The organism is Pseudomonas sp. Larv2_ips, from assembly GCF_963879675.1.
Lineage (GTDB): Bacteria > Pseudomonadota > Gammaproteobacteria > Pseudomonadales > Pseudomonadaceae > Aquipseudomonas.
Genome location: NZ_CAWOAW010000014.1, coordinates 1,387,721 through 1,444,421, shown reverse-complemented (window position 1 = coordinate 1,444,421; position 56,701 = coordinate 1,387,721). Strand labels below are relative to the sequence as shown.

Below are 56,701 nucleotides of genomic sequence, written 5' to 3'. Positions count from 1 at the left end.
GCGGGTCTGGTCCTTCGAATACCCAGAGGCAGGGTTGCTGGATTCGGAGAATGCCAATACGCCCAGGGCCTGCGGGCCGTGGTCGTCGAAGGTGACGATTTGCAAATAGCTGGTGCCGCTGACGACTTCGCGTTTGCCATCGGCACGTGGCACGGTTTGCATCGCGTTGTAGATGCCCAGCTGCTGCGGGCCGCCGTGCATCGGGGTTTGGCCGGAGACCTGGATGTCGCCCCAGCGGGTCAACCCAAGCTGGCTCACCGCCGCCATCGAGGCCAGCATGGCTTCGCGCAGGGCGTTGGCCACGGGTTCGCGCTCGATGGCCAGCCCACGCGGAGTGGTCAGCGGGTGCGCCGGGTCGAAGGCGACGCGCCAGGCGTCGGGGAGTGCCTGCAGGTGTTCGAACAGATTGATGAAGTGCACCAGGCCGACGCCGCTGTCGAGGTTGGCGTGTTGGTCCCAGTGTTTAAGGCTGATGCACAGTGGCTGCAATGTTGCCGCATCCGCGCCGAGGCGGTTGGCGCAGAACGCGAGCAGGTCGGGCATGACTTGGCTGGCGAGGTAGACCTCGTTGTCCATGACCATGTTTTGCAGGTCCGTCACCTTGATCGGTTGTTTGGCCAACGATTGCAGGCGCTGCAGGGCGAATCGGGCGCGTGGTCCCAGGCCGATATGATCCTGGCTGATCACCGGCGAAAACCCGGTCAACGGCGCCTTGGGGTTGGCCATCCACGCTGAATCATTGGCGTGTTGCACGTAGTCGGTGCGCTCCAGCTGCGGCAGGTCGGCGGCGGCGAAGATGCCGGGTTGGGCGGCACGCGGGTCGATGTCCCAGGCACAGGCGCTGCGGGAGCCGTCGAGCACGATCAGTTGCAGGCCGGCGCGCGGGTCACTGCATTGCGCAAGTTTGGCCGCGCTGACGTTGGGCACCACTGACAGGTTCATGTACAGGCTCTGGCCTTGGTCATCGGCGGCCAGGGTGTTGACCCACGGGATGCCTTGCAGGGTGTGCACCGAGGTTTGCAGCGCCTTGAGGCTGGTAGCGCGGTTCATGGCGTCCCACTGCTGCAGGACGCGGTCGTTGCCCAGGTTGGCGTCGCGCAGGCTGAAGGCATAGTGGCTGTCCCAATCCAGCTTGCCGGGCCATTGCACCACCGGGCCGAACTGCGAGCTGTACACCGTCTGCGCCTGCGGCCTCAGGCTGCCATCGGCCTGCTTGACCTGCACGGTGACGGAGGTTTTCTCCAGGGGAATGGATTGACCGTCGAGCAGGTAGCGCGTCGAATCCTTGGGATCAAGGGTCAGGCGGTAGAGGGTGAAATGCTTGGACGTGTCGACCGTGTGGGTCCAGGCCACATGCTGGTTGAATCCGATGTTGATCAGCGGCAAGCCTGGCAGCGCGGCGCCCATCACGTCCAGTTGGCCAGGGATGGTCAGGTGCATCTCATAAAAACGCATGCCGCCCACCCACGGGAAATGCGGGTTGGCCAACAGCATGCCACGGCCATTGAACGAACGATCACGGCCTACCGCGACGGCGTTACTGCCGCGGTCGAGGCTGAAACGCTGCTGGTTGGCCGATGCCTGTTCAAAGGCTTTCAAACCGGGTTTCACACTGGCAGTGGCTTGAGGCGGTGTGGCGCCAGCCAGGGCGTCGGCAAATTGCCCGACACCGCCTTCCACCAGCAGCCTGCGCGTCAGCTTGATCACGTCTTGCGCCACAAGCGGTCGAACCCACGCCGCCTGGCATTGTGCCGGCGCGCCCTGCTCTTTCAGGTAGCGGTTGTAGCCGGCGACGTAGCCTTCAATCCGCTGCTGTATCTGTGGCGTCTGGGCGTTCCAAAAAGCGCTCACCGCTTGGGGTGTATTCAGCCAGGTGAAAAACACATCGCTGACAAGGTTGTTGCGCTCCTCCAGGGTCGCCTGTTCGGGGCCGAAATACTTGGCGCGCTCGCCGCTCACCGTGACCACTTCGTTGGCCAGCAGGCACAGGTTGTCCTGGGCATAGGCGTAGCCGATGCCATAGCCCAGGCCGCGTTCGTCGTTGGCGCGAATGTGCGGCACCCCAAACGTGGTGCGGCGAATGTCCGCCGACGCCTGCGTCACTTGCTCGCGCGCCGACGCGGCAAGACTCGCCCCCAGCAACAGCCCCGCCACGCATACCCTGGACAACCGGTTGGAAATAATCACGCAAGCTCCACAGTCAAATTGAACACCCTCACAAGGGGCAGCTACCCCACCGTAAGGACGCAATGAACCGGGAATAATTTAGCCGCCGGACGCGTTTATTTAAGGCGTGCGCGCTGTGACAAAGTCGATACCGACAAAATTTCTACATCCAGCACTTCATGATTTCTGTCGCTCGTTCGTCTTATTAGGTAAGAGCGCCATCATTTTCCTGATCAGGCTCTGATAAGGAGTTTTTTGCATGTACAACTCGCAACTGCCCACGGACGGACATTCACCGGCCGCCGACGCCAATTACGGCAGCGGCGGCGCACACGCGTTCGGCAAAGCGCCTGAACAGCAAGGCAACCAGCGTATACGCCATTTGCTCAAGTGCTTCGGTTTGCGCACCAGCCTGATTCGGCTGAAGGTCATCGACGCCCTCCTCACCGCTGCCGACAACCAGCGCACCCTCGGGGTGCGCGGCGTGCACAGCCATTTGCTGGAGCTGGGCATTCCGTTGTCGTTTCTCAGCGTGCGTGAGGTGCTCAAACGCCTGTGCAGCGAGGGCGTGATCACCCTCAATGCCGATAAAAGCTACAGCCTCCATGAAGAGGCTGCCAAAGTGCTCGATGGTCGCGCCTGACTGACGCGATCAGAAGTTGGGCTTGACCTTGCGGCGCATGATGCCGTTGATCACTACCACGGTCACCGCCACGGCAATGGCGATGTACTGGAACGTTTTTTCGCTGATGACCCCAGTGTTCTGCAGGTAGGACAGGCCGAACATCGTCCCCAGCACCACAAGGGAAATCAGAATCGAATATTTCAAACGTTGCTTTTGGGTCATGACGGGGTTCCTGAACCTGATAAATGTATCCACTTTGTATCGCCGAACATGCCAAGCACATACCCAGTGACGGGGATGGATGAGGGTCGGCAGGGTCGTATGTTACAGGCGATGAAAAAGTTTGGCTTGTCCCACGCCTGATTGACCTTGTGAGCACCCTAGAGGATTTTCAAATGTTACGTCGAATCACACTGCTGATTCCATTGCTGATCATGCTGAGCATGAGCGGCTGCTTCTTTTTCCCACACGGCGGCGGTGGCGGCTGGCACGATCATCGCTACGACGGCGGCCCAGGCTACGAGCACCGCTGATCGCGCCTGCGCCCCGCTTTCCAGGCCGGAAACCGGGGCGCTCAGCCAGCATGCACCCAGCGCTGATGCAACCAACGCGCAAACGCATCCAGGGCAAACCCCAACAGCCCGATCAGCAGCACCATGGCCATCAGTTCCGAATAGGCCAGACGGTCCCGAGTGTCGAGGATGTAGTAGCCCAGCCCCGCACTGACCCCAAGCATTTCGCACGGCACCAGTACGATCCACAGGATACCGATGGCCAGGCGCACGCCGGTCAGCACATGCCCCACCACGCCGGGGATGATCACCCGCCGCAAGGTTTCCCAGCGCGTAGCGCTCAAACTCTTACTCAACTGCAGCCAACGCGGGTCCAGCTGACGCACGCCGGCAGCGGTGTTGAGCATGATCGGCCACACAGCCGCGAAGGCCAGCAGGAAATAGATCGGCTGGTCGCCTACGCCCATCAACATCACCACGATCGGCATCCACGACAGCGGCGAAATCATCCGCAGAAACTGGAAAGCCGGCGTGGTGGCCGCCTCCAGGTTGCGCGAACTGCCCACCAGCAGGCCCAGTGGCACGCCTACCCACAACGCCAGAAACAACCCGACGAAAATGCGTTTCAGGCTGACCGCGATGTGCAGGTACAGCTCGCTGCGCCCGAGCAGTTCCCACAAGCTGCTGAAGGTCGCCGCCACTGAAAAGCGCGCCGACAAGCCGTCGGCGTCGCCGAATACCTTGACGCCCAGCCACCACAAAAACAGCAAGCCTGCCAAGCCACTCAGCCCCAGCAACCAGCCCGGGATTCTGCCTTTATTCAAGCGCCAATCTCCTCGTGCCGTTCGTACCCATCCGGCAAACCGAAGGTCTTCATGCCGCCCACCGACTCGATGGCGTTACGCACAAAACGGTCGTCGACCAAGTCTTTGGCAACGAACGCCGGATCGAGGTCGGCGAGGAATTTCTTGTCGCCTTCAATCAGCGTGTCCTTCAAGCGCCGCACCAGTTCCTCGGTGTAGCTGGGGAATGGGTAAGGCTGGAAGTCGATGCGGTGTTCATCCCAATTGGCATGCTGGATCGCCCCGTCGGCCAGGTAGGCAGCACGGTCGGCGGCAGCGGGCGCGAGGACTTTGCTCAAGACTGGCTCGGCGTGTGGCGTGTAGCGGTTCGGGCCGTCTTTGGACAGCAGCTTCACCGCCTCTTCACGGTTGTCGCGCGTCCAGACCTGGGCCTTGACGATCGCATTCACGACCTTTTGCGACCATTCGGGGCGGTTGGTCAGGTCATGCTCGTGCATGAACACCACGCAGCACGCATGGTTGCGCCACACATCGCCGGTAAAGCGCTGCAGCCGGCCGACCTTGAGGTTTTCTGCCAGGGCGTTGAACGGCTCGGCGACGATATAGCCGTCGATGCGTTTGCTGGCCAGGGCCGGCGGCATGTCGGAAGGCGGCAACACGATGAGGTTGACCTCGTTGGCGGCAATCGCACTGCCGGCAGCACGCGCCACGGGGGTCAGGCCGTTATCACGGAACAACTGCTGCACGACTACGTTGTGGATCGAATACCAGAACGGAATCGCCACCGACTTGCCGCCCAGTTGCTTGACGTCGGTGATGCCCGGCGACACCGTCAGGCCGGAACCGCCGACGTGGTTCCAGGCCACAACCTTGGCAGGCACCTTGCTGCCATAGCGCGCCCACACCGTCATCGGCGACAACAGGTGAATCACGTTGACCTGTCCCGAAATGAACGCCTCGATCACCTGGGCCCAACTGCGCAGCAGCACCGGGCGCTCGGCCTTGATGCCTTCGGCTTCGAACAGGCCGTTGTTGTGTGCGACCAGCAGCGGCGTGGCGTCGGTGATCGGCAAATAACCGATGCGCACCGGCGCGTCCGGTTCGCTGGCAGCGCGCGCCTGCAAACTGCTCAGCAGCGGCATGGCACCGGCGGCACTGAGCACCGCCGAAAGTTTGAGAAAGTCACGGCGCGAGTGAGTGAGGTCATCCAGACACATGGTTGGGCTCCAGCAGTTCAAGGGGGTTGGGTTGAGGGCGGCTCGCCTGCCGTAAGGTTTTCAGAATGTCGATACGCAGCGCGCCGATGGCCTCGACCTGTTCTTCACGCGGCTGTGGCAGGTCAATGTGCCACTCGCCCAACGTCCGCGCCGGGCGGTTGCCCAGTAGCAGGATGCGGTCGGACAGCAGCAGCGCCTCGTCGATGTCGTGGGTGATCAGCACCGCCGCCGAACCTTGCTCGCGGTTGACCTTGAGCAGCAGGTGTTGCATGTCGGCGCGGGTGACTTCATCCAACGCGCCGAACGGCTCATCCAGCAACAGCACCTGTGGCTGGCGTGCCAGGCAGCGGGCCAATGCGGTGCGCTGGGCCATGCCGCCGGACAATTGCGCCGGAAACTGTTGGCGGGCATGTTCCAGCCCGACCGCAGCAATGGCGTGATCAACGCGACGGCGCCGCTCCTCGGTGCTCAAGTGCGGCTGGCGGGCGAAATCCAGGCCAAATGCGACGTTCTTTTCCAGGCTCAGCCAGGGCAACAGGCTGGGGTCCTGGAATGCCACTGCAACGCGCGGATGCGGGCCATTCAACGGCTCGCCCAGCACGCGCACGCTACCGCCCTGGGGCACCTGCAAACCGGCAAGCACACGCAACAGGCTGGATTTGCCGACGCCGCTGGGGCCCAGGATCGATACCACTTCGCCCGGTTGCAGCTGCAAATCAAACCCTTGCAACACGGGGCCGCTGGCATACCCAAGGCAAATGCCCTGGGCCGTCAATACCGCCTGGTTCATAGATTGGCCTGGCGATGCAACTCGGTGCGCAACTGCACCAGGCTTGGCGTCACGATCGGCACAAAGGCCGATTCACGCCAACGCCGTGCAAAACCGCTGCCGTGGGCGGTGAGGTAGGCCTTGCCGCCGCTGGCTTGCAGTTCAAGCTGCACGGCACTGGCGGCAGTTTCGGCGAGGGCAATCCGCAGCTTGAACAGCGGCACAGGCTCGGCCGCAAAGCGCCCGGCGAGCAGGCCCTTTTTCAGGTCGTTGACCAAGTGATCCAGGGTCACCCGCAGCGCTTCCAACTCATCGCGCAACACTGTACGACTCGACCCCAGGTGGTTGGCCACCTCCGCCAGCGAACGACGGGCCAGGCCAATGGACATGCCGCATTGCAAGCCCAGAAACGCCGGGCGTACCGCCGGCAGGAACTTGCGCGCATCTTCATGCAACAACCACTCACGGCTCAGCTCGACGCCTTCGAGGCCCAACGCGGCGGTGTTGCTCGACTGCAACCCCATCAGTTCGAGGTCGCGCGAGCGTTGCAAGCCGGCAACCGAATCGGGAATCGCCAGGATAAACGGCGCACCGCCCGCGGCATGCTCGATAGCGGCCGCCGCGACAAAGCCGTTCTTGCGTAAATTGGTCACCCAGTGCAGGCGGCCGTTGAGGGTCCAGCCGTCTTCGGTCGGCTCGGCGCTGATTTGCAGGGTCTCGATGCCCGACAAAAATTTCATCGCATTCGACAGGCCAGTCGCCCCGGCCAGCTTGCCGCTGAGCAAGTCCGGCAACAGGTGCTCGCGCAGTCGCTCATTGGGGCTTTGCAGCAAATATTCGATAAAGGAACGCTGGCCCCAGCAGACAAATGCCGCCGCCAGGGAATGGCTGGCGACATTGGCGATGGCGTCAACCGCGGCGGTGACGTCGCCGCCCAGGCCACCCAGCGCTTTGGGCACGCCGATACGTAAGACATTGGACTCTGCCAGCCTTGGCAGCACTTCCTGTGGATCGCAACTGCCCACATCCAGGGCCTGCGCTTGAACATCGAGCCAACGGCTCAAGATTGGGTCAAGCATTCATGTTTCTCCTTGTTACAGCAGGTGGACCATCGCCGACGCATGCGCGCTTCAGCTTGCCGGTTTTTCCCAACGGTATTGCGCCAGCTCCGGGTTCAGCGGTGTACGGGCAAACACGTTAGCGAAGTTGCACAGGGTTGCCAGGCTCACGCCCAAAATAACTTCCAGGGCCTGGCCTTCGGAATAACCGGCAGCACGGAACGCCCCGAAGCCTGCATCGCTGACATCACCGCGCGTGGCGATCACTTCGCGCGTAAAGGCGGCGAGTGTCTCATAGCGGGCATTGGGCAGTTCGCCGCGCTGGCGCAGCGCATCAATCACGTCTTCAGGCAGCTTGGCCTTGTTGCGCGCCACGGCGGTGTGGCCGGCAACGCAAAAATCACAGCCGTGGGTGGTGGCGGCAATCAGCTGCACCACTTCGCGGTCGGCCAGGCTCAATTCTGCCTTGGCGTTGAGGCCCGAAACCGTGATGTAGGTTTCCAGCGCAGCCGGTGCATTGGCCAATACGGCGAGCAGATTAGGGATGAAACCCGAGGCCTTCAGGGCGTTTTCGAGGAAGGGTTTGGCGGCTTCCGGCGCGGTTTCGGGGGTGAGCAACGGTACACGGGACATGGAGTGGTCTCCTGATGGATTCGTGTATCCAGTCTGTTGGTTATAAAAAATCGCCTCAATAGGCTAAAGTAGCGATTACTTGCTCTTGAGTCTTTCCGTTAGATGAATTCGTCCAGTGCACTTGTCGATTGGTTATTAGACAGCCTCGAACTCAACACCAGTCTGTTCCATGTCGGCCGCTATTGCGGTGACTGGCATGCGAGCACGCAAGGGCTGGCGAGGGCGAGCTTTCACCTGATCGTTCAGGGCCAATGCTGGCTGCATATCGATGGAGAATCCACCCCTCTGCAGCTGAACAATGGCGACGCGGTGTTTCTGTTGCGCGATTTGGCCTATCGTCTGTCCGGCGAGGCCACGGCCGCCGGCGCGCAGGAGTGCCCGCGCCGGCCAATGCTGCCGCTGGACAGCCTGGCCAGCGATGGCGTGGGCCTGGTCTGCGGGTTCTTTCACTTTCATTCGGGCTTGTCGGCCATGATCGTCGACACCCTGCCCGCCTGGATCATCCTGCGTGCCGGCGACCCGTCCCTAATCGCCGCACGCAACCTGTTCGAACTGATCCTGCAAGAATGCGAGCGCACACCGGCGCCCTCTTCGGCCTTGCTGGAACGTCTTTGCCACCTGCTGTTTCTGTACGTGCTGCGTCAACAGGTCATCGATAACCCCGAATTGGGCGGCCTTGCCGCACTGGGCCGGCAACCGGCGTTCGCCAACCTGCTGGAACAGTTGATCGCGCACCCCGCTGATGCCTGGACGCTGGAAAGCATGGCCGCCTGCACCGGGCTGTCGCGTTCGGCGTTTTTCAAGCGCTTCAACGAGTTGTGCGGGCAGTCGCCGGGGCAAGTGCTGTTGATGATGCGCATGCGCCACGCTTGCCAACTGTTCAAGCAAAACCAGACCGTGGCGGATGTGGCGCTGGCCGTGGGTTATCAATCGGTGGCGGCGTTTACCCGAGCGTTTTACAAGGTCACCGGGCAGCAACCCGGCGCCTATCGCAAGGCTCAAGCCTGACGTTGCAACCCATTGCCCGGCCGCGCGCACAGCTCCACCAGCCAATCGACCAATACCCGCACCCGGGGTGACAGCTGGCGGTGCGGCGGGTACAGCGCCGTCAGCGCTAATTGCGGCGGCTTGATCGCCCCCAACACCTCCACCAGGCTGCCGGCCTGCAGTTGCTGCATGACGTGGTAATAAGGCGTTTGCACCAGGCCATAGCCCGCTTCGCAGGCGGCGAGGTAACCATCGGCACTGTTGACGGCAACCTGCTTGGGCAGGTCCACCAGGCGCAGCGCCTGCCCTACTTGAAACTCCAGGCCATAGCGCTTGCCACTGCTGCTGGAGAAGTATTCCACCACCTGGTGGCCGGCCAGCGCTTCAAGGTTGGCGGGCACGCCGAAACGCTGCAGGTACGCGGGGCTGGCACAGGTCACCTGATCCATCATTGCCAGCGGACGCGCCACCAGCGAGTCGTCCAGCGCCAGGCCACCGCGCAGCACGCAGTCCACACCTTCGCGAATCAGGTCGACCGGGCGGTCGTTGAGGCCGATTTCCAGGTCGATGTTCGGGTAGCGAGTGGAAAATTCCGGCAGCGCGGGTATGACCAGAAATCGGCCGATGCCCGAGGGCATATCGACGCGTAATGTGCCACGCGGGCTGCCTCGGGTAGCGAACACCGCTTCGGTCTCTTCAAGGTCTGCCAGCAAGCTGACGCAGCGCTGGTAGTACGCGGCGCCATCCAGCGTCGGGCTGACTTGCCGGGTGGTGCGCTGCAGCAACTGCACGCCCAGGTGCGCTTCCAGTTGCTTGATCAGGATAGTGACCGAGGCGCGTGGCAGTTGCAGGCTGTCGGCGGCCTTGGCAAAGCCACCCAGTTCGACGATTCGGGTAAACACCCGCATGGCGTTAAATCGGTCCAAAGCCAGGCTCTCCCGTGGCATTGTTTAGAAAATCCTAATAGTGATAGCGGTTTTAGCCGCTTTATACCTCAGTTGTCGAGGAGAACAATGGGGGCCTTTCCCTTCCAAGGAGCTCTCCCGATGCATACTCGCCAACTCGGCAAAAACGGCCCTCACGTCTCCGCTATCGGCCTGGGCTGCATGGGCATGACTGATTTCTACACCACCGGCACCGATACCCGGGAAGCGATTGCAACCTTGCACCGCGCCCTGGAGTTGGGCGTCACGTTGCTCGACACCGCCGACATGTATGGCCCGCACACCAATGAGGCACTGATCGGCAAAGCCATCGCCGGCAAACGCGACCAGGTGTTTCTGGCGAGCAAATTCGGCTTTGTGCGTGACCCGGCCAACCCGTCGGCACGCGGTGTGAATGGCCGCCCCGAGTACATTCGCGAGGCCATTGACGGCACTTTGAAACGTCTGGGCATCGAAACGCTGGACCTGTATTACCAGCACCGCGTTGACCCCGACGTGGCAATCGAAGAAAGCGTCGGCGCGATGGCCGAGCTGGTCAAGCAAGGCAAGGTGCGTTACCTGGGCCTGAGTGAAGCCTCCGCGGCCAGCCTGGAGCGCGCACACAAGGTGCACCCGATCAGCGCCCTGCAAAGTGAATATTCGCTGTGGAGCCGCGACCAGGAAGACAACGGTTGCCTGGCCGCCTGCCAGCGCCTCGGCATCGCCTTTGTGCCTTACAGCCCGCTGGGGCGCGGGTTTCTCACCGGCGCGCTGAAAAGTCCGGAGGATTTCGCCGACGACGACTACCGCCGCTCCAGCCCGCGTTTTCAAGGTGAGAACTTTGCCAAAAACCTGCTGCTGGTGGAGCAAGTGAAAGCGCTGGCTGCGCAAAAAGGCGTGACAGCCGGGCAACTGGCGCTGGCCTGGGTGTTGGCACAGGGTGATTACCTGATCCCGATTCCGGGCACCAAGCAGCGCAAATACCTGGAAGAAAACGTGGCGGCCCTGGATATCAGCTTGAAACCTGCCGAATTGGCGGCGCTGACGTCGATCTTTCCGGTGGGTGCTACCGCGGGTTTGCGCTACACCGAAGCGTCAATGGGCCTGGTGAATAAATAGCCTGTGTGGTCAGGGCGCACCCACTGACGGTGCGCGCTGACTTTTCTTGCACGATGGTACCTCAAGCTCCTCCTTGCCAAGCCGATAGCCCGATGAAGCTCTAACACAGCCGCGTCGATAATAAACGCTTCGTAAGGACGACCTCATGCCCCCACTGCGCTCCATCCAAACTCGCTACACCCTGTTTCTGGTGCTGTTCGTCCTGGTGTTATTTGTGTTGACGGTGGTGGGGATCGGCCAGTTGGTCGCGCCCAAGCTGCGGCACACTGAAGAACAGGTGGTGCTCAACCGCATCGCGGAAGTAGCCGAACAGATTCAGGGCGAACTGAACAAGGTTCAGGCCCAGCAACGCAGCATCACCCAGACCATCCCCCTGCTCGACAGCGATGCCATCGACAAAGTCCTGCCCGGCCTGGTGGACCAGTACGGCGAGCTGAAAGTCTTCGGCGGCGGCATCTGGCCATTGCCGAATCAGCGCACGCCGGGGCGCAACAAGCACAGCACGTTCTGGCACCGCGATGCGTCGGGCAAGCTGGCAGTCAATACCTTCTGGAACAGCGACGCGGCGCCCAATTACTACGACCAGAGCTGGTACAAAGGCGGTCTCGCCTCACCGCGTGGCCAGTGCGCCTGGGCGGCGGCTTACAAAGACGACGCCAGCCAGGAGCCACGCACCAACTGTGCCATGGCCATCCAGCGCGACGGTGCCGCCTACGGCGTTGCCACCATTGACGTGACCCTGGGTTTCTTCAATGACCTGGTGGCCAGCAAAGAGAAAGACATCGGCGGGCAAATGCTGATCGTCGAGGGCGACGGCAAGATCATCAGCAACAGCACGCGCATCAGCGGCCCGGTGGTGTTGAAAAACATCAGCGAATTGGCTGGCACCTCGGCGTTTGCCGCTCAGGTCAGCAAGGCCCTCGCCCACCGCGACCAGGCCCAGCGCGCCGAATTCGACAACCAGGGCGTGGCCAGCACCTTTTACATGCGCCCGATCGAGGGCACGCCGTGGTTCCTGGCTACCGCCCTGCCGACCTCGCTGATCACCGCTCAGCGTGATGATGTGCTCGGCAGCCTGGCCCTGTTGCAAATTCCCATGGTGTTGCTGCTGGTGCTGCTGGCGTTCTATGCCATCCGCCAACTGGTGCAGCGCATGAAGTCGCTGAGCATCAATATCGACGCGCTGTCTGCCGGCGATGCCGACCTGACACGCCGCATCACCATCCGTGCGGAAGATGAAATGGGCGCTATCGGCCATTCGGTCAACCGCTTCATCATCTACCTGCAAAACATGATCGGTGAAGTGACCCTGGCCACGGGCGCCATGTCGACGGGGCTTGAGCAATTGCAGCAGACATCGGCGCAAACCAACCGGATTCTGGTGCGGCATGCCTCGGAGACCGATCAAACGGTCACGGCCATCACCGAAATGAGCTCCACTGCCGACACCGTGGCGCAGAACGCCGCTGAAACCGCCTCCTTCACCCAGCGCGCCAACGAACACGCGGACCGCTCACGGGTGGTGGTCGGAGAAGCGTCCACCAGCGTCAGCGCGTTGATCGGCGAAGTGGCCAGCGCCACCCACACCGTGGAAAACATGCGCCAGGACGCTGCTCGCATCACCGAAACCCTTGGCGTGATCGGCGCAATTGCCGGCCAGACCAACCTTCTGGCGTTGAACGCTGCGATTGAAGCGGCGCGGGCCGGTGAGCAAGGCCGTGGTTTTGCGGTGGTGGCCGACGAAGTCCGGGCGCTGGCGGCACGCACCCAGGCCAGCACCTCGCAGATCAACGAAATGCTCGCACGCCTGACCACCGGGGTCAGTTCGTCGGTGACCGCCATGGAAAACACCCAGGCCAGTTGCCAGTCGGCCGCGGATGCAACCGCGCGAGTCAACACTGGCCTGGACGAGATGGCCGGCTCGGTCAGCCATATCAACAACCTCAGCACTCAAATCGCCACTGCCGCCGAGCAGCAAAGCGCGGTGACCGAGGAGATCAACCGCAGCATGGTGCAGATCCGACATATGGTCGAAGAACTGGTGGAAAGTGGCCACGCCACTGAAACCAATACACAAAGCCTGCTGGACGCCAATGGCCGAGTGATTGCGTTGATGAGTCGCTTCAAGGTGCGCTGATAAATGCATGAAACACTCCCGTGCAAAACACGGGAGTGCGACTATTCTGACAGCTCCTAGTGCAAAGTCTCGCCACACAGGAGGTGTGTCATGCACGCTGTCGAGCATTCGAGCCGCTTGGAGCGGATCATTCAGGAACGGTTTATCGAAGCCCCCATTGATGTCGTTTACGACTACGTGACCCAGCCTGACCGCTGGCACGAGTGGCACCCCACTTCCCTCAGTGCCGACACCGGTACCACCGGCTCACTCCCGGCCGGCACCCGCTTTACCGAAGTCATCGACCTGCTGGGTGTGCGTGTGCCCATGAGTTATCGCGTGCAAATCGCCCGCCATCCAACTGAATTCAAGACTGTGTTCACTTCCCTGGCCGTGGACGGCGCCATTCACTATTTCTTGCAGCCCCATCGCGGTGGCACGCTGTTCAAGCGCGTATTGACCTACGAAACCGAGCTGCAACTGGCCACCTTGCATGAGCGCATGGTCGAGCTGTCCGACATTGCCCTGGACCAGCTCAAGCATCGGCTGGAAAACGCGCCCTTCGTATAATTTGGAAACATTACTGGCACCTTCTTCGACCTGTAGACGCTGGCTTGCCTGCGATGACGTCGTCATGATCGCCCCCCATTCCGACGACGTCCCCTTGCTCACGAGACCCGCATGAAAAACCCATTGCGACTGGCCCTGCTTTCAGCCCTGCTCACCTCCAGCCTGGCCCAGGCTGCCGAGCTGATCCCTATCGACGTACACCGCGACGCCAACTGCGGCTGCTGCAAAAAGTGGATCAGTCACCTGCAAAGCAACGGGTTCAAAGTCAACGACCATGTCGAAGCCGACATGAGTGCCGTCAAGCAGCGCCTGGGCGTGGCACCGCGCCTGGGCTCGTGCCACACCGCCGTGATCGACGGCAAATTCGTCGAAGGCCATGTGCCCGCCGAACAGGTGCTGGCCTTGCGCAAGCGCGACGACTTGCTCGGCATCGCGGCGCCGGGCATGCCCATGGGGTCACCGGGCATGGAGATGGGCGGCAAAAGCGACGCCTATCAGGTCATCGGCCTGACCCGTGAAGGCAAAGACGTGGTGGTGGCCGACTACCCGGCCCATTGAGTCGTGCTCACCGGTTACCTGGGCCTTTTCTTCGCCGCCTTCGGGGCCGCCACGCTGTTGCCGTTGCAATCGGAAGCAGTGCTGGTGGGCCTGTTGATCAGCGGCCATTACAGCCTGTGGTGGCTGCTCGCGCTTGCCACCGTTGGCAACGTATTGGGCTCGGTGGTGAATTGGTGGCTGGGGCGCTCGGTCGAGCGTTTCAAGGGACGGCGCTGGTTTCCGGTCAGCCCGCGGCACCTGGAAAAGGCCCGCGCGCACTACCAGCGCTGGGGGCATTGGTCGTTGTTGCTCAGTTGGCTGCCGATTATCGGCGACCCGCTGACCCTGGTGGCTGGCGTCATGCGTGAGCCGTTCTGGCGCTTTCTGCTGCTGGTCAGCGTGGCCAAGGGCGCGCGATACGCGGTGCTGGCGCTCGTGACGCTGAGCCAGCTCACGCACCGGTAGCGCGGGACCACTGGTCGACACTGTCAAATCTGACAGCTAGACGCGAGCCCGGTCGGGCCCTTAATTTCCTATGCATACGCACGGTTATGCGGGCATTCCCCGTAGGAATCTTCTGTTTATCCGCGCGGTTGAGCTGTGCCTATCGGCAGTTCCAAGGGGTTAATCCTCGATTAATCGCTTGCCGACAGCATCCGATTTTCACTGCGGAGCCCACCATGCAAGCCAAGCGTATGTTCTATCTCAGCGGCCTGTTACTCGCCGCCACCCTTACCGGATGCGCCACCGGCAAACACGACACCTACGGTCCCGAGCTGCAGGGGTTCAAATACCCCTACCCGGTGGAACGGTTCAAATTCGTGTCTCAAGGCCAAACCCTGCAAATGGGGTACATGGACGTTGCCCCCAAAGGCACGCCCAATGGCCGCAGCATTGTGCTGATGCACGGCAAGAACTTCTGCGCCGCCACCTGGGAAGGCTCGATCAAACCGCTCAGCGAAGCCGGTTATCGGGTGGTAGTGCCGGACCAGATCGGCTTTTGTACCTCCAGCAAGCCTGATCACTACCAATACAGCTTCCAGCAGCTGGCGATCAACACCCATCAATTGCTGCAAAAGCTTGGCATTCAAAAGGCCACGGTCCTGGGCCATTCCGCCGGCGGCATGCTTGCCACCCGCTACGCCTTGCTCTACCCACAGCAAACCGACCAACTGGTGATGGTCAACCCCATCGGCCTGGAGGACTGGAAAGCCCTCGGTGTGCCATACCGTACCGTCGACCAGTGGGCTCAGTCAGAGAGCCGACTGACCTACCAAAGCGTGCGCGCCTATCAACAGCGCCATTATTACGCGGGGCGCTGGGAACCGGCCTTCGACCGTTGGGTGGACATGCTGGTAGGGCTGACCAATGGCTCCGGCCACGCGGAGGTGGTGCGCAATTCAGCCGCGCTGTACGACATGCTCTTCACCCAGCCGGTGTACTACGAGTTCAAAAACCTGCAGGTGCCGACGCTGCTGCTGATTGGCACCGAGGACACCACGGCCCTCAACAGTGACCTGGCGTCGCCGCAAGTGCAGGCGAAAATCGGCAACTACAAGGTGCTGGGCAAGCAAGTCGCTCAATTTATACCGCGTGCCACGCTGGTGGAATTCGACGGCCTGGGCCACTCGCCACAAGTGGAAGACCCTGAACGGTTCAACGCGGCGTTGCTGCAGGGTCTGAGCGCGCCCTGAAGCGATTATCGCAGGGGCGCTGGCTGATCACGCGGCGCTCCGTTAATCCTCGCTTAATCCCCTCGCCACAGCATCCGAGACACTGTTTTCGGAGCCTGACCCATGACGTTGATCCGCTCACTGTGCGCTGCCAGCCTGTTGCTGAGCACTGCCGTCCCCGCCTTCGCCGCCACTGAAGGCCCGGCCTATGGCCCCGAGCTGCAAGGCTTCAAGTACCCCTATCCCGTCGAGCATTTCAACTTTGAGTCCCAGGGCAAAAGCCTGCAGATGGGTTATATGGACGTGCCCGCCCAAGGCAAGGCCAACGGGCGCGCCGTGGTACTGATGCATGGCAAGAATTTTTGCGGCGCCACCTGGGATGAATCGATTAAAGCCTTGAGCGGCGCCGGTTACCGGGTGATCGCGCCCGACCAGATCGGCTTCTGCACGTCCAGCAAGCCCGACCACTACCAATACAGTTTCCAGCAACTGGCGCTCAACACCCACCAACTGCTGGATAAACTCGGCATTCAAAAGGCCGCCATCGTCGGCCACTCCACCGGCGGCATGCTTGCCACCCGCTACGCGCTGTTGTACCCGGCGCAGACCGAGCAACTGGCGCTGGTCAACCCGCTCGGCCTGGAAGACTGGAAAGCGCTGGGCGTGCCCTATCGCAGCGTTGACCAATGGTATGAACGCGAGCTGAAACTGAGCGCCGACGGCATTCGCCAGTATGAACTCAATACTTACTACGTCGGGCGCTGGAAGCCTGAGTACGACCGTTGGGTCGACATGCTCACCGGTTTGAACAAAGGCCCGGGGCACACCCAGGTGGCATGGAACTCGGCGTTGATTTACGACATGATCTTCACCCAGCCGGTGTACTACGAGCTCAAGGATTTGCAGATGCCCACGCTGCTGCTGATCGGCACGTCCGATACCACCGCCATCGGCAGCGATATCGCGCCGCCGGCGGTCAAGGCCAGGCTCGGTCATTACGACGTGCTCGGCAAGCAAGTGGCCAAGTTGATCCCCCGCGCAACCCTGGTGGAATTCCCGGGCCTTGGGCACGCGCCGCAGATGGAAGAGCCAGTTAAGTTTAATCAGACGCTGTTGCAGGGGTTGAACGCCCTTTAATCCAACCTTTTTCGAGGCACTCGTGAATGTCGGTACAGATCGCAGTCATTGATGATTGGCAGGATGTAGCCAGTGGCGTGGTGGATTGGTCGGTGCTGCAGTCGGTGGGCCAGGTGCATTTCCTGCACGACTACCCGGCGGACACTGCGTTGATGATTGAGCGCTTGAAGGGCTTTGAAGTGATTTGCGTGATGCGCGAACGCTCGACCTTCGACAGGGCTCTGCTGGAGGGCCTGCCCCGGCTGAAATTGCTGGTGACCGGCGGCATGCGCAATGCCGCCATCGACATGGCGGCGGCCAAGGCCTTGGGAATCCAGGTGTGCGGCACCGACAGTTATAAGCAGGCGGCGCCGGAATTGACCTGGGCACTGATCATGGCCTCGACCCGCAACCTGTTGGTCGAGGCCAATGCGGTGCGCGACGGCGGCTGGCAGGTTGGCCTGGGCGGTGATCTGTATGGCAAGACCCTGGGAATCCTGGGGTTGGGCAGCATTGGCCAGAAGGTCGCGCAATTTGCCCAGGTGTTCGGCATGCGCGTGATTGCCTGGAGTGAAAACCTCACGCCAGAACGTGCGGCCGAGTCGGGAGTGACCTGGGTCAGCAAGCGTGAGCTGTTTGAACAGGCCGACATCCTGACTGTGCATCTGGTACTCAGCGATCGCAGCCGTGGCCTGGTGGATGCCCAGGCGCTGGGCTGGATGAAGCCGACCGCACGGCTGGTGAATACGGCGCGCGGGCCGATCGTGGACGAACAGGCACTGGTGCAGGCCTTGTCCACCGGACGCCTGGCCGGGGCGGCGCTGGACGTGTATAGCCAAGAGCCACTGCCTGCGGAGCATCCGTTTCGGCGCTTGCCCAATGTATTGGCCACGCCGCATGTGGGTTACGTGAGCGAGCAGAATTACCGGCAGTTCTACCAGCAGATGATCGAGGCTATCCAGGCCTGGGCCGGCGGCATGCCCATTCGCGTGCTCGGGTAGCGCACCAATCAAGGGCGTACGCACTGCTGTGGCGAGGTGCGTGCACCCGCTGGTGCGCGCGCAGCGGCCTCTGGCTCGACCGCAGAACATCGGGCGGTGTTGCAACCCGGCGCGAACAAACTTTGGGCCCAGGCCTTGCTGGACAGCCCCCGCGATCAGCGCAAGCATTCAACCTTGCATAAGGTTAAAAGTTTTTTGTCCTACAAAATTCCCGCATAAACCCTACAGGCTCTAGGATCTGGCCTAGACTCATGACCGATGGGTCCGTTCCAAAATAAAAACCCCGCAAAAAATCGAAACTTTCCAACTCTGCCGTAGGTCCAGTTTTTAAGGGAGGCGAGTGCACGCGGTTCACGCCAAATGCCCGTCCATCCACTCTTTTTTAGCAATGAGTGCAACTGGCATACGCCTTGCCAGTTTGTACAGTGCTTGTGCGCCTGGCCGCAGGATGCGGTCTTCGGAGCCGATGGCAGCGGGCCATTAGCCAACCAGACATGTCGGAGAGAATTATGATCAGTGCTGCAGTAGATACTCAGGGAGAGCGTTTTAGTCAGCCGGTAGGGGGGCCCACTGCGTTGGCCGACCTGCCTAACACTGTGCGGCCGATCGTGAGTCAGAACCCGAATCGAAAGAAAGTCCTGTTCGTCACCTCCGAATTCGCCGACCTGGTGAAAACCGGCGGCCTGGGCGACGTGTCCGCCGCCCTGCCCCGCGCCATGGCGCACCTGCACGACGTGCGCGTGTTGATTCCGGGTTATCCGCAAGTGATGGAAAGCGACAACCCGATCCATATCATCGGCGAACTGGGTGGCCATGCAGCGCTGCCGCCGTGCAAGATCGGGCGCATGGATCTCAAGGATGGCCTGGTCATCTATGTCCTGATCTGCCCCGAGCTGTATGAGCGCGAAGGCACGCCGTACGGCGCCAACAACGGGCGCGACTGGCCGGACAACCATATTCGCTTCGCACGCCTGGGCCTGGCCGCCGCCGACATGGCCGCCAACCTCGCACAGATCCACTGGTGCCCGGACCTGGTGCACGCCCATGACTGGCCAGCAGGCCTGGCACCGGCGTACATGCACTGGCGTGGTTCGCGTACGCCAACGCTGTTCACCATTCATAACCTTGCCTACCAAGGCGTGGTCAGCCTGGCTTCCACCCCTGAACTGGGGATTCCGCCGCATGCCCTGCAACAGGAAGGCATGGAGTTCTACGGCAAAATGTCGTTCCTCAAGGCCGGCATGGCGTATTCCAGCCACATCACCACCGTGAGCGCCACTTACGCCCAGGAAATCACCACGCCGGAATTCGGTTGCGGCCTCGACGGCTTCCTGGCGAGCAAGACTCAACAAGGCCTGCTCAGTGGCATCCCGAACGGTATCGACGAAAGCTGGGAAACCTCCACTGACACGCACCTGACCCACAACTTCAACATTGGTGACTGGGAAGGCAAAGCCATCAACGCCGCCCATGTGCGCGAGTTGTTCGGCCTGCACGACTCCACCGGCCCGCTGTTTGCGGTGGTTTCGCGCCTGGTGTACCAAAAAGGCCTGGACCTCACCGAGGCGGTCAGCAGCTTTATCGTTGAGAACGGTGGCCAGATTGCCATCATCGGCCGCGGCGAACCTGAAGAAGAACACGCCATGCGTGAGCTGGCCCTGCGGTTCCCGGGCCAGGTGGGCGTGCGCATCGGTTTCAACGAAACCGATGCCCGCCGCATGTTCGCCGGCAGTGACTTCCTGCTGATGCCATCGCGCTATGAGCCCTGCGGCTTGAGCCAGATGTACGCCCAGCGCTTCGGCTCGCTGCCAGTGGCGCGCAATACCGGTGGCCTGGCCGACACCATTGAAAATGGCGTTACCGGGTTTCTGTTCAACGAGTCCACGGTTGAAAGCTACAAGGAAGCGTTGAGCCGCGCCTTCAGGGTATTTGCCAATACCGGCCTGCTCAATGCGATGCGCAGCCGCGCCATGACGCAGCCGTTCAACTGGTCTCAGGCGGTGGAACCCTACGCCGAACTGTACGAACAGCTTGTGGTTAAAGCACTGGGGAAATCGAACAAATAATCAAGGGAGGGCTTCATAGATGCCGTCACGGACTCTGGAAACCTGGCCCCACGGCGCAATCATGCTGGACGCGCAACACACGCGTTTTGCCCTGTGGGCGCCAGACGCGTTTTATGTCAGCGTTGAATTGGAAGACGGCAAGTCCATCGCCATGCTGCCCCAGGCAGATGGCTGGTTTGAGGTAGAGATACAGTGCCCGGCGGGCACTCGCTACCGCTACAACATCGACGGCGAAAACGACGTACCCGACCCGGCATCCAGAGCGCAAGCCGAGGATGTTCATGGTTGGAGCGTGGTTGTCGATCCACTCGCCTATCAGTGGCGACACAGCCATTGGCAAGGCCGCCCATGGCACGAAGCGGTGATCTACGAGCTGCACGTGGGTGTGCTGGGTGGCTACGCCGCCGTACAAAAGCAGCTGCCACGCCTGGCTGAACTGGGCGTCACCGCGATTGAATTGATGCCGTTGGCGCAATTTCCCGGCGAACGCAATTGGGGTTACGACGGGGTTCTGCCCTATGCGCCCCACTCCTCTTATGGCTCGCCGGAACAGCTCAAGCAATTGATCGACAGCGCCCACGAACACGGCCTGGCGGTGATGCTCGACGTGGTTTACAACCACTTCGGCCCGGACGGCAACTACCTGGGCCAATACGCCAACGGTTTCTTTCAAGAAGACGTGCACACGCCCTGGGGCGCAGGCATTGATTTTGATCGTCGCGAGGTGCGCGACTTCTTCCTCGACAATGCCTTGATGTGGTTGCTCGAATACCGCTTTGATGGCCTGCGCCTGGATGCGGTGCACGCGATCGACAATCCCGATTTTCTCAAGGAGCTGGCCCACCGTGTTCGCCAACAGGTAGACACAGGTCGGCACGTCTGGCTGGTGCTGGAAAACGAGCTGAACCAGGCCAGCCTGCTGAAGAACGATTTCGACGCGCAGTGGAACGATGACTTCCACAACGTGCTGCACGTATTGCTTACCGGCGAAACCGACGCCTATTACAGCGACTTCGCTGAAAACCCTACCGAAAAACTCGCGCGCTGCCTGGGTGAGGGTTTTATCTATCAGGGCCACACCACCCGCCACGGCCATGAGCGCGGCGAACCCAGTGGGGACTTGCCGCCCAGCGCCTTCGTGGCGTTTTTGCAGAACCATGACCAGATCGGCAACCGCGCACTGGGCGAACGCCTGCATCAGCTGTGCTCGCCGCAGGCGCTCAAGGCAGCCACGACATTATTGCTGCTGTCGCCGATGATTCCGTTGCTGTTCATGGGCGATGAAGTGAATGCCGAGGAACCGTTCCTGTTTTTCACCGATCACCATGGCGAGCTGGCCGAAGCCGTGCGCGAAGGCCGGCGCAACGAGTTTGCTGATTTTGCCGCATTCAAAGACCCGCAAAGGCGTGAACACATTCCCGACCCGAATGCCCTGCCCACCTTTTTACAATCAGCACCCGCCTTCACCGAAAACCAGCACGCCCAGTTCTACCGCCAACTGTTGAGCCTGCGCCACCAGCAGATCGTGCCGCACTTGCCCGGCAGCGTGGCCTTGGGCGCGCAGGTGCTGGGGCAAGGCGCCGTCAGCGCGCGCTGGCGCCTGGGCAACGGCAGTGTGTTGCAGATTGACTTGAACCTGGGCGCCGAACCGCTGGATCACCCTGCGCCGCCGCACCTGCTATTTGAAACGCCTGCCGGTGAAGGGGCGCACTTGGCGCCTTTCAGCGCACGCGTTGCCCTATCCCCTGTTGGAGAGCACCTTTGAGCGAAGCGAACCTGGAAATACTCGCCAGCCGAGCGGGCCTGGCCGTCGATTGGATCGACGCGAACGGCCGTCCGCAACATGTTAAACCCGGCGCCTTGCGCGCCGTTCTCAAAGGCCTGGGCCACCCGGCCGACACTGATGCCGAAATCAACGCCAGCCTGCTCGAACTCGAACAGGTGCAGCAAGACAAGCATCTGCCGCCCATGATGACCGTCGACAGCGGCGAAGGCCTCGACCTGGCACGCTACTTTGCCGCAGACACGCCCTGCCGGGTCAGCCTGGAAACCGGCGAAACCCTGGAGCTGCGCCTAGACGGTGATGCCGTGCTGCCAGGCGTCATCGCGCTGGGCTATCACCAGGTGCACATCGACGACCAGACCTTCACCCTGGCCGTGGCGCCCGCTCACTGCTACAGCGTGGCTGAAGCCGTCGACGCCCAACCGGCGCGCGCCTGGGGTTTGAGCGCCCAACTGTACGCGCTGCGTCGTCTCGGCGACGGTGGTTTTGGCGACACGCAAGCGTTGGAGCACATGGTTCGCGCCGCCGCCGAACGCGGCGCCGATGCCTTGGCGATCAGCCCGATGCACGCGATGTTCAGCGCCGACACCGAGCGCTACAGCCCCTACTCGCCGTCCAGCCGCCTGTTTCTGAACAGCCTGTACGCCTCGCCTGCCTGCATCCTGGGCGAGCGCGAAGTGCGCAATGCCATCGACGCCTGCGGTTTGACCGAAGAACTGCACACGCTGGAACAGCACACCCTGATCGACTGGCCCGCCGCTGCCAAGGCCAAGCAGCGCCTGTTGCGCGCGCTGTATGAAGACTTCCGCCACGGCGGACACCCGCAGCATGCCGATTTCCTGAGCTTTCGCCAGAATGGCGGTGAAGCCCTGGAGAACCATTGCCGTTTCGAAGCCGTGCAGGCCGTTCGCGCCGCCGCGGGAGAAGACCTCGACTGGCGTCACTGGCCTGAAGCCTGGCGCTCGCCGCAAAGCCCTGAACTGGTTAAGTTCGCCGCTGAACACCGCGACGAAATCGGCTTCTACGCGTTCAGCCAATGGCTGATCGCGCGTTGCCTGGAGCGTGCGCAACAAGCCGCGCGTGGCAGCGGCATGGGCGTCGGCCTGATTGCCGACCTGGCCGTCGGCGCCGACGGCGGCGGCAGCCAGGCCTGGAGCCGCCAGGATGAATTGCTGGCGAACCTCACCGTGGGTGCGCCGCCCGATATTCTCAACCGCGCCGGTCAAGGTTGGGGCATCTCTGCGTTTTCCCCCGAAGGCCTCAAACGCAACGGCTTCCGCGCCTTCATCGAGATGCTGCGGGCCAACTTCGCCCATGCCGGTGGCCTGCGCATCGATCATGTGATGGGCCTGCAACGCCTGTGGGTGATCCCCATGGATGCCTCCCCGCGCGAGGGTGCGTACCTGTATTACCCGGTGGACGACCTGCTGCGACTGCTGGCGCTGGAATCCCAGCGTCACAAGGCGATTGTGCTGGGTGAAGACCTCGGCACCGTGCCCGATGGCCTGCGCGAAAAACTCAGCGCGCGTTCGATTCTGGGCATGCGCGTGCTGCTGTTCGAGCAAGGTCACGATGGCCAATTCAGGCCGATCCTTGACTGGCCGGACAACGCCCTGGCGACCACCAGCACCCACGACTTGCCGACCCTCAACGGCTGGTGGCACAGCCGCGACATCGAGTGGAATATCCAGCTCGGCCTGATCGACGCACCGACGGTGGAGCAATGGAGCGAACACCGCCTGCGCGAACGTCAGGCACTGCGCCAGGCCTTGAGCCAGGACCCGCAGAACTTTGTCGATGAAATCCGCAACGACACCGACCACATGATCGACGCCAGCGTGCGCTACCTCGGCCATACCCGTGCGCCGCTGGTATTGCTGCCGCTGGAAGACGCGCTGGGCATCGAAGAACAAGCCAACCTGCCCGGCACCACCGACACCCATCCCAATTGGCGCCGTCGCCTGCCGGGCGAAGCCGCCAGCCTGCTCGACAACGCCGGCGCCGCCCGCCGCCTCGAACTGCTGGCCGTTGCGCGCAACCAAGCCTATGAGCGTGACCGATGAAAGCACTGCCCCTGCGCGCTACCCAGCGCCTGCAATTCCATAAAGGTTTTACCCTGGACGATGCGGTGCCTCTGGTGCCGTACTTCGCCCAGCTAGGCATCAGCCATGTGTACGCCTCACCGATACTCAGTGCCCGCGCTGGCTCCATGCACGGCTACGACGTGGTCGACCCGACGACCGTCAACCCCGAACTGGGCGGGGAACCCGCGTTGCGGCGCCTGGTTGCTGCACTGCGCGAACACCAGATGGGGCTGATCCTCGATATCGTCTCCAACCATATGGCCGTGGGTGGCGCGGACAATCCGTGGTGGCTGGACCTGCTCGAATGGGGACGCCTGAGCCCCTACAGCGAGTTCTTCGATATTCAGTGGCACTCGCCGGACCCGTTGCTCAAAGGCCAACTGCTGATGCCGTTTCTGGGCAGCGACTATGGCGAGGCTTTGCAGACCGGCGCGCTGACGCTGCATTTTGACGCCGAGCATGGGGCGTTTTACGTTGAGCATTACGAGCACCGCTTCCCGATCTGCCCGCGCGACTACGCGTTGATCCTCGGCGCCGACGCGCTGCTCCGGCCGTTGGCCGAGCGTTTCAGCGCGCTGGCCTATCAGGATGATGCCTACCACGAAGCCGCCTGGCTCAAGCAGGCGCTGGCCGAACGCGCGACCGAAAGCGACGTGCGCCGTGCCATCGAGCAACGCCTGGGCGAGTTCGACGCACGCCAGCCCGAGGGTTTCAATCGCCTGCATCAATTGCTCGAAGAACAAGTCTACCGGCTCGCCAGCTGGCGCACGGCGGCGGACGACATCAACTGGCGGCGCTTCTTTGATGTCAATGAATTGGGCGGCTTGCGCGTTGAACGCAAGGCGGTATTCGAGGCCACACACGGCAAGATCTTCGAGCTGATCAGCGAGGGCCTGATAGATGGCTTGCGCATCGACCACATCGACGGCCTGGCCGACCCACGCGGTTATTGCCGCAAGCTGCGGCGTCGGGTTGATTCACTGTCGCCCGAACGGCACTTGCCGATCTTCGTGGAAAAAATCCTCGGTGAAGGCGAAACCCTGCGCGAAGATTGGAAAGTAGACGGCACCACCGGCTACGAATTCATGAATCAGCTGTCGTTGCTGCAGCATGATCCTCAAGGCTTCGAGCCGCTTGCCGAGTTGTGGACCCGCCACAGCGGACGGCCAGCGGCCTTTATCGAAGAAGCCTGGCTGGCACGCCAGCAGATCCTGAATGGCTCGCTGGCCGGTGACTTCGAAAGCGTGGCCCAGGCCCTGCTGCAGGTGGCGCGTGACGATGTGATGACCCGCGACCTGACCCTGGGCGCGATCCGCCGCGCCTTGCAGGAGCTGATCGTGCACTTCCCGGTGTACCGCACTTACATCAGCGCCCGTGGCCGCAGCGAAAACGATGATGTGTTTTTCCTGCAAGCCCTGGCCGGTGCCCGCAGCACGTTGAGCGAAGGCGACTGGCCGGTGCTCGATCATCTGGAAAAATGGCTGGGCGGCCAGCCGTGGCGCCATCGCCCGATCGGGCGCGAGCGCAAGATACTCAAACATGCCTGTGTACGCTTCCAGCAACTGACCTCTCCGGCCGCGGCCAAGGCTGTGGAAGACACCGCGTTCTATCGCTCGGCAGTACTGCTGTCGCGCAATGACGTGGGTTTCAGCACCGAGCAGTTCAGTGCGCCGGTGGCGGCGTTTCACACCGTCAACCAACAACGCTTGCAGACCTTTCCCGACAACCTGCTGGCCACCGCCACCCACGACCACAAGCGCGGCGAAGATACCCGCGCACGCCTGGCGGTATTGAGTGAATGCGCGCCGTGGTATGTCGAACAGGTTGAGCACTGGCGCACCCTCGCCGCCCCCTTGCGCGAGGATGCCAATAGCCCGTCGGCCGGTGATGAGCTGATCCTGTATCAAGTGTTGCTGGGCTGTTGGCCGCTGGACCTGCACCTGGACGTCGAGAATTACCAGCAGCGCCTCTGGCAATGGCAGCAAAAGGCCCTGCGCGAAGCCAAGTTGCAAAGCAGCTGGAGCGCGCCGAACGAGGCGTATGAGCAAGGTGTCGAGGCGTTTCTGTCGCGCCTGTTGCTCAGCGATGCGGGCAGCGCATTGCGCACCGCCCTGGGCAACGCCGCTCACGCGATTGCCGCGGCCGGTGCGGTCAACAGCCTGGCGCAATCCTTGCTTCGCATCACGGTGCCGGGTGTGCCGGACTTGTACCAGGGCGATGAGTTCTGGGACTTCAGCCTGGTGGACCCGGACAACCGTCGTCCGGTGGACTTCAGCGCGCGGCAACACGCGCTGAACACACCGCCGGACATCCCTGAACTGTTATCCAACTGGCGCGACGGGCGCGTCAAGCAGGCGCTGATTGCCCAGGTGCTGGCGTTGCGCAAGGCCGACCCGGAGATTTTTCGCAGCGGCCACTACACACCGCTGGAGGTCACCGGCACGCACGCAGAACATGTGGTCGCATTCTGTCGCGAACATCAAGGCAAACGCCTGTTGGTGGTGGTGCCGCGCTGGCCTCATCGCTTGCTGGAAAACGGTGAGCGACCCCACATCGACGCGCAGGTTTGGGGCGATACACGGGTTAAATTACCGTTCGCCGCGACAACGCAAAACTGGAAGGGACTTTTTCATACAGGCGCAGTCACACCAAACAAGGAGCTGTTGATCAGCGCTGCCCTGGGGGATTTCCCGGTCAATGTCTTTATCAATCCTGATGATCAAGAAAGCTGAAACTTTTCTGTGAGGAGCATTGTGATGAGTACTGAAGACAAACGTATTCGCGAATTGGCGCATCAGATCTGGGAATCCGAGGGCAAGCCCCACGGAGAGGACACTCGCCACTGGGAGATGGCGCGCAAACTGGCCGAAGCCGAAGCGCTGACGCCAAGCAAGCCCAAGGCCGCTGCCAAGCCAAAAACCGCGCCCAAGCCTGCGCCCAAAGCCAAGCCGCCGGCACCGGCAGCGAGCAAACCGGCGCCGCCTGCGGCGAAAAAGCCCGCAGCGCCGAAAAAACCCAAGCCTTAAGCGTCACGACCTTACGGGCCTCCTCCCGGCGTTGCCGGCAGGAGGTTCCCTTTTGAATATCCACTGCGTCAGCTGAACGATCGCCAGCACGGTCGCGCTCGGCCCGAAAAAAGACCCTTGCAGGAGCAACTCAATGAGCAAACCAGATAAAAACCAACCGACGCCGGAAAACGAGCCGTCGCGGATTCGTGAAGGTTTGCCCTTCCCCCTCGGCGCCACCTGGGACGGCCTGGGCGTCAACTTTGCGCTGTTCTCGGCCAACGCCACCAAAGTTGAACTGTGCCTGTTTGACGATACCGGCGAAGTTGAGCTGGAACGCATCGAACTGCCTGAATACACCGACGAAACCTTCCACGGTTACCTGCCCGACGCCCACCCTGGGCTGATTTACGGCTACCGCGTGTACGGTGCCTATGACCCGGCCAATGGTCACCGCTTCAACCACAACAAATTGCTGATCGACCCCTATGCCAAACAGCTGGTGGGCGAACTCAAATGGTCCGAAGCGTTGTTCGGCTACACCATCGGCCACCCCGACGATGACCTCAGTTTCGACGAACGCGACAGCGCGCCCTTCGTGCCCAAGTGCAAGGTCATCGACCCGGCGCACACCTGGGGTAACGACCAGCCGGTGCGGGTGCCGTGGGACCGTACGATCATTTATGAAACCCACTTGCGGGGCATCAGCATGCGCCATCCTTCGGTTGGCGAGTCGGTGCGCGGCACCTGCGCCGGGCTGATGGAAGATGACGTGCTCAAGCACATCCGCCAGCTGGGTGTGTCGTCGGTGGAATTGCTGCCCGTGCACGCATTCGTCAACGACCAGCACCTGCTGCAAAAAGGCATGACCAACTATTGGGGCTACAACAGCATCGCCTTTTTCGCCCCGGACCCGCGTTACCTGGCCAGCGGCAAGATTGCCGAGTTCAAGGAAATGGTCGCGCACCTGCACGAAGCCAAGCTGGAAGTGATCCTCGACGTGGTCTACAACCACACCGCCGAAGGCAACGAGCGCGGCCCGACCCTGTCAATGCGCGGCATCGACAACGCCTCCTACTATCGCCTGATGCCTGACGACAAGCGCTTCTACATCAACGATTCCGGCACCGGCAACACCCTGGACCTGAGCCACCCGTGCGTGCTGCAAATGGTCACCGACTCCTTGCGTTACTGGGCCACCGAGATGCACGTGGACGGTTTCCGCTTTGACCTGGCGACCATTTTGGGCCGTTACCGCGATGGCTTCGACGAACGCCACAGCTTCCTCGTGGCCTGCCGCCAGGACCCGGTGCTGCGCCAGGTGAAAATGATCGCCGAGCCGTGGGACTGCGGCCCCGGTGGCTACCAGGTGGGCAAATTCCCACCGGGCTGGGTGGAATGGAACGACCGCTTCCGCGACACCGTGCGCGCCTTCTGGAAAGGCGATGACGGCCAGTTGGCAGACTTTGCTGCACGCATGACTGCGTCCGGCGAGATGTTCAACCAGCGTGGTCGACGCCCGTACAGTTCGGTGAACTTCATCACCGCGCACGACGGCTTCACCTTGCACGACCTGGTGTCGTACAACGACAAGCACAACGAAGCCAACGACGAAAACAACCAGGATGGCAGCAACAACAACCTGTCCTGGAACCACGGCGTCGAAGGGCCTACCGAAGACCCGGAAATCAACGCGCTGCGCCTGCGCCAGATGCGCAACTTTTTCGCCACCCTGCTCTTGGCCCAAGGCACACCGATGCTGGTGGCCGGTGACGAGTTCGCTCGCACCCAGCATGGCAACAACAATGCCTACTGCCAGGACAGCGAGATCGGCTGGGTCAACTGGGAGCTGGACGACGACGGCAAGGCGCTGCTCAAGTTTGTAAAACGCCTGATCAAGCTGCGCCTGGCGTATCCGATCCTGCGCCGTGGACGCTTCCTGGTGGGTGACTACAACGAAGACATCGGGGTGAAGGACGTCACCTGGCTGGCGCCGGATGGCAACGAGATGACCACCGAACAGTGGGAAGACAGCCATGGCCGCTGCCTGGGCATGCTGATGGATGGCCGCGCCCAGGAAACCGGGATTCGCCGCCCGGGTGGCGATGCGACGTTGCTGCTGGTGGTCAACGCCCACCACGACATGGTCAATTTCCGCCTGCCACCGGTGCCGGAAGGCGAGTTCTGGACCTGCATGCTCGACACCAACGAGCCAGCGGTGCGCGGTCAGGAGCGCTTTGATTTCGAGCACGAGTACGCAGTCACCGGCCGCTCGCTGTTGCTGTTTGAACTGCAGCACGACGAGGTGTGAAATGGCGTTGCATGGATTCCTTCAAAGCTACCGGGGCTATGCGGACACGCACGCTTTGGGCCAAGCCCTGAAGGCCCTTCAGGAAGAAGGCCTGGACCAGCTGCCGTTACCCGGCAGTGGCCAGACGCTGGAGCGATTCAGTCGTCTGGCGCAGGTGGCGGGCCACGATTTGCGCCTGTGCAAGTTGTTCGAAGGCCACACCGATGCGTTGGCGATCATCGCTGAACTCGACAGCCCCCTGCCGCCCTTGGGCAGCTTGTGGGGCATGTGGGCCGCCGAACCGCCGACCGCCAAGGTGCGTGTGCGCCGTGATGGCCATCGGTTGATCGTCGATGGGCGCAAGGCCTGGTGTTCCGGGGCGGCGGTGGTCAGTCATGGCTTGCTGACCGCCTGGGACGACGAAGACCGTCAGCAACTGGTTGCCGTGGACATGGATCAGCCCGGCATTATCGTCACCAATGAAGGCTGGAACGCCGTGGGCATGGCCGCCACTGGCAGCGTCGAGATTGTGTTTGACGGGGCCAAGGGTATTGCCGTCGGCGGGCCGGGGGATTACCTGTCCCGCCCTGGCTTCTGGCAAGGCGGGATTGGCATTGCCGCCTGCTGGTACGGCGGCGCGCAACGCCTGGCCGAGGTGTTGCGCGAGCAATGCAGCAAGCGCCCCGAGCCCCATGCCCTCGCCCACCTGGGCGCGGTGGACAGCGTGCTCAACAGTGCGGCCTGTGTATTGCGTGACAGTGCAGAACAGGTTGACCGCGCTCCACGGGCGGATGCGCGGCTGTTAGCGCAGCAGGTGCGCGCGTGCATCGAAGACACTGTCGAGCAGGTCATCCACCATGTGGGCCGTGCGGCAGGTGCCGGGCCTTATTGCAAAGACCCGCACTTTGCCCAGTTGATGGCGGACCTGCCGGTGTACGTGCGCCAAAGCCATGCAGAGCGCGACCTGGCGGCGTTGGGCGAACAGGTGGCCGAGCAACCCACAGGGAGGTGGCAGTTATGAAACCCAATCCGATCGTAGGCCAGGGCACGCCGCTGCATCAGTGGCAAGCCTCGTCGCACATGGCCGAGCTGCCTCACATCAGCGTCGAACAGTTGGTACCCGAAGGGCATCGGGCAGTCATCATTGCCCCGCATCCGGACGATGAAGTGCTCGGTTGCGGCGGCCTGCTGCAAGGCCTGGCGGCCATCGGCCGGCCGATTCAGCTGATTTCCGTCACCGATGGCAGCGCCAGCCATCCGGGTTCCCAGCGCTGGCCGGTGGAGCGCCTGAGTGTGGTGCGTCCGCAGGAATCAGCCCAGGCATTGCACCGCCTGGGTTTGCCGTTGCACAGCCTCAAATGGCTGCGCGCAGGGTTCAGCGACAGTCAGGTGGCGGCGCAGGAAGAACAGCTGAGTGCGTTCATTCAACGCTACCTCAAACCCACCGACGTGGTGTTCACCACGTGGCGCGAAGATGGGCACTGCGACCATGAGGCTGTCGGCCGCGCCAGTGCAAAGGCCGCGCAGGCGGTTGGGGCGACCCTGTATGAATTGCCCGTATGGACCTGGCACTGGGCAACCCCGGAAGACAGCCAAGTGCCCTGGGACCGTGCGCGCAAAATCCTGCTGACGCCCGAAACAGTGGCGCGTAAGCGTCATGCCATCCACGCGTTTGCCAGCCAGTTGGAGGGCGACCCGCAGATCGGCCTGCCGCCTGTGCTCGCGCCTTATGTGGTGGAACGCCTGCTGCAGCCTTTTGAAGTGGTGTTTGTATGAGCGTGGCCACGCCGTATTTCGACCAACTGTTCGCCGGCAATGACGACCCTTGGGCATTTCGCCAACGCTGGTACGAGCAGCGCAAACGCGCGCTGACCCTGGCGGCGCTGACCCGCCCGCGGTATGCGTCGATATTCGAACCCGGTTGCGCCAACGGCGAGCTGAGCGCCGAACTGGCGCCGCGCTGTGACCGCCTGGTGTGTTGTGACACGGCCAGTGCCGCCGTGGCGCTGGCGCAAACCCGGCTGCTGGGGTTTGCCCATGCCGAGGTACAGCAAAGCCGTTTGCCGGAACAGTGGCCGACAGGTTCATTCGAACTGATCGTGTTGAGCGAGCTGTGCTACTACCTGGATGCCGATGATCTGCACCGCCTGGTTGACTGCGCCCTTGGCGCCTTGACCGAAGACGGGCAACTGCTGGCCTGTCACTGGCGCCCACGCATTGAAGGGTGCCCGCAGACCGCTGAACAGGTGCATGCCCTGCTGCAGCAAAGGCTGGACATGCCGCCGGTGGTGCAGCATCACGAAAGTGATTTCCTGCTCGACCTGTGGAGCCGCGACCGCACCTCGGTCGCAACCCTCGAGGGGCTGCGATGATCGGCGTTCTGATCCCGGTGCATAACGAAGAAGCGCTGCTGGGCGAATGCCTGAAGTCTGCGTTGATTGCCGCACGCCATCCGGAGCTGCTCGGCGAAACGGTCCAGATCCTCACCGTGCTCGACAGCTGCAACGATGGCAGTGCGGCGATCGTGCAGGCCTATGCGGTGCAAAGCCTGCACGTGCAGGCGCGCAATGTCGGGCAGGTGCGCGGTGTGGGTGCGCGGCACTTGCTGAATCAAGGTGCACGCTGGATTTCGTGCACGGACGCCGACAGCCGCGTCGCCCCTGACTGGCTGGTGGCGCAATTGGCGCTGGGTGTGGACGCGGTGTGCGGCACCGTGACCGTGGACGGCTGGAGTGACGGCTTCGACCCCGCGGCGCAAACTCGCTACACCCAGGCCTACCAGGCCCGAGACGGCCATCGGCATGTACACGGTGCCAATCTGGGCGTGAGTGCTGGCGCCTATGTGCAAGCCGGCGGGTTCGAGCCCCTGGCCTGCCATGAAGATGTGCAACTGGTGCGCAATCTGGAGCGTTGCGGCGCGTCCATCGCCTGGAGCCACCGGCCACAGGTGATTACCAGTGGCCGGCTCGACTGCCGCGCCGAAGGCGGTTTTGGTGACTATTTGAAAAGCCTCATGCAGGCCAGCTGAAAAAATCAACATTTCACGATGTAAAAGCCATGAATCCTTGACTATGCTGATAGCGCCTTGCCGGTATTCCAGGGTTGGAGTACCGCGCATCACCGCAGCGGAGTCTGCGCTGAAAAAAAAGAGCGTCGTCCCGTCAACGGGGTACGGCCCAGCATCAATCGACAAGGACGTGACACCCATGAAGCCTGCCTCCTTAAGCGAGGGCCGCCGCGGTCCCGCGCAAATCTGGAACAGCGCGCCACAGTTGGCGCAAATTCCCGCTACCTCTCCCTCTTCGCTGGTGCCACCTGGTGCGCGCGTGGTGGTGATTGCTCCGCACCCTGGCGATGAAGTGCTGGCGTGTGGAGGGCTGCTGCAACTGCTCAGTACCCTGGAGCACCCGCTGCTGCTGATCTCGATCACCGATGGCAGCGCCAGCCATCCGGGGTCTCACGCATGGCCGGCGAGCCGCCTGAGTGTGATCCGCCCACAGGAAAGCGCCGAGGCGCTGCGCAGGTTGGGCATGCCGCTGCACAGCTTGAAGTGGATTCGCGGCGGTTTTCGTGACGACGCCCTGGCGAGCAGTGAACAGCCGATGAGCCAGTTCATCGCGCGTTACCTGCAGCCGGGCGACGTGGTATTCACCACGTGGCGCAACGACGGCAATGACGACCACGACGCCGTCGGCCGTGCCAGCGCCAAGGCCTGTAGCCTGATCGGCGCGCGGCTTTATGAACTGCCCATCTGGGCCTGGCACAGTCCGGCGCGTGAAGCGGCGATGATGCCTTGGCAACGGGCGCATAAGGTGCGTCTGGACAGCTGGAGCGTCGCGCGCAAACTGCACGCAGCTCATGCCTACGCCAGCCAATTGGTCGGCGACCCGGCCATCGGGCTCGCGCCGATGCTCGCCCAGGAACTGCTCGAACGCATGCGCGAGCCGTATGAGATCGTGTTCACGTAGAGCAGGCGGTTATGTATCGCACTGTGTACAGCAGCCGTGGCGATACACAGCGTTTAACCCAGGACCGTTCCTGAAACATGCGCGATACAGCGCAGCGGTCAACTGAGTGTCAGGCACCCATCAGCCGCAGGAGGCTCGCCATGCACACTCTGTTGACCCGTCGCTCCAAACACCGTCCGCTTGCTCTGGCATTGGCCTTGTTGCCATTCGGCGCCCTGGGCGTGGCTCATGCTGAAATGCCCGAGCCGCCAACGCCGGCCAGCCATCACCAAACCGCCTTCGGCGCGCTCAAGCACGTCAAGGCCGGGGTGCTCGATGTGGCCTACGCCGACGTTGGCCCGGCCAACGGCCAGGTGGTGATCCTGCTGCACGGTTGGCCCTACGACATCGACAGTTATGCCGATGTCGCGCCGTGGCTGGCAGCCAAAGGCTACCGCGTGTTGATCCCGTATGCCCGCGGCTATGGCGCCACGCGTTTTGTGTCGGATAAAACCCTGCGCAACGGCGAACCGGCAGCGTTGGCACAGGACGTGATCGACTTCATGGACGCACTGAAGATCAAGCAAGCGGTGCTCGGTGGGTACGACTGGGGCGCGCGCTCGGCGGATATCGTCTCGGCGCTATGGCCGGAGCGGGTCAAGGCATTGGTGTCTGTCAGCGGTTACCTGATCGGCAACCAGGCCGCCGGCAAGCAACCGCTGCCGCCCAAGGCGGAATTGCAGTGGTGGTACCAGTTTTACTTCGCCACCGAGCGCGGCGCCGCCGGGTACCAGAAGAACACCCACGAATTTGCCAGGCTGATCTGGCAAACCGCTTCGCCGAAGTGGGCCTTTGACGACGCCACGTTCGCGCGCAGCGCCAAAGGCCTGGATAACCCCGATCACGTCGCCATCACGGTTTTCAACTACCGTTGGCGCCTGGGTTTGGTGCAAGGCGAGGCGCAATACGACGCGCTGGAACAGCGACTGGCCCAATCGCCCACCATCGGCGTGCCGACCATCACCCTCGAAGGCGACGCCAACGGCGCACCGCACCCGCAACCCGAGGACTACGCCAAGCGCTTCACCGGCAAGTACGAATTTCGCCAGATCAATGGCGGGATCGGCCACAACCTGCCGCAGGAAGCACCGGCAGCGTTCGCCAAGGCCGTGTTCGACGCCGATCACCTGTGACCTTATCGCGACGACCTGGCGCGGGTACCGGCCTTGGGCGGGGAGTGTTTTTTGCTGCTCAGCGCACGACTGTCGGGAAGGACATTCTTTGGCTTGAACAGTGGTGCCAATTGAACACGGTGGGCCGAATGGACTCGGGCCACCGTGCGTTGATCAGGCCGGCACGCCGAGAATGATGTGCGAGGCTTTGATCACCACCGTCGCGCTGACGCCCGGCGCCAGGCCCAGCTCCGCTACCGCGTCGCGGGTGACGATGGCGTAAACCTTCGAACCACCGGCCAATTCGATCACCACTTCGGCGTTGACCGCACCGTCGTTGACGCTCAGTACCGTGCCTTCCAGGCAGTTGCGCGCCGACAGGCGAATGTCGCTGGAATCGGTCATCAGCATGACCCACGGCGCCTTGATCAGTGCCACGGCCTCTTTGCCCACGGCGATGCCCAGGTTGCGCACGCTCTGTATGGTCACCACCGCCACCAGTTGCTCACCACCGGCCAGGGTCAGGACGACTTCTGCATTAACGGCGCCCTCCTGCACTTGGCTGACTTGGCCTTTGAATACGTTGCGTGCGCTGACTTTCATCGTGACGGGGCCTTTTCTTGACTTGCTGGTTAGGATTAACCCGCATGTTTAAACGTAACGCTGTGTAAAAACAACTATAGCGTCCCAACTGCCGGGGTTCTGCGCCGGATATTGACTACCTGCTGGCGCCGGAGCTAGCGATAAGGCTGCATCGACGATGTGAAAAATTTGTTAAGCATTTAACGTCAAACGCTTTTTTGCTCGGATCCAATCTGACACACTGATGCGAATAATTATCATCATCTTTATTATTCGCTAGGGACGGCACTTCCGGGAGAGTCGGTTTCATGTCTGTGCAACAACATGGCGGTAAAGGTTTTTCACCCAATTTGATCGCGATGGCCATCTGTATTGCCACCTCACAAGCGGCCTTCGCCGCCGACACGCAGCAGCCAGCAGACGTCGTCGAGTTGGGCGCGACGCAGATCAACACCGAGCAGCAACTCGGTGCGACCACCGAAGGCAGCCCGTCCTACACCACCGGCTCGATGGCAACGGCGACCAAACTTCCACTCACGATGCGCGAAACCCCACAGGCCGTTACCGTCATCACGCGACAGCGCATGGATGACCAGGCGATGACCAGCATCAACGACGTGGTCAAGGCCACGCCCGGGTTGTTCCTGAACTTCTCCAACGGGCCTGGCCGGCAGTCGTACACCTCGCGCGGCTTCGACATCGACAACTTGATGTATGACGGCATTCCCAGCGGCTACAACGGGGCCACAGTCGGCGCCCAGCCGAACCTGGCCATGTTCGACCGCGTCGAGGTAGTGCGCGGCGCAACAGGCCTGGTCACCGGGGCCGGCAACCCTTCAGCGGCCATCAACCTGATCCGCAAGCGGCCGTTGGACGAGCAAAAAGTCACCCTCACCGGCGCCGCCGGCAGCTGGGACAATTACCGTGGCGAGCTGGACGCATCCAGCCCGCTCAACGACAGCGGCACATTGCGCGGCCGGGTGGTCGCTTCTTACGGTGATGCCAACAGTTTCATCGATAAAGTCCAGGAAGATCACGGCCTGTTCTACGCCGTCACCGAAGCGGATCTGAGCGAAGACACCACCCTGACCCTGGGTTTCTCCAACCAGAAGGACAAGACCAACTACTTCTGGGGATCGGCGATGGTCGGTCAGGACGGCCATCATCTGGACCTGCCGCGCTCCTACAACCCGGGTACTCGCTGGGAGAACAAGGACCAGGAAATCAACACGGTGTTCGCCGAGCTGCGTCAGCGCCTGGCCAACGACTGGAGCCTTCAAGTCAACGCCAACTACGCCGAACAGAACGCGTTGTTTTCAGGCTCCTACCAGTCGCGCTGGGTCAACAACACCCCGGCCCGCACGGTCTACCAGGCGGCCTACGATGAAAACCAGGCCGGCATCGACGCCTTTGCCAGCGGCCCTTTCCAGGCGTTCGGGCGTACCCATGAACTGGTGGTGGGCGCCAGCAAGCGCATCTATGACCTGACCACCCACAGCTACAGTCCGTACGACACCAACTGGCCACTCACCGCGGGCAAGCCAGACTTCGTCCACACCGACAACCAGCGCGAAGTCACCACTCAGGACGGCGTCTACGTCACCACGCGCCTGAGCCTCGCCGACCCGTTGAAACTGATCCTCGGCGGACGCCTGGACTGGTATGACTATGACAACCGTGACGGCGACGGCGACTATCATGTCACCCGCAACCTCACCCGCTACGCAGGTTTGATTTATGAGCTGGACGACCATCACTCGGTCTACGTCAGCTACAGCGACATCTTCACGCCGCAGAGTGACAAGGACACGTCCGGTAAGCCGGTCAAGCCGATTGTCGGCAAGAACTACGAAGTCGGCATCAAGGGCGAATACCTTGGCGGCGCGCTGAACGCGAGCCTGGCGCTGTTCCGCGTCGATCAGGAGAACCGGGCGGTGCAAGTGTTCGTGCCAAACTGCCCGCAGGCCTCCTGCAACGAAGCCTCCGGCGAAATTCGCAGCGAGGGCATCGACGTCGAACTGCAAGGCGCGTTAACCGAGAATTGGCAGGTCGGCGGTGGCTACACCTACGCCCGTACGCACACCATCAAGGATGAGGCCAACCCGCAGAAGGTCAACAAGCAGTTCGACACCGACACGCCAGAACAGCTGTTCAAACTGACCACACGCTACAACCTGCAGGGCCCGCTGGAAAAATTCCGTGTGGGCGGTAACGTCTCCTGGCAGAGCCGCATGTACAACGACCTTGACCTCGCGGACGGCAGCAAATATCGGCTTAAACAGGGCAGCTATGCCGTCACCGACCTGATGGCCGGCTACCAGGTCAACCAGCACCTGGACCTGCAGCTCAACGCCAACAACATCTTCGACCGGCGCTACTACTCCACCATCGCCAACTCGGTGAGCTACGGCGGTGATGCTTACGGCAACCCGCGCAACATGATGCTGACCGCCAAGTACACCTTCTGATCGTTATCGCAGCGTTGGCTATCCGTTCGGATAGCCGTTCGGATAGCCGTTCTTAAAGTCCCGTTCAGGGATGCCGATAAGGTGTTGGCATCCCTGAATCAAACAGCACACGAATACCTGCTTCACTCCACCGGCGGCCCGTCGTGGCACGCCGCATGCTTGCCTGTTACCCGCCGATCACATGGAGTAAGAGTGAATGCCCACCCGCCCGCGTTTTCTGGAGCACTACCGCAAGGCCGATCGCATCATGCTGGCGTTGGTCTGGCTGATGTTTCTGTTCTCACTCGGGCTGGCGTTCTGGCACGACACTTGGCTGCAGGCACTGACCGTGGGCGCAGGCACCAGTGTGGTGCTGACGGTGCTCTATCGCGCCCTCGGCGGGACACGCTTGATGCGCTGCCTGCTGGGCGCCGGCCTGATGGTAATGGCTGCCCTGCACATCAACCAGGCGCAAGGCGTGATCGAATCACACTTCGGCATTTTCGCGTTGCTGGCGGTGCTGACGTTCTACCGCGACTGGCTGCCAATCCTGGTCGCGGCGGCAGCGATCGCCGTGCATCACGTGGTCTTTCATGCCTTGCAACATCAAGGCTTCCCGGTGTTTGTGATGGAACACCACGGCGGCTGGAGCATGGTGTTCGTCCACGCTTTCTATGTGGTGATGGAGACCGTCGCCCTGCTCTACCTGGCCATTCACAGCCAGCGTGAGGCGGTCGAAAGCCAGGAAATGCTCGAGAAAATGCTCGCCGTGACCACCCAGCTCACCGTCGAAACCGCCCAAGGTGAAGGCAAGGTGCACGTCTCCCTGGCCAAGCGCTTTGACCACTTCCTGCAGCAAATCACCCACCTGATCGACGGTGTGGCCCGCGACTCCCAAGGCCTTGGCCAACTCGGCCAGGAACTGGCCAGTGCCAGCGGCACTCTGGAAAAAGGCGCACGCCATCAGTTGGCAGAAATCACCCAGATGACCGGCTCGATGCAGCGCATGGAAGACGCCATGGGCCACATCACCGTGCACGTTGAACAGGCTGTCGAGCACGCAGGCCAAGCCAGCCAACAAATCGTACGCGGCCAGGAAAGCGTCGGCCGCGCGCAGCATGAAATCAGCCAACTGGCTCTACGCATTCACGGCACCCACTCAACCGTGCAAGACCTCGCGGTGCAGGCCGAGCAGATCGGCTCGGTGCTCGAAGTGATCAGCAGCATCGCCAACCAGACCAACCTGCTCGCCCTCAACGCCGCCATCGAAGCCGCGCGCGCCGGCGAGCAAGGCCGAGGGTTTGCCGTGGTCGCCGATGAAGTGCGCAGCCTGGCCCAGCGCACGGCGGTGTCTACGCAGGAAATCAAACAGATCATCGAAGGCTTGCAACACGGCAGCCGTCAGGCCGTCGAGGCGATGCATGACAGCCAGCAAGGCGTAGAGCGTTGCGTACAAGACAGCCAGTTGGCGGTACAGATGCTGCAAGCGGTAGGCGCCGATATCGCGCACATCGACGCACTGAATGGGCGAATTGTGAGCACCACGCGCGAGCAGTCCACGGCCAACCTGGAGATTGTCGGGCGCTTGCAGGCGGTGCAAAGCATTGCGCAAAGCACCGCGGATGATGTGGAGACGCTGGCGCGCAGCAGTGAACGGTTACCGCCGATTGCCGTGCGCCTGGATGCCTTGGGGCGCAGGTTTCATCAATAAAGTCATGCGTCTCGGGACAATGAGGAGGTGATCTGAGCAATCGCGCCCTGATCCGCCTCGTGCAGCGTGCGGTACTGATTGACGACTTCGGTTTCTTCCACAGTAAGGTCATCCGCGCTCATGTGCGAACGCTCACCGCTCAGCACGTAAAGCACATCGACCCCTTTGCGACGGATAGCCATCAGATAATCCGATTTGGGTAATCTCTCGCCCCTTTCATAGTGGCCTTGTGCGTTTTCGGCCACGCCCCCGATCACACCAAAATCGTGCTGGGAGAGTAAAAGCCGTTTGCGCTCTTCCTTTAAGCGCCCGCCTAAATTGCCGTCCATGTTGAATGCCTGAACTGAGGGTATAAACCACCATACGCCTATACACCTCAAAGAAGGTCATTCATTTGAATTGACGTTTCAGGGCATAGTCCGGCAGGTCAATGGCGTCAGCCTTGGGGGAAAGAAACTTGCCAAGCAGCTTTTTAAAAACAGGCGCTGTCGCCAGCCGCAATACGGCGTGGCCGAGCGCTATTGCAACGCGCGAATGAGGTGACGCCAACCGCGGTGCAAATTTGGGCACGCCTTGCGCCTCAGCCACGTAGGGCCGCATCAGGGTTTCATAGGCGGCAAACGCTTGGGTGTGATCTGCATGGCGCCCCAGCTCGCCGGCCAACACATACGCCCCGCACAGGCCCAGGCTGGTGCCCATGCCACTGATGGGCGAGGCGCAATAGGCTGCGTCGCCCACCAGTGCAATACGGCCCTTGGACCAACGGGACATTTTGACCTGACCTACCGCTTCCAGGTAAAGGTCGGTTGTGTCATCCAGCCCCGCCAATACGCGGGGCGTCTCCCAACCGGCGTCGGCAAAGCGTTGCTTGAGCAAGGATTTCTGCGCGTCTGGCGCGAGTTTTTCGTAGCCGTTGGGTGCTTGCTGAAACGACAAAAACGCCCGCGTGGTGCCCAGGTTGTCTGGGCGTAAACACACACAGCGCCCGCCGGGAATGTTGTACCAGCGCATGATCTGGCCGTCGCTTGGCTCACGCGGCAGGGTGAAATAGGCGGTGTATACATCCAGCGGGCGGCGCTGGACTTCGCTGCCGAACACGTGATTGCGCGTGGTCGAGCCAATCCCTTCCGCCACAATCACCAGGTCGAAAACCTGCTCGGTCCCCTGTGCAAAGCGCACATGCACCTGCTGGCCATCGTCGTGCAGGGTTTCAATGCTGTCGCCAAACCGATACGTGACCCGGTCCTCGCTGTGCTGGATCAACAGCTTGGCGAGTTCGCCACGCAGAATCTCCAGTTCAGCGATCGGCCCTTCGCCGTCAAAGCCGTTCACGCCGATGAAGGCCTTTGTCCGGTTGTGGCGGTCAACGAAGGCAATGCCTTGTTCGTGGGTTGTATTGGCCCGAATCAGTTCCTCCAGGCCCATGCGCTGCACCACAACACGGCCCGCACCCCGCACGTCGATCGTCTGCCCACCATCGCGAAAAGCCGGTGCCCTTTCGACCACTGTGACGTGCATGCCCTGCCGGGACAGCCAATACGCCAGCGCCGGGCCGGCGACACTGGCGCCGGTGACAAGAATCTTTTGGGGTTTCATCAGGCCTCCTGCTGTGGATTTGAAGCGGCGCTGCTGCCCGGCAACGTGCTGCGGTAAACCTCGATCACCTGGCCAAGAAACGCCTCGACTACCGCGCGCTCCTGGCCCCCAAGCGCCTCCAGTACGGCGTTCAGGCCGCTGAGCATTGGCGCAATGTGCTGATAAGCCAGGGCCACCGAGGCGGGAACCGGACACACCATCACGCGGCGCTTGTCATCAAGCTGGCGCTCACGAATCACATGGCCGGCGCGCTCCAGGCGGTCGATGACTTGGGTGATGCCGGCGGTCGTCACCGACAGGCGCGAGGCAAGCTCGGTCGGTGGCAACGGGCCGTCCGTAATCAAGTGCTCCAGCGCCGCCATGTCGGTCTGGTTGATGGACAAAGAATCGGCAAGATGGCTGGCGGCTTTGCGCGTCAGGATGGCGATCTGTTGCAGCTGCTGCGCAACAGCATCGCTGGCGATCTGCAGGCCACGTGGGTCGTGGTCGGGGACGGGGACAGATGCGGATGGTTTCATGCGTTTGGCTGCTCAGGATCGCGAGGTGGCAACCACACTAGCATATAGCTAACTTGCTTAGCTATCTTCCAAAAATGTCGAACGGGTATCCATGGGCAGGCGAAATCCCTCACGTTTTACTAGCCTGAGTTCAGGCGAGAATCCCCTCGCTGACCGTGGGCACCAAAGGGAGCGTGCAGCATGACCGACGACACAACAACAAACGGGCCGGCGTCGTACTTCCCCGCCATTGAAAAAAAGTATGGGCAGCCCATCAGCCATTGGCTGGACCTGCTCAAAACCGTCAATGCCCAGAAGCACATGGAAAGGGTCGCCTGGCTTAAAACCGAACACGGCATGGGCCATGGCCACGCCAATGCGCTGGTGGCGTATTACGCGGCGATGGAAAAAGGCGACTGAGCCGCCGCCCTACCCTTCAAGGCGGCGCTGGAGTCGCTTCAGGTCACGGTTGACGATCAGCTTGTGCACCTGACCGACCGGCACCCTATAAAAGCGGTCAAAGGCGTTATGAATGACCACCGATGAGGTGATCGTGAACACACGATCGCTGATCGACAGGCAGATCATCACATCCAGATGCCGGTCGCGCTCGGTCAGCACCAGTACGTCGGGAGCGCTGTGCTCCACCAAAAAGAAGTCCAGCCGCTCGCCGACCTGCACACGCTCTCGCCGCGTGCCGGAAAACCCGCCAATACGTTTCACACCAAACAATGCGCAAATGGCGTCCCTGATCCCAAACGCCATGCGCAGGAATAGCCCCGGTTCGGCCGTCATGATGTTCCAGGCTTCAAGCGCGGTGACATCGACCGGCAGCAGGATCGACCTGCGGTCGTAATAATCCAGGTCGCCCGGCAGGCGCAGTGTGTAAACAACATCGGTGCTCGCCAAACAGTTTCTCCTTGAAAGGTGGCCGCGGTTGAATGTGCTCAACCGCAAGCCTTACCGCAATTCGTCCAATAGATGTGACGCGCCTGGCTGTGCCTGAAAACGGCAGGACGCCGCTTGCCGGGCTGAGATTATTTTGCGCCTGCGCTCAAGTAAAGCGCGAAATGGCCTTGAAGAATGTGGGCGCAAGAATGCGCTGCCATCGCCTTCCTGAGCTGGCAGCGCCTGCCGCATGACTTATAAAGAGGCGTTATCCCTACCGGGCTGGCCCTGCCTTTTTGTCGCCCTGCAGGGTTCCCGCGGCTCCGGGATCAGGTGCTGCATGTGCCCGGCGGCGTGTTCGTCGGGCATCGGTTTGGCGCACGCCTAGCTGGGCGACGCGTACGCACATGACCTTCCACACCGAGCAGGCCATTCGCGCGATGTGCGAGGGCTTGGAAATAACGCGGCTTCGTGAGTCGCACACATCCAGCACAAACCCTTCCGGCCTGCTCAACGGGCACCGTTTTGATGTGATCGTTCGCAAGCCTTCTCATCCGCTGGCGGCAGCCCTCAGCTAAAACTTGGGCGGCTGACTCGCACATTGACATATCGGTAAATCCCGATACTATCGGGCGCATGGACCTACTCGACATATTCAAAGCCCTCTCAAACCGCACGCGACTCGATATCCTGCAAGGTTTGAAAGATCCCGAAAAAAACTTCCCCGCCCAAGACGAGGGAGACGTTCATACCGTGGGCGTCTGCGTCAGCAGCATCCAGGAAGGCGTCGGCCTTTCCCAGTCGACCGTGTCTGACTACCTGGCGACCCTGCACCGCGCAGGCCTGGTTGAAATCCGCCGTATCGGCCAGTGGACCTACTACAAACGTAACGAAGCCAACATCCGCGCGCTGACGGAGATCCTGGGGAAAGAACTCTAGGTTTTTTTTCATCGCATTATATCGATATTTCCCGATATCCCTTTTTCCCGAAACGAGGTAATGCAATGAAAGCGATGATTCTTAAATCCTTTGGCGGGCCCGAGGCGTTCGAACTCTGCGACGTGCCTAAGCCCGTGCCCCATACGGGGCACGTTCTGGTGCGCGTACATGCCACTGCCATCAACCCACTGGATTACCAGGTGCGACGGGGTGACTACGCCGACGCGGTGCCACTCCCAGCCATTACCGGCCACGACGTGTCTGGCGTTGTCGAAGCCATCGGGCCAGGTGTGACCGCCTTCGCCCCAGGCGACGAAGTCTGGTACACCCCACAAATATTCGACGGCCCCGGCAGCTACGCCGAGTACCACGTGGCCGCCGAAAGCATCATTGGCAAAAAACCTGCCTCGCTCAGCCACCTCGAAGCCGCCAGCCTCAGCCTGGTCGGCGGCACTGCGTGGGAAGCACTCGCCGAACGCGCGGCGCTCAGGGTTGGCGAAAGCGTGCTGATACACGGTGGCGCAGGCGGCGTCGGCCACGTGGCAATCCAGCTGGCCAAAGCCATCGGGGCAAGGGTGTTCACCACCGTGCGCGCGGCCAACATTGAGTTTGCGCGAAGCATGGGCGCTGACGTGATCATCGACTACGAAAGCGAGGATTACGTCGAGGCCATCCTGCGCGAAACGGCGGGCCGCGGCGTCGATGTGGTGTTCGACACCCTCGGCGGCGACACCTTGTCACGCAGCCCCGACGCGCTCGCACAACGGGGCCGCGTGGTCTCGATCGTGGACATCACGCAGCCGCAAAACCTGGTTCAGGCCTGGGGCAAAAACGCGGCCTATCACTTTGTGTTCACCCGACAACATCGCGGCAAGCTGGACGAGCTGAGCGCATTAGTGGAACGCGGTCAGCTGCGGCCCCACGTGGGCGCGGTTTATTCGTTGGCCGACATCGCGTTGGCCCATGCTCGGCTGGAAAGCCGCCACAACGGTGTTCAAGGAAAAGTCGCGATTGCCGTCGTGCCATCGCTCATCGCGTGAGCACCGTTGAACTCATTTTTGGAGGAACACCATGATTTATGAAATCGCCCAGCTCCCGGTTTACACAGAACAGGTTGAAGCGTTCAGGCGCGCATTTACCCAGGTCGAGCCGTTGCTGTGTCGAGCGAAGGGCTATTGCGGGCACCTGCTCGCACAAGGCATTGAAACGCCGCAGGTGTTCAACTTGATCGTGAAGTGGGCATCACTTGAAGATCACACGCCAGGGTTCGAGGCGAGTGAGGACCATCGGCTGTTTATGCTGGGGTTGAAGACCTATTTCGCCGACGAACCAACGGTTTACCATATCGAAGGCGCAGCCTTTGTCAGGCATATGGGCAACGCCGATGCCCCGAGTAGTTCGTGGTTTTAAGCGCCTTGCCTGGTGTTGATTGTCAGCGGTGAATGATCCACGTGCGTTGTCGCCATTGCGGCCTCAACGCACGCATCGCTCGACGCCTGCCGGTGTAATTAAGGGCGTTGGTACGGCCAGCTTTTCTGGTGCTCGCGGGCAGGCTGGAGTAGTTGAGGTGCAGTTTCCTGAACGGCTGTTGTCGGCCCAAAGCGAACATTGCCACTGAGAAAACAACCCGTTGCTAGCACGCTAAAAACCGTTGGCGGGATAACGTTGTGCTTTACACCACTTCCACCAACTCGAATTCTTCTGCCACAAGCTCCATCGCCGCGTCGAACGAGCCCTCCCGTTGAAAAAAATCTTTATGACCCTGCGCCCAATACCCGAGGCTGAGATCCCCTTCGCCTTCCTTTCTTGCAAATGCTTCATTCACGTCGCAGTAACGAATGATACGCAGCGAAACAAGCCTGATGACACATACCGGCTCACCCTGACCGTTGAGGATGATGCTGTAACCACCAATCGCTGACGATTCATCTTGATGGTTGAATGATGAAAGTGAGCAACATGACGCTGTTTTAATGCCTTTAGCTACACGTTCAGCCAGCTCATCTGCCATCTCTGGAGTATCCCCAAATGCCCATGCACTGGCTTTGGGGTACCTGATCTTTAAATCGTCAATCATGCACATCATTCGTTCAAACCTTATCGTTGACTGCAGCGTCAGCACCCATTCGCGAATGATTAGCCCGGCACCCTTGATCGAGTTGCACCGCCGCCGGTAATGGCGCGACCCGCTCAGCAGGTCGCGCCCTGGGCGACGGTTTTAATTGCCGTGATAGACAGGTAATCGCCCTTCAGCCTCTGCCTTGCGCCCCTCCTGGAAGTCGTTTGACTTATACAGCGTTGCGCGTTGCGCATCCAATTCCGACAGAGCGCCGGCCTGCACCGGGTCGATGACGCGATGCGCAGAGGCCAGCGACGCCTTGATCCCTAAGGGGCCATTGGCGGCGATCCGGTTTGCCAACTCGATCGCTTTGTCGAGGGCTGACTGCGGGTCAGGGATCTCCTGTACCGTGCCCATGCGATAGGCTTCACGGGCGGTCCAATGATCGCCCGTCAGAATGTAGCGCATGGCATTGGCCCAGCCGGCTTCGCGCACGAATCGTACTGTCGATCCACCGCCCGGGAAACGACCATGGGTGTTTTCATCCTGTCCGAAGTCAGTGTTGTTCGCCGCAACCCGTATGTCGCCGACAAGAAACAGCTCATGCGCCATGTTCCAAGTGTCGCCGTGAACCGCCACGATCAGAGGCTTGGTGAGATAGGGCATTTTCTTGCCGAGCGGGTCGATCAGCCCCGCACCGAGCGTAGGTCCGCCCGAGCTGGCAACCGCCTTGAAGCCCTCAACGTCAAGGCCCTGCGAGAAATTGTCGCCGTGCCCGAACAACACAGCGGCACGCAGTGAAGGATCATGGTCGTAGTCGTAATACGCCTTGGCGAGGGCCAGGTACGCTTGCGGATCAAGCCTGTTCTGGATATCGGGTCGGTTGATACCAATCAGTACAATCTTGCCACGTCGCTCGACGGTAATTTTGTGAGCGGCACTGGTCGGGATATCGACCAGGGTGACGTCGTCGGGGGGTGTTTTGACGTCGTCGCCAGATTGCGCAATTACAACGCCGGCGAACAAGGACAATGCTGAGAACATGATGATCTTGCGCAATACTCTTTGCATCGATACATCCTTTGGCGAAGTTGGCTGTGCGCGTGGGTTTGCCGCGCCAATCAGATAACGCGGCCGTCCCCACTCGGTGCTCAAGTTTTCAGTTCAGTACTGCGAGACACCGCCATCGACATCGAGCTCGATGCCGGTAACGTAGGCACTGTCATCAGAGGCGAGAAATACGGCCGCCTTGCCCAAGTCTTCCGGGCTGCCCAAGCGGGACAGCGGGATGCTGCCAACAAGGCCGGCACGCGCAGCCTCGGGAATCAATGACTGCAGTCCTGGGGTAAGCGTATGGCCGGGGCTCAATACGTTGATGCGGATGCCCAGTTCCTTGGTGTCCAGTATGAAACCGCGCGCCAGGTTGCGGACGGCCGCCTTGGTCGATGAATAGACGGACATACTGGGGATGCCGATCGAAGCGGCGATTGAACCGGTGAATATTACCGATGCGCCTGTTCCCAGAAGCGGCAGCGCTTTCTGCAGGCCGAACAGCAGGCCCTTGACGTTCGCATTGTAGGTCTTGTCGAAATGCTCCTCGGTAATCTCGCCGAGCTTCATGAACTCATAGAAACCCGCGTTCAACGCCAGTACATCAATGCGCCCGGCTTTTTCCTTGATGCGCGCGTACAGCGCGTCCAGGTCGGCAAGCTTGCCCGCATCGCCTTGAATGCCCACCGCACCGTGGCCAATCTCAGCGACCGCGCGGTCGAGCTCAGGTTGACGCCGGCCCGTGATGAACACGCGAGCGCCTTCATTGGCAAACGCCTTGGCGATACCGAGGCCGATTCCGGCGCTGGCACCCGTGACAACCGCGACCTTGCCTTCAAGTTTTTTGCTCATGTGGCGTACCTTCAATCTGGCTTGCATTGCGCCGCCCGCCCATGTGGGAACGACTCGGCGAGGCGCCAGGCTGGCGCCACAGCAGGAAGATTGAAGGAGGCAATGAACCCCCTGTAGACGGCAACCGGGACTAACATTTATGCCGGAATGGAATGCTGGTTACGGGTATAGGTCGGCCCACTTGCGCCGTTCGCTGCAACGCGCGGATTGTCCAGCCAGCTCAACTGCCCTTATCCTCAACGCTCCTCGCCCAACCCGGTGCCGCCATGGACCTTGCCACGCTCGCCCTCTTCCTCCCCGCCTGCTTCGCCCTGAACATGGCGCCAGGCCCGAACAACTTGCTGTCGGTCAGCAACGCCACCCGCTACGGCTATCGCACGTCTTGCCTTGCCGGTGTTGGCCGCTTGCTGGCCTTCGCCGGCATGATCGCCCTCGCCTCGGCGGGCCTGGCGATGGTGATGCAAACCTCGGAGTTGTTGTTTTACGCGATCAAGATTCTGGGCGCGGCGTATCTGTTTTATCTGGCGTTTCAGTTGTGGCGGGCTAATCCGCAGGCAGAGCCTGAATCGGCGACGGCCAAGGTGGGTTTGTGGGCGTTGGCGCGTCAGGAGTTTCTGGTGGCAGCGGGCAACCCGAAGGCTATCTTGATCTTCACGGCCTTCCTGCCGCAGTTCGTGGTGCCAGGCCAGCCGATCACGCCACAATTTGCGCTGCTGGGCGCGATGTTCCTGGTGCTGGAATGGATCGCCATCAGCGCCTATGCCTACATGGGCCTGCACATGCGTCGCTGGTTTGCCGAGCCGCGCGGTAAACGGATTTTCAATCGATGCTGCGCAGGGTTATTGTCGGCAGCGGCGACGGTGCTGTTGATGGCGCGTCGCGCTTGAGGTCGCTGCGAAACAGCGAGTGATGCCATCGCTCGCAAGCGCCGCTACACTGCCCACCTGCACCTCACGAATGGATTCGACATTGCGCCGCTTTGCCCTACCCCTCGCTTTACTGTGCTTTGGCCTGCTGGCCTATTGCTTGGTCGCTTTGGCGATCAGTCTGTGGCGCAGCCCCCACAGCCCCACACTGTTGATGGGCGCCTTCTACGACGAAGGCATCATCGTCGATAAAAACCCGGTCAAGGCCGCAGAGTGGTATTTGCGCGCGGCGGAAAAAGGCGAGACCTTCGCACAGTTCAAAACCGGCTTTTTTTACTTTTTCGGGCGCGGTGTAGCTGTTGATCACCGCAAGGGCCTGGAGTGGATCACGCTATCAGCCGAGAACGGCAACTCTGAAGCCCAGTTTTTTTTGGGGGATGCAAACTATGGCGGCGTGGAAATGCCGCGCGATAGCGCTCAAGCCGCGGTGTGGTATCGCAAGGCTGCGCAGCAAGGTCATGCCCGCGCCCAGCAACGGCTTGCCGACGCCTATTTCAGAGGCATTGGCGTTGAGCAAAGCGACCGCAAGGCATTCTACTGGGCGCGCAAAGCCAGTGCGCGAGGCGATGCTGAGGGCCAAACGCTGTTGGCGACCTTCTATTTCACGGGCGTAGGCACGCCGAAAAACCCTCAGCAAGGCATCCAGCTGCTGACCCAGGCCGCCCAGTCAGGCAATAGCGAGGCGTACGAATGGCTTGGGATGGCCAACCTGAATGGCATCGGCACCCCCAAAGACGTACCCGCCGCCATTGGGTGGTATACCCGCGCTGGCGACGCGGGCCGGGCCAAAGCGCAGTACATGCTTGGCTATCTGTACAGCAGCAGCGGTGCAGTGCCGGCAGACTATCCAACGGCGAACCGATGGCTGCTCAAGGCCGCGACACAAGGGTACGCTTACGCAACAGCGACCCTCGCCGAGCATGTGGATACGGGAAAGGGCTTTGAACCCAACAAGCTCAAGGCATGCGGTCTCGTGCGCGTGGCGCTGAATCAAAAGCTGTCCGAGTACGAGGACGATTTACGCGGCCAGCTTGAGCATGAGGAAAAAGCCTTGTCCGCAGAACAACTGGCCGACGTCGCGGCGCTGGAAGCCCTCTATTCAACCCCGCAAGGGCTTGGGCAATTGCTGGGTGATATAACCAGCGCGCCGTAGACTCACACAAGGGCAAAGTCGATGAGTGCTTTTCAAAAAGGAGAACACGCCATGACCCGCAACCAGCTCGCCGACCTTTACCGAGGGTATATCGACTGCCTCAACCGCCAGGGCTGGGAGCGCCTCGGCGATTTCGTGCACCCGCAGGTGACCTACAACGCCACCCCCGTCGGCCTTGCCGGCTACCGCGCGATGCTGGAGCGGGACTTTCGCGAGATCCCCGACCTGGTGTTTCGCATCCAACTGCTGGTCGCGGACCCGCCCACCGTCGCCAGCCGGTTGAACTTCCACGTCACGCCTACAGGTGAATTTTTCGGCTTGCCGATCAACGGCAAGACGGTGACCTTCGATGAAAACGTATTCTACGAATTCGTCGACGGGAAGATCGCGCACGTCTGGTCCGTGATCGATAAGGCGGCGATCAAACAACAGCTTTAATGGATGGAGCCGCTTGTGGAGAACCCGCTTTTCACCTTTACCACTCAACCCTACCCGCCGCGCCAACGCTTTGAAGTGTGGCGTGAGGAAGTGAATGCGATCTTCGATATCACCATCAGCGAGCCTGAATCCGCCGCCTTCAATTACCGCCTGGCCACCGGTTACCTGGGTTCGTTATTGATGGGCTGCGGTGCCTGGGACGGTGCCGGCGAGCCGGTGCCGTATCGGGTCAAGCGTTCCACACACATGATTCGCCGTGACAGCCTCGACCACTATTACCTCTGCCTCGGCCTGTCTCACACGATTAATGGCACGGCAGGCCGCACCACGCTGGCGGCGGGTAACTCGCAGATCTACATCCTGGACCTCGCCCGTGAACTCGATTGCCTGATCACGGCTGGCGATACCGTGATCCTCACCATTCCTCGCGACTTGCTGGCGCAAAGCCTCGGCTACAAAGACGTGCATGGCCAAGTGCTGCAGGGCGGCTTGAGCGAGCTGCTCGCAGACCATATGCGCGCGTTGCAACAGCGCCTGCCGCGCCTGACACCCGAGGAAATCCCGCACGCCCAACAGGCGACGCTGGCCATGATATCGGCAGCCCTGGCGCCGACAGTGGCCAACCTGCAAACCGCCGAGCAAGCGATCGACCACACCCTGCTCAACCGCGCCCGTCGCTTGATTGAACAGCACCTGCGCAGCCCGGAATTGTCCCCGGCTTTCCTGTGCAAACACCTGGGTATTTCGCGGGCGCAACTGTATCGAGTGTTCAGCCAGGAGTCCGGCGTGGCGGCGTATATCCAGCAGCGCCGGTTGAACCGCGCGCGGGTGATTATCCAGAGTGATTCCGGCGCGCGGCAGCGGGTGTCGGGGCTGGCCTTCCAGTTCGGTTTCAAGAGCGATGCGCACTTCAGCCGCACCTTCAAGCAAGCCTTTGGCTATTCGCCGCGCGAGGCCCGGGAGTTGAGCGCCGCGGCCCAGGCGCCGGAGCGCGTGAGCCGCCACACCGGGTTCTCGTTACGCAACATCCTGGGGCAGATGAAGGCGGTCTGAGACACCCAGGCAAGTCATTGAGACGCGGGGACAGGAAGATTTTCTCCGCGTGCTTTTCACCGTTTTATCATTGGCCGACGTTCAAAAGCCCTGACTAAACGGAGAAAATCATGGCCCGTCGTATTGTCATCGCAACGCTTGCCACCGCCCTCTTGCTGACGGGTTGCGCCAATGGCGTCAACGGGCTCAGCAGCTTGAACAACCTGTCATTGCCGGGTATCCAGGGCAAAGCCGGGCCGGATATTTCGCTGTTCGACACCACGTATGTCAGGACGCACATCATTTCTGGCAAGACCACCTCCCAACAGCTCAAAGCCCTGTATGGCGAACCGCAGGATCAGTCGATTTCATCCGACGGCACCGAAACCTGGAACTACGCGCCCTCCACCACCCAGAACGCATCCATGCGCCACTTGCTCGGGCTGGTCTCCAACCGTATCCCCGGCAATACCTACGACAACGCCCTCGACACCCGGCGCACAGCCATCGACAACCTTGCACCGCAGCAACAGAGTCGCCGCCTGAACATCCACCTCAACAATGGCGTGGTCAGGGACTACAGCATTCTGTAACAGCACCGCCCGGCAGTTCTGCCGGGCTCGCTTCAGCCCTCATCTAAACTCCACGTACCCTTGATACGTGGAGCCCTGAAGTGACCCACAAAAATACCCTGTGCCTCTGGTACAACGGCACCGCCCTGGAAGCCGCGACCTTCTATGCCTCGCTCTTTCCGGACAGCGCCGTCAAGGCCGTGCATCACGCCCCAGGCGACTACCCGGCAGGCAAGCAAGGCGACGTGTTGACCGTCGAGTTCACCGTCCTGGGCATTCCCTGCCTGGGGCTGAATGGCGGCCCGGCATTCCCACACACAGAGGCGTTCTCCTTCCAGGTGGCGACGGACGATCAAGCCGAAACCGACCGTTATTGGCACGCAATCATCGATAACGGTGGCCAGGCCAGCGCATGCGGCTGGTGCAAGGACAAGTGGGGGCTGTCGTGGCAGATATCTCCGCGCGTGTTGACCGACGCAGTGACCCACCCCGACCCGGTGATCGCCAAGCGCGCCTTTGACGCGATGATGACCATGACCAAAATCGATGTGGCCGCCATTGAGGCTGCAGTGGCCGGGCGCTGACTCGTGTAGCAAACAGGCTTGTCCTGGCGAGCGGGCTTACTGTGGCGAGCGGGCTTGCCCCGCGTTGGAGTGCGAAGCGCTCCCAATTCAAACGCCCCGGTATAACTGACAGATCCCATCAGCAGGTTCTGGGCCTGCTGCGCCGCCCAACGCGGGGCAAGCCCGCTCGCCACACCGGCCCACGTTCTGGCATCCTGCCCCCCCAAAGTCGTCGAATGCGAGCTGCAAGCCCATGAACCACGGCGTCAAACTTGACCCTCGCACGATCCCAGTGCCGCAATCAATCAGCCCTCAAGCCCAGGCCACACTGCAACGCCTGGTCGGGGCTGACGGTGTGCCCCTCAACGCGCTGCACGCGATGCCCGCGCCCGAGGACCATGACGGCTGGCGCCGTCTGCAGGCCGCCGTGGCTCAGAACTACGCCAGCGCCAACGCGGGGCAAGCGGCGTCGCTGCGGGCCAGCCTGCACACCCTCAGGGTTGAAAACGCCAGCGTGCATGTCGCCACACCGGCGTCTGCCACGCCCTTTGCCTACATCGACCTGCACGGCGGCGCGCTGGTGTTCGGCGGCGGCGAAAACTGCCGCCTCGCGGCCGGCAGACAAGCCGATCTGCACGACGTGATCTGTTATGGCGTGGACTACCGCATGCCACCCGACCATCCCTACCCCGCAGCGCTGGACGACTGCCTGGCTGTCTATCGGCACGTTCTCAAGCATCACGCGCCGCAACAGATCGTGATCGGTGGCCGCTCAGCGGGCGGCAACCTTGCGGCGGCCCTGGTGTTGCGTGCGCGTGACGAAGGTTTGCCATTGCCCGCTGCGCTGGTGTTGCTCTCGCCGGAAGTCGACCTCACCCAGTCCGGCGACAGCTTCCAGGTCAACCGCACCGTCGACGTGGTGCTGCCCAACCCGTTGATGAACGTCAATCTGTTGTATGCCAACGGTGCGGACTTGTCTCACCCGTACCTGTCACCGCTGTTTGGCGATTTCACCCAGGGTTTCCCGCCAACTTTTCTGCAAAGCGGCACCCGTGATCTGTTTCTGTCCAACACCGTGCGCCTGCACCGCGCCTTGCGCCAGGCGCGGGTAACGGCGCAGTTGCATGTGTTCGAAGCCATGCCGCACGGCGGTTTCATGGGCGCGCCGGAAGACGCGGAGCTGGCCAACGAGGTCGCAGAATTTGTCCGTGAGCAGTTAAAGCGGGGTTGACACATTCCGTCACATCCGCTGAAGATGGAAGCCTTATTCAGGGTGTGTCAGCGCATGTCTGCATCGTCTTTCGTTAACCTTTGTGCCATTGGCTTGATTGCCAAGGCGCAAGGTTGCGTGGCGCACGCCCTCAAATCGAAGAAACAGTCGCTCATGTGACCGGGGCGCGCTGTCCCGTCAGATGAGCTGACAGGACATTGAGCGCGACGGACCTCCCTTCCTTTGCACAATCCCCCTCTGCCCTTCTGACGGTGACTCCAGCGGTCAACCATCAGGAGAAAGTGCATGTCATCGTTTCAAGGTATCTGGGTTCCCGTGGTCACGCCGTTTCACGACGGCGCCATCGACTTCATCGGCCTGCACCGGTTGGTCGGCCACCTGCTGGAAAAACACGTCGCCGGCATCATGGTCTGCACCACCACCGGAGAAGCGGCGTCACTGAGCCGTGAGGAACAACTGGCCGTGCTGGATGCGGTGCTGCAACTCGTGCCGGCGCAGCGCGTGGTGATGGGCCTGGCAGGCAACAATCAGCGTGAACTGCTGCAGTTCCAGAGCGAAATCCTCAAACGCGCGGTGGCCGGCTTGCTGGTGCCGGCGCCCAGCTATATCCGCCCCTCCCAGGCCGGCCTCGAAGCGTTTTTCCGCACGGTGGCCGACGCCTCCAGTGTGCCGGTCATTCTCTATGACATTCCCTACCGTACCGGCGTGACCTTCGAACAGGCCACTTTGCTGAACATCGTCAAGCACACGCGAATCGTCGCGATCAAAGACTGCGGCGGCAACCTGGCGACTACCTTGGCGCTGCTCGCCAGCGGCGACGTGGAGGTGTTGTGTGGCGAGGATCTTCAAATCTTCAACGCGCTGTGCCTGGGCGCCAGTGGTGCGATTGCAGCCTCGGCCCATGTGCACACCGAGGACTTTGTGGCGCTGTACCAGCAGGTACGCGACAACCAGCTCAGCGAGGCCAGGGCGATTTTTTTCAGGTTGATGCCCCTGATCAACACCCTGTTCATGGAGCCCAACCCCGCGCCGGTAAAGGCGGCGCTGGCGATGCAAGGCTTGATCGCCAGTGAGCTGCGCGCGCCGATGCAAACAGCCAGCACTGGCGTTATAGAGCGGTTGCAGCAGGTTTCGATGCGCGGCGTTTAAGCGTCAACACGCGCTCATGCGCCAAAAAAAGACATCCAACGGACCGCCCGGTTGCGACCGGCGCGATCCCGGCCTATGTTCCAAGCCATGCTTTGCATTTTTGCTGTCCCTCCCCCTACGCCTCTTCCGTACCAGGTGACGACATGCCCACGCTTTCCCGCCCCGCCGTACTCGAATTGATCGGCAACACGCCGCTGGTCAAGGTCAGCCGATTTGATACCGGCCTGTGCACGCTGTTCCTCAAGCTTGAATGCCAAAACCCCGGTGGTTCCATCAAAGACCGCATCGGCCTGGCCATGATTGACGCCGCCGAACGCGACGGCCGCCTGCGCCCCGGCGGCACCATCATCGAAGCCACCGCCGGCAACACCGGCCTGGGGCTTGCGCTGGTCGGCCGGGCCAAGGGCTACCGCGTGGTGCTGGTGGTGCCCGACAAGATGTCCACCGAAAAAGTCCTGCACTTGAAGGCCATGGGCGCCGAGGTGCATATCACCCGCTCCGACGTCGGCAAGGGCCATCCCGAGTATTACCAGGACGTGGCTGCGCGCCTGGCCAAGGACATTCCCGGTTCATTTTTTGCCGACCAGTTCAACAACCCGGCCAACCCGCTGGCTCACGAAACCAGCACCGCGCCGGAAATCTGGGCGCAAACCCAGCACGACGTGGATGCGATCGTGGTGGGCGTCGGCTCGGCCGGCACCCTCACCGGCCTGACGCGTTTCTTCAAACGCGTACAGCCGGAACTGGCCATGGTGCTGGCGGACCCGGTGGGTTCGGTGATGGCTGAATACAGCCGCAGCGGCAGGATGGAAACGCCGGGATCATGGGCCGTGGAAGGCATCGGCGAAGACTTCATCCCCTCGATCGCCGACCTCTCCAGCGTGCGCCACGCCTATTCCATCAGCGATGAAGAAAGCTTCGACCACGCCCGCCAACTGCTCAAGGCCGAAGGCATTCTCGGCGGCTCGTCAACCGGCACCCTGCTCGCTGCTGCGTTGCGTTATTGCCGCGAGCAGACCGAACCCAAACGCGTGGTCACCTTCGTCTGCGACACCGGCACGCGGTACCTGTCCAAGGTCTACAACGACCAATGGATGAACGACGCGGGCCTGCTCCAGTACAAACACTACGGCGACCTGCGCGACCTGATCGCCCGCCGCTTCGAAGACGGCCGCGTGATCAGCGTGAGCCCCGACGATACCCTGCTCACGGCCTTCCAGCGCATGCGCCTGGCCGATGTCTCGCAACTGCCGGTGCTGGTCGAAGGCCGCGAACTGGTTGGCGTGATCGACGAGTCCGACATCCTGCTGGGGTTGCACCATGACGCCGCCGACTTTTCCATGATCGTTGCCAGCGCCATGACCGACACCTTGCAAACCCTGGCCCCGAGTGCCAGCCTGGCCGAACTGCAGGCGGAACTTGATCGCGGCCTGGTTGCCATCATTGCTGACGCTTCAGGTTTTTATGGCCTGATCACCCGCGTCGACCTGCTTAATCACCTACGGAGATCCCTTGCATGAGTCAGCCCGATAAAAGCGCCTTTGCCACCCGCGTGATCCACGCCGGGCAATCACCCGACCCGACCACGGGAGCGCTGATGCCGCCGATCTATGCCAACTCCACGTATCTGCAAGACAGCCCCGGCGTGCACAAGGGCTTTGACTATGGTCGTTCCCACAACCCCACGCGCTTTGCCCTGGAGCGCTGCGTGGCCGACCTTGAAGGCGGCAGCCAGGCGTTTGCCTTTGCCTCCGGGCTGGCGGCGATTTCCACCGTGCTGGAACTGCTCGATGCCGGCGCGCACATCGTCTCCGGCAACGACCTGTACGGCGGCACCTTCCGCCTGTTCGACAAGGTGCGCCAGCGCAGCGCCGGGCACCGGTTCAGCTTTGTCGACTTGAGCGACTTGCAGGCGTTCGAGGCGTCGTTGCAGGACGACACTCGCATGGTCTGGGTCGAGACCCCGAGCAACCCGCTGCTCAGCCTCACTGACCTGAGTGCCATCGCGCGAATCTGCCGCGACCGCGGCATCATCTGCGTAGCCGACAACACCTTTGCCAGCCCATGGATCCAGCGCCCGCTGGAGCTGGGGTTCGACATCGTGGTGCACTCCACCACCAAATACCTCAACGGCCACTCCGACGTGATCGGCGGCATCGCCATTGTCGGCCATAACCCGGAGCTCGCCGAACGCCTGGGCTTCCTGCAGAACTCAGTCGGCGCGATTGCCGGCCCGTTCGATGCATTCCTGACGCTGCGCGGCGTGAAAACCCTGGCTTTGCGCATGGAGCGCCATTGCAGCAATGCCCTGGAGTTGGCCACCTGGCTGGAAAAACAGCCGCAAGTCTCACGGGTTTATTACCCAGGCCTGGCCTCGCATCCCCAGCACGAACTGGCACGCAAGCAGATGCGTGGGTTTGGCGGGATGATTTCGGTGGATTTGAACAGTGACCTGGCCGGCGCCACACACTTTCTGGAAAACGTGAAGATCTTTGCCTTGGCCGAAAGCCTGGGCGGTGTCGAAAGCCTGATCGAACACCCGGCGATCATGACCCACGCCAGCATCCCAGCAGCAACGCGGGCGCAACTGGGCATTGGCGACGGTTTGGTGCGTTTGTCGGTGGGTGTTGAAGACGTCGAGGACCTGCGGGCCGACCTGGCGCAGGCATTGGCCCTGATCTAACCCAATCGCCCAAACAATCAAGGCTTACCTGTGGGAGCGGGCTTGCTCGCGAAGGTGGTGGGTCAGTCTGTCTATCCAGTGACTGACACGCCGCCTTCGCGGGCAAGCCCGCTCCCACAGGGGTTCAGCGTCGGGCTGAAATGATGTTGATTGTCCCCACA

The 56,701-nt window shown here is 61.6% G+C and carries 56 protein-coding genes (1 of these 56 only partly in view); 40 read left to right on the top strand and 16 right to left on the bottom strand.

Annotated elements, in window-relative coordinates:
- A protein-coding gene (pvdQ, locus tag AACV02_RS13290) for a bifunctional acylase PvdQ (RefSeq protein ID WP_119740171.1) crosses the window boundary here: on the bottom strand, positions 1–2,187 show its 5' portion. The gene continues 93 nt to the left of window position 1, outside the view; 2,187 of the gene's 2,280 nt are visible here — the first part of the coding sequence; the start codon lies at positions 2,185–2,187; its stop codon lies beyond the left edge, outside the window.
- Between the two features lie 238 nt (positions 2,188–2,425).
- Between pvdQ and AACV02_RS13285 the strand changes: the two genes are divergently transcribed.
- A complete protein-coding gene (locus AACV02_RS13285) occupies positions 2,426–2,809 on the top strand; it encodes a fe2+ zn2+ uptake regulation protein (RefSeq protein WP_119740169.1) in 384 nt (127 codons plus the stop codon).
- Positions 2,810–2,818: 9 nt separating this feature from the next.
- On the opposite strand, the gene AACV02_RS13280 is transcribed toward AACV02_RS13285, so the two are convergent.
- On the bottom strand, positions 2,819–3,013 hold the full coding sequence (locus tag AACV02_RS13280) for a hypothetical protein (RefSeq protein WP_053255884.1): 195 nt from the start codon (positions 3,011–3,013) through the stop codon (positions 2,819–2,821).
- A 173-nt stretch (positions 3,014–3,186) separates the two neighbouring features.
- On the opposite strand from AACV02_RS13280, the gene AACV02_RS13275 reads away from it, so the two are divergent.
- Positions 3,187–3,324: a hypothetical protein gene (locus AACV02_RS13275; RefSeq protein WP_164487942.1), complete on the top strand. Its 138-nt coding sequence runs from the start codon at positions 3,187–3,189 to the stop codon at positions 3,322–3,324.
- A 41-nt stretch (positions 3,325–3,365) separates the two neighbouring features.
- Here AACV02_RS13275 and AACV02_RS13270 read toward each other — a convergent pair whose 3' ends face one another.
- The 5 genes from AACV02_RS13270 to AACV02_RS13250 are packed head-to-tail and all read right to left on the bottom strand — an operon-like array spanning position 3,366 to position 7,783.
- Positions 3,366–4,112, bottom strand: a complete 747-nt coding sequence (locus AACV02_RS13270; protein ID WP_372239330.1) for an ABC transporter permease — start codon at positions 4,110–4,112, stop codon at positions 3,366–3,368.
- Between the two features lie 11 nt (positions 4,113–4,123).
- Positions 4,124–5,323, bottom strand: coding sequence for an ABC transporter substrate-binding protein (locus AACV02_RS13265; protein ID WP_119740165.1), 1,200 nt, complete (start codon positions 5,321–5,323; stop codon positions 4,124–4,126).
- The gene (locus AACV02_RS13260; protein ID WP_119740163.1) at positions 5,310–6,113 is read right to left on the bottom strand and encodes an ABC transporter ATP-binding protein; all 804 of its coding nucleotides are present in this window, start codon (positions 6,111–6,113) and stop codon (positions 5,310–5,312) included. Before AACV02_RS13260 ends, AACV02_RS13265 begins: the two co-directional genes overlap by 14 nt.
- Positions 6,110–7,171 (bottom strand): acyl-CoA dehydrogenase family protein, encoded by a 1,062-nt coding sequence (locus AACV02_RS13255; protein WP_106579080.1) that lies wholly within the window; start codon positions 7,169–7,171, stop codon positions 6,110–6,112. Before AACV02_RS13255 ends, AACV02_RS13260 begins: the two co-directional genes overlap by 4 nt.
- Positions 7,172–7,222: 51 nt before the next feature.
- The gene (locus tag AACV02_RS13250) at positions 7,223–7,783 is read right to left on the bottom strand and encodes a carboxymuconolactone decarboxylase family protein (RefSeq protein ID WP_119740161.1); all 561 of its coding nucleotides are present in this window, start codon (positions 7,781–7,783) and stop codon (positions 7,223–7,225) included.
- A gap of 102 nt (positions 7,784–7,885) precedes the next feature.
- Between AACV02_RS13250 and AACV02_RS13245 the strand changes: the two genes are divergently transcribed.
- On the top strand, positions 7,886–8,791 hold the full coding sequence (locus AACV02_RS13245; RefSeq protein WP_119740158.1) for an AraC family transcriptional regulator: 906 nt from the start codon (positions 7,886–7,888) through the stop codon (positions 8,789–8,791).
- Here AACV02_RS13245 and AACV02_RS13240 read toward each other — a convergent pair.
- Complete coding sequence (locus AACV02_RS13240; protein WP_119740824.1) at positions 8,782–9,696, bottom strand: LysR family transcriptional regulator; 915 nt, start codon at positions 9,694–9,696, stop codon at positions 8,782–8,784. The two genes, AACV02_RS13245 and AACV02_RS13240, sit on opposite strands and share 10 nt — an antisense overlap.
- A 120-nt stretch (positions 9,697–9,816) precedes the next feature.
- Here AACV02_RS13240 and AACV02_RS13235 point away from each other — a divergent pair, with 120 nt between their 5' ends.
- The 20 genes from AACV02_RS13235 to AACV02_RS13140 all read left to right on the top strand — a co-directional run bounded on the left by AACV02_RS13235 (position 9,817) and on the right by AACV02_RS13140 (position 34,193).
- A complete protein-coding gene (locus AACV02_RS13235; RefSeq protein ID WP_119740156.1) occupies positions 9,817–10,812 on the top strand; it encodes an aldo/keto reductase in 996 nt (331 codons plus the stop codon).
- A 145-nt stretch (positions 10,813–10,957) separates the two neighbouring features.
- Positions 10,958–12,949 (top strand): methyl-accepting chemotaxis protein, encoded by a 1,992-nt coding sequence (locus AACV02_RS13230; RefSeq protein ID WP_119740154.1) that lies wholly within the window; start codon positions 10,958–10,960, stop codon positions 12,947–12,949.
- A gap of 90 nt (positions 12,950–13,039) precedes the next feature.
- The gene (locus AACV02_RS13225) at positions 13,040–13,498 is read left to right on the top strand and encodes an SRPBCC family protein (RefSeq protein WP_119740152.1); all 459 of its coding nucleotides are present in this window, start codon (positions 13,040–13,042) and stop codon (positions 13,496–13,498) included.
- A gap of 111 nt (positions 13,499–13,609) precedes the next feature.
- Positions 13,610–14,056: a DUF411 domain-containing protein gene (locus AACV02_RS13220; RefSeq protein ID WP_106579073.1), complete on the top strand. Its 447-nt coding sequence runs from the start codon at positions 13,610–13,612 to the stop codon at positions 14,054–14,056.
- 3 nt (positions 14,057–14,059) lie between these two features.
- Entirely contained in the window at positions 14,060–14,500 is a 441-nt protein-coding gene (locus AACV02_RS13215) for a YqaA family protein (protein WP_119740150.1), read from the top strand.
- Positions 14,501–14,715: 215 nt separating this feature from the next.
- Positions 14,716–15,729 (top strand): alpha/beta fold hydrolase, encoded by a 1,014-nt coding sequence (locus AACV02_RS13210; RefSeq protein ID WP_119740147.1) that lies wholly within the window; start codon positions 14,716–14,718, stop codon positions 15,727–15,729.
- Between the two features lie 102 nt (positions 15,730–15,831).
- Positions 15,832–16,845 (top strand): alpha/beta fold hydrolase, encoded by a 1,014-nt coding sequence (locus AACV02_RS13205; protein WP_119740145.1) that lies wholly within the window; start codon positions 15,832–15,834, stop codon positions 16,843–16,845.
- Positions 16,846–16,871: 26 nt separating this feature from the next.
- A complete protein-coding gene (locus AACV02_RS13200; RefSeq protein WP_119740143.1) occupies positions 16,872–17,825 on the top strand; it encodes a D-2-hydroxyacid dehydrogenase family protein in 954 nt (317 codons plus the stop codon).
- A 509-nt stretch (positions 17,826–18,334) separates the two neighbouring features.
- On the top strand, positions 18,335–19,891 hold the full coding sequence (glgA, locus tag AACV02_RS13195) for a glycogen synthase GlgA (RefSeq protein ID WP_106579068.1): 1,557 nt from the start codon (positions 18,335–18,337) through the stop codon (positions 19,889–19,891).
- A 19-nt stretch (positions 19,892–19,910) separates the two neighbouring features.
- A complete protein-coding gene (gene treZ, locus AACV02_RS13190) occupies positions 19,911–21,656 on the top strand; it encodes a malto-oligosyltrehalose trehalohydrolase (RefSeq protein WP_119740141.1) in 1,746 nt (581 codons plus the stop codon).
- A complete protein-coding gene (gene malQ, locus AACV02_RS13185) occupies positions 21,653–23,737 on the top strand; it encodes a 4-alpha-glucanotransferase (protein ID WP_119740139.1) in 2,085 nt (694 codons plus the stop codon). The genes treZ and malQ overlap by 4 nt, the downstream gene beginning before the upstream one ends.
- On the top strand, positions 23,734–26,490 hold the full coding sequence (locus AACV02_RS13180; protein ID WP_119740137.1) for a malto-oligosyltrehalose synthase: 2,757 nt from the start codon (positions 23,734–23,736) through the stop codon (positions 26,488–26,490). Before malQ ends, AACV02_RS13180 begins: the two co-directional genes overlap by 4 nt.
- A 24-nt stretch (positions 26,491–26,514) precedes the next feature.
- A complete protein-coding gene (locus AACV02_RS13175; RefSeq protein ID WP_106579064.1) occupies positions 26,515–26,784 on the top strand; it encodes a DUF2934 domain-containing protein in 270 nt (89 codons plus the stop codon).
- Between the two features lie 133 nt (positions 26,785–26,917).
- A complete protein-coding gene (glgX, locus tag AACV02_RS13170; protein WP_106579063.1) occupies positions 26,918–29,074 on the top strand; it encodes a glycogen debranching protein GlgX in 2,157 nt (718 codons plus the stop codon).
- 1 nt (position 29,075) lies between these two features.
- Positions 29,076–30,074, top strand: a complete 999-nt coding sequence (locus AACV02_RS13165; RefSeq protein WP_119740135.1) for an acyl-CoA dehydrogenase family protein — start codon at positions 29,076–29,078, stop codon at positions 30,072–30,074.
- A complete protein-coding gene (locus AACV02_RS13160; protein ID WP_106579061.1) occupies positions 30,071–30,829 on the top strand; it encodes a PIG-L deacetylase family protein in 759 nt (252 codons plus the stop codon). The genes AACV02_RS13165 and AACV02_RS13160 overlap by 4 nt, the downstream gene beginning before the upstream one ends.
- A complete protein-coding gene (locus tag AACV02_RS13155) occupies positions 30,826–31,425 on the top strand; it encodes an SAM-dependent methyltransferase (protein WP_119740133.1) in 600 nt (199 codons plus the stop codon). Before AACV02_RS13160 ends, AACV02_RS13155 begins: the two co-directional genes overlap by 4 nt.
- Complete coding sequence (locus tag AACV02_RS13150; protein WP_119740131.1) at positions 31,422–32,081, top strand: glycosyltransferase; 660 nt, start codon at positions 31,422–31,424, stop codon at positions 32,079–32,081. The genes AACV02_RS13155 and AACV02_RS13150 overlap by 4 nt, the downstream gene beginning before the upstream one ends.
- 178 nt (positions 32,082–32,259) lie before the next feature.
- Positions 32,260–33,021, top strand: a complete 762-nt coding sequence (locus AACV02_RS13145) for a PIG-L deacetylase family protein (RefSeq protein ID WP_119740129.1) — start codon at positions 32,260–32,262, stop codon at positions 33,019–33,021.
- A 140-nt stretch (positions 33,022–33,161) separates the two neighbouring features.
- Positions 33,162–34,193, top strand: coding sequence for an alpha/beta fold hydrolase (locus AACV02_RS13140; RefSeq protein ID WP_119740127.1), 1,032 nt, complete (start codon positions 33,162–33,164; stop codon positions 34,191–34,193).
- 153 nt (positions 34,194–34,346) lie between these two features.
- Here the strand turns inward: AACV02_RS13140 and AACV02_RS13135 are convergent, their stop codons facing one another.
- Positions 34,347–34,775, bottom strand: coding sequence for a TOBE domain-containing protein (locus AACV02_RS13135; protein WP_119740125.1), 429 nt, complete (start codon positions 34,773–34,775; stop codon positions 34,347–34,349).
- Between the two features lie 287 nt (positions 34,776–35,062).
- Between AACV02_RS13135 and AACV02_RS13130 the strand changes: the two genes are divergently transcribed.
- Together AACV02_RS13130 and AACV02_RS13125 are read left to right on the top strand one after the other, a co-directional pair.
- On the top strand, positions 35,063–37,222 hold the full coding sequence (locus AACV02_RS13130; protein ID WP_119740123.1) for a TonB-dependent siderophore receptor: 2,160 nt from the start codon (positions 35,063–35,065) through the stop codon (positions 37,220–37,222).
- Positions 37,223–37,418: 196 nt separating this feature from the next.
- Positions 37,419–38,912 carry a methyl-accepting chemotaxis protein gene (locus AACV02_RS13125; RefSeq protein ID WP_119740121.1) on the top strand — a complete coding sequence of 498 codons (1,494 nt, stop codon included), beginning with the start codon at positions 37,419–37,421 and terminating at the stop codon, positions 38,910–38,912.
- 2 nt (positions 38,913–38,914) lie between these two features.
- On the opposite strand, the gene AACV02_RS13120 is transcribed toward AACV02_RS13125, so the two are convergent.
- The 3 genes from AACV02_RS13120 to AACV02_RS13110 form a co-directional block, all read right to left on the bottom strand.
- Positions 38,915–39,241, bottom strand: a complete 327-nt coding sequence (locus AACV02_RS13120; protein ID WP_106579053.1) for a helix-turn-helix domain-containing protein — start codon at positions 39,239–39,241, stop codon at positions 38,915–38,917.
- 61 nt (positions 39,242–39,302) lie between these two features.
- Positions 39,303–40,508, bottom strand: coding sequence for an FAD-dependent monooxygenase (locus AACV02_RS13115; protein WP_119740119.1), 1,206 nt, complete (start codon positions 40,506–40,508; stop codon positions 39,303–39,305).
- On the bottom strand, positions 40,508–41,026 hold the full coding sequence (locus tag AACV02_RS13110; RefSeq protein ID WP_119740116.1) for a MarR family winged helix-turn-helix transcriptional regulator: 519 nt from the start codon (positions 41,024–41,026) through the stop codon (positions 40,508–40,510). The genes AACV02_RS13115 and AACV02_RS13110 overlap by 1 nt, the downstream gene beginning before the upstream one ends.
- Positions 41,027–41,206: 180 nt before the next feature.
- Between AACV02_RS13110 and AACV02_RS13105 the strand changes: the two genes are divergently transcribed.
- Positions 41,207–41,425, top strand: coding sequence for a DUF4287 domain-containing protein (locus AACV02_RS13105; protein ID WP_119740114.1), 219 nt, complete (start codon positions 41,207–41,209; stop codon positions 41,423–41,425).
- A gap of 9 nt (positions 41,426–41,434) precedes the next feature.
- Here the strand turns inward: AACV02_RS13105 and AACV02_RS13100 are convergent, their stop codons facing one another.
- Complete coding sequence (locus tag AACV02_RS13100) at positions 41,435–41,914, bottom strand: DUF2867 domain-containing protein (protein WP_119740112.1); 480 nt, start codon at positions 41,912–41,914, stop codon at positions 41,435–41,437.
- A 386-nt stretch (positions 41,915–42,300) separates the two neighbouring features.
- Between AACV02_RS13100 and AACV02_RS13095 the strand changes: the two genes are divergently transcribed.
- From AACV02_RS13095 to AACV02_RS13080, 4 genes are all read left to right on the top strand, one after another.
- Complete coding sequence (locus tag AACV02_RS13095; protein WP_157986837.1) at positions 42,301–42,471, top strand: hypothetical protein; 171 nt, start codon at positions 42,301–42,303, stop codon at positions 42,469–42,471.
- Positions 42,472–42,529: 58 nt separating this feature from the next.
- Positions 42,530–42,832 (top strand): ArsR/SmtB family transcription factor, encoded by a 303-nt coding sequence (locus tag AACV02_RS13090; protein ID WP_119740110.1) that lies wholly within the window; start codon positions 42,530–42,532, stop codon positions 42,830–42,832.
- 65 nt (positions 42,833–42,897) lie between these two features.
- A complete protein-coding gene (locus AACV02_RS13085) occupies positions 42,898–43,872 on the top strand; it encodes a zinc-dependent alcohol dehydrogenase family protein (protein ID WP_119740108.1) in 975 nt (324 codons plus the stop codon).
- Positions 43,873–43,903: 31 nt separating this feature from the next.
- Positions 43,904–44,242 (top strand): antibiotic biosynthesis monooxygenase family protein, encoded by a 339-nt coding sequence (locus tag AACV02_RS13080; RefSeq protein ID WP_119740106.1) that lies wholly within the window; start codon positions 43,904–43,906, stop codon positions 44,240–44,242.
- A 262-nt stretch (positions 44,243–44,504) separates the two neighbouring features.
- On the opposite strand, the gene AACV02_RS13075 is transcribed toward AACV02_RS13080, so the two are convergent.
- The 3 genes from AACV02_RS13075 to AACV02_RS13065 form a co-directional block, all read right to left on the bottom strand.
- The gene (locus AACV02_RS13075; RefSeq protein ID WP_218568297.1) at positions 44,505–44,909 is read right to left on the bottom strand and encodes an ASCH domain-containing protein; all 405 of its coding nucleotides are present in this window, start codon (positions 44,907–44,909) and stop codon (positions 44,505–44,507) included.
- 141 nt (positions 44,910–45,050) lie between these two features.
- The gene (locus tag AACV02_RS13070) at positions 45,051–45,962 is read right to left on the bottom strand and encodes an enoyl-CoA hydratase-related protein (RefSeq protein WP_119740104.1); all 912 of its coding nucleotides are present in this window, start codon (positions 45,960–45,962) and stop codon (positions 45,051–45,053) included.
- Between the two features lie 93 nt (positions 45,963–46,055).
- Positions 46,056–46,793, bottom strand: coding sequence for an SDR family NAD(P)-dependent oxidoreductase (locus AACV02_RS13065; protein ID WP_106579044.1), 738 nt, complete (start codon positions 46,791–46,793; stop codon positions 46,056–46,058).
- A 266-nt stretch (positions 46,794–47,059) separates the two neighbouring features.
- Here AACV02_RS13065 and AACV02_RS13060 point away from each other — a divergent pair, with 266 nt between their 5' ends.
- The 10 genes from AACV02_RS13060 (at position 47,060) to AACV02_RS13015 (ending at position 56,540) form a co-directional block, all read left to right on the top strand.
- Entirely contained in the window at positions 47,060–47,680 is a 621-nt protein-coding gene (locus AACV02_RS13060) for a LysE family translocator (protein WP_119740102.1), read from the top strand.
- An 82-nt stretch (positions 47,681–47,762) separates the two neighbouring features.
- Positions 47,763–48,872: an SEL1-like repeat protein gene (locus tag AACV02_RS13055; protein ID WP_256680498.1), complete on the top strand. Its 1,110-nt coding sequence runs from the start codon at positions 47,763–47,765 to the stop codon at positions 48,870–48,872.
- 51 nt (positions 48,873–48,923) lie between these two features.
- Positions 48,924–49,310, top strand: coding sequence for an ester cyclase (locus AACV02_RS13050; RefSeq protein ID WP_106579041.1), 387 nt, complete (start codon positions 48,924–48,926; stop codon positions 49,308–49,310).
- Positions 49,311–49,325: 15 nt separating this feature from the next.
- Entirely contained in the window at positions 49,326–50,363 is a 1,038-nt protein-coding gene (locus AACV02_RS13045; RefSeq protein ID WP_237266733.1) for a helix-turn-helix domain-containing protein, read from the top strand.
- A gap of 110 nt (positions 50,364–50,473) precedes the next feature.
- The gene (locus tag AACV02_RS13040; protein WP_119740097.1) at positions 50,474–50,935 is read left to right on the top strand and encodes a hypothetical protein; all 462 of its coding nucleotides are present in this window, start codon (positions 50,474–50,476) and stop codon (positions 50,933–50,935) included.
- Positions 50,936–51,015: 80 nt separating this feature from the next.
- Entirely contained in the window at positions 51,016–51,498 is a 483-nt protein-coding gene (locus tag AACV02_RS13035) for a VOC family protein (protein ID WP_119740095.1), read from the top strand.
- A gap of 232 nt (positions 51,499–51,730) precedes the next feature.
- Positions 51,731–52,708 carry an alpha/beta hydrolase gene (locus tag AACV02_RS13030; protein WP_119740093.1) on the top strand — a complete coding sequence of 326 codons (978 nt, stop codon included), beginning with the start codon at positions 51,731–51,733 and terminating at the stop codon, positions 52,706–52,708.
- A gap of 285 nt (positions 52,709–52,993) precedes the next feature.
- On the top strand, positions 52,994–53,857 hold the full coding sequence (gene dapA / locus AACV02_RS13025) for a 4-hydroxy-tetrahydrodipicolinate synthase (protein WP_119740091.1): 864 nt from the start codon (positions 52,994–52,996) through the stop codon (positions 53,855–53,857).
- A gap of 143 nt (positions 53,858–54,000) precedes the next feature.
- Positions 54,001–55,377, top strand: a complete 1,377-nt coding sequence (locus AACV02_RS13020; protein ID WP_119740089.1) for a pyridoxal-phosphate dependent enzyme — start codon at positions 54,001–54,003, stop codon at positions 55,375–55,377.
- Positions 55,374–56,540, top strand: a complete 1,167-nt coding sequence (locus AACV02_RS13015; RefSeq protein WP_119740087.1) for a cystathionine gamma-synthase — start codon at positions 55,374–55,376, stop codon at positions 56,538–56,540. Before AACV02_RS13020 ends, AACV02_RS13015 begins: the two co-directional genes overlap by 4 nt.
- The last annotated feature ends 161 nt before the right edge of the window (positions 56,541–56,701 follow it).

Excerpts from the sequence above, each read along its gene's own strand:
- AACV02_RS13145 (WP_119740129.1), top strand. The coding sequence starts at position 32,260 with ATGAAGCCTGCCTCCTTAAGCGAGGGCCGCCGCGGTCCCGCGCAAATC.
- AACV02_RS13120 (WP_106579053.1), bottom strand. The coding sequence starts at position 39,241 with ATGGACGGCAATTTAGGCGGGCGCTTAAAGGAAGAGCGCAAACGGCTT.
- AACV02_RS13070 (WP_119740104.1), bottom strand. The coding sequence starts at position 45,962 with ATGCAAAGAGTATTGCGCAAGATCATCATGTTCTCAGCATTGTCCTTG.
- glgA (WP_106579068.1), top strand. The coding sequence starts at position 18,335 with ATGATCAGTGCTGCAGTAGATACTCAGGGAGAGCGTTTTAGTCAGCCG.
- AACV02_RS13150 (WP_119740131.1), top strand. The coding sequence starts at position 31,422 with ATGATCGGCGTTCTGATCCCGGTGCATAACGAAGAAGCGCTGCTGGGC.
- AACV02_RS13110 (WP_119740116.1), bottom strand. The coding sequence starts at position 41,026 with ATGAAACCATCCGCATCTGTCCCCGTCCCCGACCACGACCCACGTGGC.
- AACV02_RS13200 (WP_119740143.1), top strand. The coding sequence starts at position 16,872 with ATGTCGGTACAGATCGCAGTCATTGATGATTGGCAGGATGTAGCCAGT.
- AACV02_RS13255 (WP_106579080.1), bottom strand. The coding sequence starts at position 7,171 with ATGCTTGACCCAATCTTGAGCCGTTGGCTCGATGTTCAAGCGCAGGCC.
- AACV02_RS13220 (WP_106579073.1), top strand. The coding sequence starts at position 13,610 with ATGAAAAACCCATTGCGACTGGCCCTGCTTTCAGCCCTGCTCACCTCC.
- AACV02_RS13250 (WP_119740161.1), bottom strand. The coding sequence starts at position 7,783 with ATGTCCCGTGTACCGTTGCTCACCCCCGAAACCGCGCCGGAAGCCGCC.
- AACV02_RS13280 (WP_053255884.1), bottom strand. The coding sequence starts at position 3,013 with ATGACCCAAAAGCAACGTTTGAAATATTCGATTCTGATTTCCCTTGTG.
- AACV02_RS13225 (WP_119740152.1), top strand. The coding sequence starts at position 13,040 with ATGCACGCTGTCGAGCATTCGAGCCGCTTGGAGCGGATCATTCAGGAA.
- AACV02_RS13105 (WP_119740114.1), top strand. The coding sequence starts at position 41,207 with ATGACCGACGACACAACAACAAACGGGCCGGCGTCGTACTTCCCCGCC.
- AACV02_RS13265 (WP_119740165.1), bottom strand. The coding sequence starts at position 5,323 with ATGTGTCTGGATGACCTCACTCACTCGCGCCGTGACTTTCTCAAACTT.
- AACV02_RS13095 (WP_157986837.1), top strand. The coding sequence starts at position 42,301 with ATGACCTTCCACACCGAGCAGGCCATTCGCGCGATGTGCGAGGGCTTG.
- AACV02_RS13065 (WP_106579044.1), bottom strand. The coding sequence starts at position 46,793 with ATGAGCAAAAAACTTGAAGGCAAGGTCGCGGTTGTCACGGGTGCCAGC.
- glgX (WP_106579063.1), top strand. The coding sequence starts at position 26,918 with ATGAGCAAACCAGATAAAAACCAACCGACGCCGGAAAACGAGCCGTCG.
- AACV02_RS13075 (WP_218568297.1), bottom strand. The coding sequence starts at position 44,909 with ATGATTGACGATTTAAAGATCAGGTACCCCAAAGCCAGTGCATGGGCA.
- AACV02_RS13125 (WP_119740121.1), top strand. The coding sequence starts at position 37,419 with ATGCCCACCCGCCCGCGTTTTCTGGAGCACTACCGCAAGGCCGATCGC.
- AACV02_RS13080 (WP_119740106.1), top strand. The coding sequence starts at position 43,904 with ATGATTTATGAAATCGCCCAGCTCCCGGTTTACACAGAACAGGTTGAA.
- AACV02_RS13275 (WP_164487942.1), top strand. The coding sequence starts at position 3,187 with ATGTTACGTCGAATCACACTGCTGATTCCATTGCTGATCATGCTGAGC.
- dapA (WP_119740091.1), top strand. The coding sequence starts at position 52,994 with ATGTCATCGTTTCAAGGTATCTGGGTTCCCGTGGTCACGCCGTTTCAC.
- AACV02_RS13245 (WP_119740158.1), top strand. The coding sequence starts at position 7,886 with ATGAATTCGTCCAGTGCACTTGTCGATTGGTTATTAGACAGCCTCGAA.
- AACV02_RS13155 (WP_119740133.1), top strand. The coding sequence starts at position 30,826 with ATGAGCGTGGCCACGCCGTATTTCGACCAACTGTTCGCCGGCAATGAC.
- AACV02_RS13060 (WP_119740102.1), top strand. The coding sequence starts at position 47,060 with ATGGACCTTGCCACGCTCGCCCTCTTCCTCCCCGCCTGCTTCGCCCTG.
- AACV02_RS13015 (WP_119740087.1), top strand. The coding sequence starts at position 55,374 with ATGAGTCAGCCCGATAAAAGCGCCTTTGCCACCCGCGTGATCCACGCC.
- AACV02_RS13285 (WP_119740169.1), top strand. The coding sequence starts at position 2,426 with ATGTACAACTCGCAACTGCCCACGGACGGACATTCACCGGCCGCCGAC.
- AACV02_RS13020 (WP_119740089.1), top strand. The coding sequence starts at position 54,001 with ATGCCCACGCTTTCCCGCCCCGCCGTACTCGAATTGATCGGCAACACG.
- AACV02_RS13260 (WP_119740163.1), bottom strand. The coding sequence starts at position 6,113 with ATGAACCAGGCGGTATTGACGGCCCAGGGCATTTGCCTTGGGTATGCC.
- AACV02_RS13205 (WP_119740145.1), top strand. The coding sequence starts at position 15,832 with ATGACGTTGATCCGCTCACTGTGCGCTGCCAGCCTGTTGCTGAGCACT.
- AACV02_RS13175 (WP_106579064.1), top strand. The coding sequence starts at position 26,515 with ATGAGTACTGAAGACAAACGTATTCGCGAATTGGCGCATCAGATCTGG.
- AACV02_RS13160 (WP_106579061.1), top strand. The coding sequence starts at position 30,071 with ATGAAACCCAATCCGATCGTAGGCCAGGGCACGCCGCTGCATCAGTGG.
- AACV02_RS13050 (WP_106579041.1), top strand. The coding sequence starts at position 48,924 with ATGACCCGCAACCAGCTCGCCGACCTTTACCGAGGGTATATCGACTGC.
- AACV02_RS13040 (WP_119740097.1), top strand. The coding sequence starts at position 50,474 with ATGGCCCGTCGTATTGTCATCGCAACGCTTGCCACCGCCCTCTTGCTG.
- AACV02_RS13115 (WP_119740119.1), bottom strand. The coding sequence starts at position 40,508 with ATGAAACCCCAAAAGATTCTTGTCACCGGCGCCAGTGTCGCCGGCCCG.
- AACV02_RS13090 (WP_119740110.1), top strand. The coding sequence starts at position 42,530 with ATGGACCTACTCGACATATTCAAAGCCCTCTCAAACCGCACGCGACTC.
- AACV02_RS13030 (WP_119740093.1), top strand. The coding sequence starts at position 51,731 with ATGAACCACGGCGTCAAACTTGACCCTCGCACGATCCCAGTGCCGCAA.
- AACV02_RS13210 (WP_119740147.1), top strand. The coding sequence starts at position 14,716 with ATGCAAGCCAAGCGTATGTTCTATCTCAGCGGCCTGTTACTCGCCGCC.
- AACV02_RS13180 (WP_119740137.1), top strand. The coding sequence starts at position 23,734 with ATGAAAGCACTGCCCCTGCGCGCTACCCAGCGCCTGCAATTCCATAAA.
- AACV02_RS13140 (WP_119740127.1), top strand. The coding sequence starts at position 33,162 with ATGCACACTCTGTTGACCCGTCGCTCCAAACACCGTCCGCTTGCTCTG.
- AACV02_RS13230 (WP_119740154.1), top strand. The coding sequence starts at position 10,958 with ATGCCCCCACTGCGCTCCATCCAAACTCGCTACACCCTGTTTCTGGTG.
- AACV02_RS13085 (WP_119740108.1), top strand. The coding sequence starts at position 42,898 with ATGAAAGCGATGATTCTTAAATCCTTTGGCGGGCCCGAGGCGTTCGAA.
- AACV02_RS13235 (WP_119740156.1), top strand. The coding sequence starts at position 9,817 with ATGCATACTCGCCAACTCGGCAAAAACGGCCCTCACGTCTCCGCTATC.
- AACV02_RS13165 (WP_119740135.1), top strand. The coding sequence starts at position 29,076 with ATGGCGTTGCATGGATTCCTTCAAAGCTACCGGGGCTATGCGGACACG.
- treZ (WP_119740141.1), top strand. The coding sequence starts at position 19,911 with ATGCCGTCACGGACTCTGGAAACCTGGCCCCACGGCGCAATCATGCTG.
- AACV02_RS13130 (WP_119740123.1), top strand. The coding sequence starts at position 35,063 with ATGTCTGTGCAACAACATGGCGGTAAAGGTTTTTCACCCAATTTGATC.
- AACV02_RS13135 (WP_119740125.1), bottom strand. The coding sequence starts at position 34,775 with ATGAAAGTCAGCGCACGCAACGTATTCAAAGGCCAAGTCAGCCAAGTG.